Source organism: Halomonas sp. DP3Y7-2, from assembly GCF_019800795.1.
Lineage (GTDB): Bacteria > Pseudomonadota > Gammaproteobacteria > Pseudomonadales > Halomonadaceae > Halomonas > Halomonas litopenaei_A.
In genome coordinates this window covers 459,386-515,554 of record NZ_JAHVKJ010000001.1, presented here as the reverse complement: position 1 = coordinate 515,554, position 56,169 = coordinate 459,386, and the positions used below count along the sequence as shown (strand labels likewise).

The following is a 56,169-nucleotide window of genomic DNA, read 5'->3' as shown; positions in this document are numbered from 1 at the left end:
CTGCTCGAGGGCGTCCACCAGAGTGCAGTGGACAATTTTCTCAATGCCGGATACACCAACATCGAGCATCTGCCGACCTCGCTGGACGAGGCCACGCTGATCGAGAAGATCCGGGACGTGCACTTCATCGGTATCCGCTCCCGCACTCAGCTCAATGAGCGGGTGTTCGCGGCAGCCGAAAAGCTGGTCGCGGTTGGCTGTTTCTGCATCGGCACCAACCAGGTCGACCTGGGTGCGGCACTGGTGCGCGGTATCCCGGTATTCAATGCGCCCTACTCCAATACTCGCTCGGTGGCGGAACTGGTGCTGGCCGAAGCGATCATGCTGCTGCGCGGTATCCCCGAAAAGAATGCGCGCGCCCACCAGGGCGGCTGGCTGAAAAGTGCCAAGAACAGCCACGAGGCTCGTGGCAAGACCCTGGGCATCGTCGGCTATGGCAGCATCGGGTCGCAGCTGTCGGTACTGGCAGAAGCGCTTGGCTTTGACGTCATCTACTACGACGTCATCACCAAGCTGGCGATGGGCAATTCTCGCCAGGTCGCCAGTATGGAGGAGCTGCTGGCCCGCTCCGATGTGGTCAGCCTGCACGTGCCGGACCTGCCGTCCACGCGCTGGATGATCGGCGAAGAGCAGATCAGCCTGATGAAGCCTGGCGCCATCCTGATCAATGCCGCCCGCGGCAGCGTGGTGGTGATCGAGGCGCTGGCCGAGGCCATCAAGGAAGGCCGCCTCAATGGCGCCGCCATCGATGTCTTCCCGGTCGAGCCGAAGGGTAACGACGACATCTTCGAAAGCCCGCTGCGGGGTCTGGAGAACGTCATTCTTACCCCGCACATCGGCGGCTCCACCCTGGAAGCCCAGGAAAACATCGGCGTCGAAGTGTCTGAGAAGCTGGTGACCTTCTCCGACAATGGCACCAGCATCACCTCGGTCAACTTCCCCGAGGTGGCCCTGCCGGCCCATCCGGACAAGCACCGCCTGCTGCACATCCACGAGAACGTGCCTGGCGTGATGTCCGAGATCAACCGCGTGCTGTCCGAAAATGACATCAACATTTCCGGCCAGTACCTGCAGACCAATGAAAAGGTCGGCTACGTGGTCATCGATGTGGACAAGGCCTATGGACCCCAGGCCCTGGAGGCGCTGCGCGAGGTCAATCACACCCTGCGTACCCGGGTTCTCTATTCCGAGACCAACTACGCCGACTAGGCCGCCGGACGCTGTTCCAGCTCGACGACGCCGCGCTCCTTCGGGAGGGCGGCGTCTTGCTGTCGTCCCAGGATGAGCGACAGACGACATTTCATGCCAACAAGACCTATCCTGATCTCTCCCCGCTGAGCGCTTCACAAGGATGCCCGATGCCGACCGGACTGGCCTACCTGATCGTGGTACTGGTGTGGGCCTCGACGCCCCTCGCCATCAAATGGAGCGCAGAAGCCGGCGCCCCCATCGGCAGCGTCATGCTGCGCATGGGACTGGCGCTGGTGGCCGGCATCGTGCTGCTGCTGGTGTTGCGCAGAACACTGCGCACAGACCGCCGCGCGCTGGTCAGCTACGCCGCCGCCATTCCGGGTGTGTTTGGCGCCATGGCGCTGAGCTACTATGCCTCCCAATTCTTGCCATCGGGCATGCTCTCAGTGATGTTCGGCATGGCCCCTCTGATCTCTGGCATCATCCTGCAGACGCTGCCGGGCAGCACGCGGCTGAAGCGCTGGCACTGGATTGGCTGCGGCCTGGGAGTGGCAGGCCTGGCGGTGGTCTTTCTCGACAGCCTCGCCCTCGGCAGCGGCCAGCAGCTGGTGGCCCTGGTCATGATGCTGTCCGCCGTCACGCTGTTCAGTGGCAGCGGCATAGCGGTCCAGCGCATCTCTGCGGGACTTCACCCTCTCGAGCAGACCGTCGGCGCCCTGGCGGGCTCCATGCCGTGCTTTCTGGTGCTGTGGCTAGCCAGTGGCGAGCCCCTGACCATCCCCCTGAGTGACCGCGGCCTGTGGGCAGTGCTCTATCTCGCCCTGTTTGGCTCCTTGATCGGTTTCCTCTGCTACTACCTCATTCTGTCGCGGCTGCACGCGGCCAGCGTTGCATTGGTCACGCTGATCACTCCGGTTCTGGCGCTCTCTCTTGGCATGCTGTTCAACCAGGAGACCCCTTCAGCCTCCATGCTGGCCGGCGCCGCGCTGATTCTCGTCGCGCTTGGCGCCTATCTGTTCGGTGACCGCCTGAGCCGCCGTCGGGCGGCTCGGCATCACGGCGACACTTGACCCTTATGAGCGTCGGCTTGACAACTCATCAGGCCACGGCCATTTTGTACACAATAACTGACAGCGATTGCGTACCAGGACTGTGCACTCATATCGCACATCTGCTGTCGTACACGGCCACCGTCGGTTCCATGGAGGTGCAGTCGGACACAGACCGCGCACACCTCCATCGGTAGCCATCCTTGAAGGCACCTGAACCAGGTATTCGGCCAGACGCCATGCGGTGACGGCTCCTGGCAGCGGTTAGTGTCATGAACACTACCGCATGCCGAAAGCGCCTCACCCTGCCTGGGTAACCCTTCGCTTCGCGAAGGAGGAATGCATGCATTCACACACACCCACGACATGGATCCGGCAGCCGCTGGCCACCAGCGACCCCGCCGCTACAGCAGGCGTCGTGGTGCAGGGCTCACGTATTGTCGAGAAGCTCGGCGCGGGCCAGGTGCCCAGCGTAGCCGTCGACGAGATGTTCGATGCCTCCCGGCACGTGCTGCTGCCCGGACTGGTCAATACCCATCACCACTTCTACCAGACGCTGACACGGGCCTACTCGCCTGCGCTCAACAAGGAACTGTTTCCCTGGCTCACTACCCTATACGACGTCTGGGCCCACCTGGATGAGGCTCAACTGGCGCTGGCCAGCGAACTCGCCATGGTGGAACTGTTGATGAGCGGTTGCACCACCGTGGCGGATCATCACTATGTGTTTTCCGGGGCCCTGGAACATGCCATCGACGTACAGGTCGAGACAGCTAATCGGCTGGGGGTGCGGGCAGCGCTGACGCGAGGCTCCATGAGTTTGGGTCGCGATCAGGGCGGCCTGCCACCTCAATCCGTCGTCCAGGACGAAGCCACCATTCTCGATGAGAGCACCCGCCTGATCGACGCCTATCACCAGCGCGGCGATGGCGCCATGATTACCGTGGCATTGGCACCTTGCTCCCCTTTCTCGGTCAGCCGCGAACTGATGATCGACAGCGCCCGCCTGGCCGAGGCCAAGGACGTTCGTCTGCATACCCACCTGGCCGAAACCGAAGACGAGACCCACTACTGCCAGAAACTGTTCGGCATGCGTCCGCTGGATTATCTGGAAGATACCGGCTGGCTCAGCGATCGCACCTGGCTGGCCCATGGCATTCACTTCAACGACGACGAGGTCAGCCGACTCGGCAAGGCGGGTACCGGTATCGCTCACTGCCCCTCTTCCAACATGGTCCTGGGCTCCGGCATGTGCCGAACGCTGGAGCTGGAGGCCGCCGGAAGCCCGGTAGGGCTTGCCGTGGATGGCTCGGCCTCGGCGGACCATTCCAATCTAGCCGAAGAGATGCGCCAGGCCATGCTGATCGGCAGGCTACGTTATTCCCCCAGCCAGGTGCGTCACCAGGACGTGATTCGCTGGGCCACAGAAGGCTCCGCCCGCTGCCTGGGCCGAACCGACATCGGCGGACTTGACGCTGGACAACAGGCGGACCTGGCGCTGTTTCGCCTGGACGAGCCTCGTTTCTCCGGCGCAGAAAACCCGCTTGCGGCGCTACTGCTGTGCGGCGCACATCGGGCCGATCGCGTCATGGTGGCCGGCCGCTGGCGAGTCGTCGACGGGCTGCCCGTCGATGTCGACCTGGGGTCCCTGCTGGCCCGTCATGGCGAGGCGGCGGCGCGGCTTCGACAAGCGGTCTAGCCAGCAGGACAACACGGCAAGAGCGATACCGACGCCACGGAGCCCTGCTGCGTGGCATCGTTCTTGCAACGCCATTGTTCATCACCGCTGCATCACGGCAGTCAGCCACCAGGACTGACACCTGATGCGCTGGACCGGACTCATCGCCCAGGCCAGGGGACGGCCTGGCACTACAACGACAACAGGAGAGGATCCCGCCATGCATACGCAAGAATCCACTGGCGATAACCGCGACCGGCCCACGGTTCGCTCCACCCACGACGTCAATGCCATGCCGCCACTGGGAAGGGCGATACCGCTTGGCTTGCAGCATGTGCTGGCGATGTTCGTCGGCAACGTGACCGTTCCCATCCTGATTGCCGGTGCTGCGGATCTGCCGGCGGATCAAACCACCTTCATGATCCAGGCGGCGATGTTTGTCGCCGGTGTCGCCACCTTGGTGCAGTCACTCGGTATCGGCCCCATTGGTGCTCGACTGCCTATCGTGATGGGCACCAGCTTCGGCTTCGTGCCGGTTCTGATTCCCATCGCCGTAGGCATGGGCCTGCCAGCAGCGCTCGGAGCTGCACTCTGCGGCGGTATCGCCATGGCCCTGGTAGGCCTGTTTCTCCCGGTCTTTCGCTTTCTGTTCCCGCCAGTGGTCACCGGCACCTTTGTGGTCATGCTGGGTACACTGCTGATGCCGGTGGGCTTTGCCTACTGGGGTGGCGGCTTCGGCGCGGCGGACTTTGGCGCCACCCATCACCTGCTGCTAGGCGCCCTGGTACTGATCGTCACCTTGGGCCTGCACCAGTATGGACGCGGCATCTGGTCCGAAACGGCACCGTTGATCGGCCTGGTCGTCGGTTACGTGGCGGCCACCAGCTTTGGCTTGATTGATTTTTCAGGCATCGGCACAGCTGACTGGCTGTCCCTTCCTGTGCCCCTGGCCATCGGCATCGAGTTCCATCTGGCTGCCGTTCTTCCCGTGGTGCTGCTGGCCATCGTCACCTGCGCCGAATCCATCGGTGATATTGTCGGCACCACTGCCGGAGGCCTGGACCGGGAGCCGACGCCCAAGGAACTGTCCGGTGGTGTCATGGCGGACGGCATCTCCAGCGTGTTCGCCGCCATCTTCAACGCCTTTCCGCAGATCAGCTTCAGCCAGAATGTGGGCATGGTCGCCCTCACCGGCGTCGTCAGTCGCTATGTGGTCGCCATTGGCGGTGCCTTCCTGCTGCTGGCCGGGCTCATCCCCAAGCTGGGCGCGATTGTCTCCAGCATTCCCAACTCCGTGCTGGGTGGGGCTGTGTTGATCATGTTCGGCATGATTGCCAGCGCCGGCATCAAGATGCTGTCTCACATCGACTTCAACAAACGCAACATGGTGATCATCGGCGTATCGCTTTCCGCCGCGGTGGGTCTACCCGCCCAGGAGGGGCTTTACGCCAACCTGAACGAGAACCTTCAAGCCATCATTGAGTCGGGGCTGATTCCTGGTGCGCTGTTCGCCATCATCCTCAACCTGGTTCTACCGAAAAGCGACCGAGTGTTCCGTGACGACGTCTAAGCCTCAGCGCCATCACCGGCAGCGACCGAACTGAACCGGCCCTGCTCACGACATCCTTCTCCCACGCAGAAACAGCACCCACGAGCCCCAACCAGGGCCCGTGGGTGCAGCCACGTGTCCAGACTCAGCAGCTTCTGACGTCACGGTAGCGATGCCGCCGGTAGACCTTGACGCGCTGGCCCTGCAGCGTCGTCATCCCTTCCCATTGGAAACCTGCATGCTGAGCCACTCGCGTCGATGGCACATTGGCAGGATCAATGACCGCCACCAATGACTCGCTGTCAGTGACCGTAAAGGCATGGGTGACGACAGCACGCGCCACTTCAGTAGCCAGGCCCCTACCCCAATGACGCACCGCATAGCGATAGCCAATCGCCAGTTCCTGCTCGCCATCCAGGGTCTCGTGATCGAAACCGCAAAACCCCATCAGGGCACGGGAGACCGGATGCACCACGGCCCAGTAACCAAACCCCTTTTGCCCGTACGTCTGACGACACGCCTCGATAAATGCCTGACTACGCGCAACGTCGCAGACCCCACCAAGGGAGTAACGCATGACCCTGGGATCGGCCAACAGCCGGCTCAAGGCGGGCAGGTCGTACGCTTCGAAGGGGCGCAGGCGGCTGCGCGGCGTGGCCAGCACGTCGCCGCTCATCGGTATCGGCGGTTGCTCGTCATTGTGCATGCGGGCTCCGTATCGTCAGGCATGCCAACGAATCTACGTCATCCTGGCAGCGCCTGACCATGGTCTAGCACGAGCCTCTGGGTCTGGCCTCCCTCACGATCTATCACCACCGGGCTCGATCACTCGCCCGATGATCGCGTTCCTTGGTCTAGCCCTTTGGTCGAAGCACGCCCCGACAACCGGTGCTCCCGCGCTAGTCTTGCCAGGTTCGCCCTCGTTGGAGCCACCACGATGTCCGCCTCACCCTCTGCGCTACCTGCCAACGACGACGCTGCCGTCGTCCGCCACGACGACCGCGGGATCGTGCACCTGACCCTCAATCGTCCCGCCAGCTTCAATGCACTGTCCCAGGACATGCTGACGGCGCTGGATGATGCCTTTACGACCATCTCCCCCAGCCCTGACCTGCGTGCCGTGGTGATCGCCGCAGAGGGCCGGGCGTTCTGCGCCGGCCACGACCTGAAGGAGATGCGCGCCCTGGAAGATGAAGACGCCTACCGCCAGCTGTTCGCCCAATGCTCGCGGGTGATGCAGCGCCTGCAGGACTGCCCGGTCCCCGTGATCGCCCGGGTTCAAGGCCTGGCCACTGCCGCGGGTTGCCAGCTGGTCGCGAGTTGCGACATGGCAGTCGCCTCCAGCAGCGCGCGCTTCGCCGTATCTGGCATCAACGTGGGTCTATTCTGCTCGACACCCGCCGTTGCCCTGACCCGCAACATCGGCCCCAAGCAGGCGGCTGAAATGCTGTTTACCGGTGACTTCATTGATGCCGAGCAGGCGTTGGCGTGGGGATTGATCAACCGTGTCGCCGAGCCCGACGCGCTCGATGACTGCCTTGAGGCACTGCTGGATAACCTGCGCGCCAAGAGCCAGGTGGCGCTGTTTACCGGCAAGTCGATGCTGGCCCGCCAACGGGCACTCCCCTTGGGCCAGGCCTACGCCTATGCGGGGGAGGTCATGGCGGCCAACATGATGGCCGAGGATGTGGCAGAGGGCATCGACGCTTTTGTCGCCAAGCGCCGCCCACGGTGGACACATCGATAAAGGGCGCTCGACTCACGACGTTCTCCTTTCATCCTTCACTTTTCACCCAAGGACTGGTTATGGAAGCGTTTTCCGTAAACGCGACAAGACGCTGCACCTGCAGGTATGCTAGCCCTTCAGCAACAGGTTCATGGCTAGCCCCAGGAGAAGACAGGTGACGGAGAACAAGCGCAGAGCAGCCGGGCGACCGGCCACCGGCAAGACCAGCGGAGGCCATAGCCAGTCGCTGGTGCGGGGACTCAATCTGCTGGAGCTGCTGGCCATGCGCCCCGGCGGGCTGGCCCTGTCCGATATTGCCGAGCAGGCCGACCTGGCCCCCTCTACGACGCACAGGTTACTGCAGGCACTGCTGAGCCAGGGCTTCGTGACACAGGACGAAACCCTTGGCGTGTGGCGCATCGACGTCAAGACCTTCCGCATCGGCAACAGCTTTCTCGAGGCTCGCGACTTTGTTGCCACCAGCCGCCCTTACCTGCGCAGGCTAACCAGAGACACCGGCGAAACGGCCAACCTGGGCGTACGCGATGGAACAACCGCGGTATTTCTGGCCCAGAGCGAATCCCCCCAGATGATGCGCATGATCACCCGCCTGGGCTCTCGTGCACCGCTGCATGCCTCAGGCGTGGGCAAGGCACTGATGGCCTGGCTGCCCGATGATGATCTAGAGCGGGTCCTGGCAGAACGTGGACTGGACCGCGTTACCGTCAATACTCTGTCGAGCCCTTCGGAGCTGCGCCGCGCCATGGCCGAGATTCGTCAGCGTGGATACGCCTGCGACCGCGAGGAACATGCCATCGGCCTGCACTGTGTGGCGGCCTGCATCCATGACGAACTCGGCACGCCTCTGGCCGCCATTTCGGTGTCGGGTCCGGTAGCACGCATCCCCGATGAGCGACTGGACGCGCTGGGCGAAAGAGTGCGCGATACCGCTGCCGAGATCACCGCACAACTGGGCGGGCGCGTTCCCGAGGCCGACGAGTTCAAGCCCTGATATCTCTACCGGCATCATTCCGTCATCCTCCACAGGACCTGTCATGAGCGACGCCTGGCGTCAGTACAAGAGCGCTCCACCCGCCGGTACCGTGCTGCTGGAATGCTCCCGCCTGCCCCCTGGTGACAGTCAGTGCCTGTCCCTGGAAAGCGATAGCGGTCGGTTTCCTCTGATCATCGCCCGTGATGCCGGCGGAGAGGTGCGCGCCTACTTCAACGCCTGCCCCCACCAGTACCTGCCCCTGAACGGGCGCAGCGACACGATAATGAGTCGGGACGGCGAACTGCTGATCTGCACCCATCACCAGGCCTGCTTTCGCCTCGACAGCGGTGAAGGCATCTCCGGCCCCGCCCAGGGCGAAGCGCTGGACCCGGTACCCGTGGTTGAGAAAGATGGCTGGTGGGTGATAGGTGAATGAAAACGCTATCCGCGCTTTCACACCGAAGAGCGACCCGCCACAGTGATCATGACGCCACCCTTAGGACGTGGCTTCGCAGTGACGCATCAAGAATGCGAGCCCTCCGTCTGGCGGCGGAGCTGGACCTGGAAGATTGGTGCCTAGCCGCAGGCTTTGTGCGAAATCTGGTCTGGGATAAGCGTCATGACAAGCTGACGCCCTCCCCTCTCAACGACCTTGACCTCATCCACTACGCGCCCACCAGGACGTGTCAGAAGAGCGACGCGGCCATCCAGCACTTCCTTGAACAGCAATCCCCCTTGCCTTGGTCGGTCAAAAACCAGGCAAGAATGCACATTCGCAATCATGACGCCCCCTATACGTCGACCGCGGATGCCATGAGCTATTGGGTGGAGCTGGAAACAGCGGTTGGCGTCAGGCTCTCACGCGATCAAGAGATCGAACTGATTGCCCCCTTCGGACTGGCGCCACTTTTCGCCGGCACCATTACACTCAACCCGAAAAGCGGCAAGGCCGACGCTTTTCGCCAGCGACTCGAGGAAAAGGCCTGGCTTGCTCATTGGCCGAAGCTGAAGGTCCAGCAGCACCCGTGACGCTACATCGTCTGCCCGACCTCTCACCAAGTGAGGCTGATCATCACGGCGAGGGAGCGCCGTCGTAGGTCTCCCCTCTCAAGCACAGGTCAGCCATAGATAAGGCACAGGTCAGGCAAAGATCAGCCACAGATCAGGCAAAGATCATTCCCCAAGAGAGGAATCACACCCCTGCTCCAGCTGATCGAGCCGGTCTTCAAGCCGCCCGACCAGACCCATCAGGTCGCGATATTCCTCAGCGCTGAGCGTGGCCACGACATCGGCTTCCCACTGTCTTGCCTCGGGAATCAGCGTGGACAACAGCGCCCTTCCAGCCGCCGTCAGGCGTAGGTGCTGCACCCGCTGGTCATGATCCGCGGGTTGGCGCAGGATGAACCCTCGCTCCTCCAGCGCCTGCACCGCGCGAGAGATACGCACCTTGTCCATGCCCGTGGCCTGGGCGATCTGCTTGGCCGACAGCTCATCCAGATGGGACAGCCACGCCAGCACTCTCCACTGGGCAATGGTCAGCTGGTAGCGCTCTGCGTACATCTGTGCCAGCGCCTGGCTGAGCCTGTCCGCCAGGCGATTCAGCCGGTACGGAAGAAACTGCTGCAGATCCAGCCTAGCAATATCGGTATTGGTAGCGGTATCGCGCTCACGCGAGCCCATGGCGTCTTCCCCGGAGGATACGTTCGGCCGCCGACGTGAACGCCAGCTTATGGATGAATACCGAACGATAGCCGGGATAGGCAGGAGCAGCAATGCGGTGACACCCCTGTAGTGACATCCGTGTGGTGATACGAACGTGACGCTTGCGACCGTCACTCATGATGCCATCCAGTATGCCCCCCTGAGTCGGCGGGCTTAACACCTGACTCAGCTCACCACGACGCGATCCCGGCCTTCCCGTTTACCGACATACAGCGCCTTGTCGGCCCGCTTCAAGAGCGCATCCAGGTCCGTATCCCCTGGTCGCATTTCGGCAATGCCGATCGTCACGCTCAAGGCCAGCATGCTCATGTCGGAACGCGAGGCGAGCCCGGCGATAGCCTGCTGCAGGCGGGCAGCCACCTGTTTCGCATCGTCAAGGCGAGTGTCCGGCAGTGCCACCACAAACTCTTCGCCGCCGAAACGCCCGATAATGTCCTGTGGGCGCAGCGACTGCTGACAGGCCTCGGCAATTTCGATGAGGACCTGATCCCCCTGGCTGTGGCCCCAGGTGTCGTTGATGACCTTGAAGTGATCGACATCCAGCATGAACAGGCTAAGCGGAATGCCTTCCATGCGGGAGCGCTGAAATAGGGTCTGGGCACGCTTCATGAAGTGGCCTCGGTTAGCCAGGCCGGTCAATGCGTCCTGCTCGGCCAGCCGCCTCAGCTGTGACTCCAGAGAACGCCGATGGGCCATTTCCCTGAGCAGCTGCCGATTGTGGCCGCGCTCCTCATGCAACAACGCAAACTGCTTGCGCTGCAGGTATTCCACCCGAAGCAGCGCAAAGAATCCCACTACATTGGCCATGATCAGCAGCAGCGTGATGCGCAAGATGACCACCGCAGAGACATCCGTCGCCAGCACCACAGCCACCAGAAAGCCCACGCTGAGGTACAGGCTGGCGCCGGTCACCACCGTCAACAGGTTAGGAATCAGCAGGTAGAACGCCATGATCGCCACGATGACCGCCAGCATCTGCGTCGACAACGTATCAGGGCGCAGCGGGACGATAAGGATAATGCCGGTCGCCAATATCCAGAGCGGCAGGGCGTGCAACCACAGGCGCTGGCTGTAGTTGCCCCAACGCCCTATGGCCATGGCCATGGCCAGCGCCAGACAACAGCCGACGACAATGGCCCGCATGATGACCAGCGCATAAAAGGCAGCGCTTTGACCGACATAAAAGTAATCGGAAATGGTGAACATACCAAAGATCATCGCCGCCACGACAATCGCCAGGCGCGACTCAAAGCGAACCCTTGGTTTTATGGTGCGGCGATATACATCTTCACGGTCACGCTCGCGGAACTGCCCGGTCATCCAGTACACCTGGTGATCGGTTCTCTCTCTGAACTCAGGTGCCATCAATGACATCTCATCTCCCTGTCTGCCTCCCCGCCTATACCTGGCAGGTGTTGCCGGCGTCGCCTTGCCGGTCGGCAGAACGCGAGCCTGCGGCTCGTGCAACAGCCTGAGCGGCTGCTGTCCCCGGCAGAACCCATAAATCATTATTTTATTAAATTAAACAAACGCTTATATTAAAATACAAACCATTGAAATTACACAAGTAAAGATCACCTGCAGTGAAAAACAAACATCGATTTTAGGCCGTTAATCGTATCCGTACAGCGATGGTTGAACGAGACCGAAGTGCACTTTAGCCGCCGTGTTATCACGTCTTCACCAGCGACAAAAAAGTGCTTGTTCAGCATGAAAAAGTCCCGCTAGCAAGACGTTTTGCCGGAAAGTGGAAGCGCATAAACTTCACGCCCGTCTTGCGCGAACCGTGTCGGAGAACACTCTTTGGGCGTATTCCACTAAAGTCACGTGCCAATTAGTTTCTTTTGAAACTATATTAAAAGGACATCAGCAGTCGTCTTTTCGATGGAGGTGTCTTTCATGTCTCCCCGCCCTGGACGAAGCTCTCTGACCTACCAGAGTGGCTTTCGTAACCACTTCACCAGCGAGGCACTGCCTGGCGCCCTGCCCCAAGGGCAGAATTCGCCCCAGCGATGCCCTTACGGGTTGTACGCCGAGCAGCTCACCGGCTCGGCCTTTACCGCGCCGCGTAGCCACAACCTGAGAAGTTGGCTCTACCGCATCCGCCCGTCGGTGGCCCAAAGCGCCTACCATCCATTGGATGGCGGTGATCTTGCCACCGCGCCGCTATCACGGCCTGCCGCAGACCCCAATCAGATGCGCTGGGACCCAGTCCCTATGCCCGAGGCGGCCACCGACTTCATCGACGGCCTGACCACCATCGCGGTCAATGGTGACGCCGGCACCCAGACCGGCTGCGGCGTCCACCTCTATGCCTGCAACAGCGACATGACCGAGCGCTTCTTCTACAGCGCCGACGGTGAGCTGCTGATCGTGCCCCAGCTCGGCACCCTGCGCCTGCGCACCGAGTTCGGCACTCTGGACGTAGGGAATGGCGAGATCGCGCTGATCCCCCGTGGGGTCAAGTTCCAGGTACGCATTGTTGAGGGCGACCAGGCCCGAGGCTATGTCTGCGAAAACTACGGCAGTCCGCTGGAGCTGCCGGGGCTTGGCCCTATCGGGGCCAACGGCCTGGCCAATCCGCGCGATTTCCTGTCACCCGTCGCCGCCTATGAGGAGGTCAGCGGCGACGTTGAGCTGGTGGCCAAGTTTTCAGGCAGGTTATGGGCGGCCCGGCTCGACCACTCGCCACTGAATGTGGTGGCCTGGCACGGCAACCTGGCGCCCTGCAAGTACGACCTGGCCAACTTCAACACCATCAACACGGTGAGCTTTGACCACCCGGATCCATCGATCTTCACCGTGCTGACCTCTCCGTCGGATACCCCGGGCATGGCCAATATCGATTTCGTGATCTTTCCGCCACGCTGGATGGTGGCCGAAAACACCTTCCGCCCGCCCTACTTCCATCGCAACCTGATGAGCGAATTCATGGGCTTGATCCATGGCGAGTACGACGCCAAGGCTGGGGGCTTCCTGCCCGGCGGCGCCAGCCTGCATAACTGCATGTCGCCCCATGGCCCCGACGCCGAGAGCTTCGAGAAGGCCTCGAACGCATGCCTGGAACCCCACTACCTGGGCGCGACTCTGGCCTTCATGTTCGAGAGTCGCTACGTGTTCCAGCCCACTGAAAAGGCTCTGGCCGCCGACTTCCGCCAACGCGACTACGTGAGCGTATGGCAGGGACTGCGCTCCCACTTCGACCCGAACCGGCCCTGAGCCACGCGACAACAAGGAATCCTGCGATGAAACTGGCTAGCCTCAAGAGCGGACGCGACGGCGAACTGGTGGTCGTCTCCCGTGACCTGACTCGCGCCGTGCGCGTTCCCCAGATCGCCACCACCCTGCAACAGTTGATGGAAGATTGGGACACCAACGCGCCCCAGCTCGAGGACATCTACCGGCGGCTCAATGACGGCGAGCTGGATCAGGCCTTCGAGCTCGACCATCACTCACTGCACTCGCCGCTGCCACGCACCTACCACTGGGCCGATGGCTCGGCCTATCTCAATCATGTACAGCTGGTACGCCAGGCGCGCAACGCCGAGATGCCAGAGACCTTCTGGAGCGACCCGCTGATGTACCAGGGCGGCGGCGACCGCTTTATCGGTCCCTTTGACGATATCGAGGCGATCAGCGAGGACCATGGCATCGACTTCGAGGGTGAGCTTGCCGTCATCACCGACGACGTGCCCATGGCGACCAGCCCCGAGCAGGCAGCCGGACATATCAAGCTGATCATGCTGGTCAACGACGTCAGTCTGCGTGGCTTGATTCCTGGCGAGCTGGCCAAGGGCTTCGGCTTCTTTCAGGCCAAGCCGGCCTCCAGCTTCTCGCCGGTCTGCGTCACCCCGGACGAGCTGGGCGAGGCCTGGCGCGATGGCCGCGTGCACCTGCCGCTGACGGTTCACCTCAACGGCGAGATGTTCGGCACGCCCGAGGCGGGCCCCGACATGATCTTCACCTTCCCCCAACTGATAGCCCACGCCGCGCGCACCCGCCACCTGGGTGCCGGTGCGGTGATCGGCTCCGGCACCGTGTCCAACCCGGACCCGGATGGCGGCCCCGGCAAACCGGTGGCCGACGGTGGCGTAGGCTATAGCTGCCTGGCCGAGGTACGCATGGTAGAGAAGATTCTCCACGGTGACAGTACGACACCCTTCATGCGCTTCGGCGATCGCGTGCGCATCGAGATGTTCGACGACAGCGGTCACAGCATCTTCGGTGCCATCGACCAGCAAGTGGTGAAGTACACACCCTGATCCCACCAGCGGATACTCCACATGCAGCTCTACGGCTATTTCCGCTCTTCGGCGGCCTATAGGGTGCGAATCGTCGCCAACCTCAAGGGCATCTCCCTCGACCATCATCCGATCGACCTGAGCAAGGGCGAACAGCGGGACAGCGTCAATCTGGCGCGCAACCCCCAGGGGCTGGTGCCGACCCTGATCACCGATGATGGGCAGCCGCTGACCCAGTCCCTGGCGCTGTGCGAATATCTGGACGAATGCTATCCCGATCCGCCGCTGCTGCCCGGTGATGCCGTACAGCGGGCGCGCATCCGCGCCTTGGCCCAGGTCATCGCCTGCGATATCCATCCGCTCAACAACCTGCGGGTGCTGACGCATCTGACCGGCGCGCTAGGCCTGTCCCAAGACTCCCGGCTGGCCTGGTACCGCCACTGGGTCGCCACGGGGCTGACAGCCGTCGAGGCCATGCTCGAACCTCACAGGGGCAGGTTCTGTGTTGGCGATCAGCCGACCCTGGCCGATGTCTGCCTGGTACCTCAGGTGTTCAATGCCGAGCGCTTTGACTGTGACCTGTCCGCCTATCCCACGATACAAGCGATCTGCGAGCAGGCTCGCTGTCTACCAGCGTTCGCCAAAGCGGCACCCGAGGTTCAGCCCGACGCGCGCTGAGATCGGCTACACTACTCGGCTACGCTGCTCCGCTATCTTAGCCAGCTACCTTAGCCAGCTACCCTGGTCAGCCACCCGAGGCCCCACCAGGCGCTGCCGGTATGGCCGAGCAGCCCGCCATATCATCGTGAAGGGAGCGTCGCGCGGCGCTCCCTTCGCGTTCCCTGACACTTGCCATCGCCGATCTGGAGCTGCACGTGCTGAACCCGACATCCCGCGCCACGGTAGGCCTGCTGGCCGCGCTGACCGCTCTGGGGCCGCTGGCCACCGACATGTATCTTCCCGCCATGCCCGCCATGCGTGAGGCCCTCGGTACCGGCGCCGACCAGATCCAGTTGACCCTATCGCTGTACCTGATTGGCTTTGCCATGGCGCAACTGCTGTGCGGCCCACTGTCGGACCGTTTCGGCCGCAAGCCGATTCTCGCCGCCGGCATGGGTATCTTCCTGCTGGCAAGCCTGGCCTGCGCGTTCGCCCCCAACATTGAGACACTGCTGGTGGCGCGCTTCTTCCAGGCCCTGGGCGGCTCTGCCGGACCGGTGCTGGGCCGGGCCGCAGTACGCGACATCCACGGCCCCTTCGAGGCCAGCCGTATCCTTTCCTACATGGCCAGCGTCATGGCCCTGGCCCCGGCGCTGGCACCGGTGGTGGGCGCGGGCCTGCTGGTGTGGTTCGGCTGGGACGCGATCTTCCTGGCACTGGCGTTCTACGCCCTGGCCATGCTTGGGCTGATCGCGATGATGCCGGAGCCACTGCCCAAGGATCGCCGCCAGTCGATCAAGCCCTCGGCACTGGCTACCACCTTCCGCTCATTGCTCGGACAGCGAGACTTTATCGGCTATACCCTGGCCAACGCCGCGGCTTTCTCCGGCCTGTTCGCCTTTCTATCAGGCTCATCCTTCGTGCTGATCGACTACATGGGTGTCAGTCCCGACGTCTACGGCTATCTGTTCGCCGCTATCGTGCTGGGCTTCTTTATCGGCTCGATGGCAAGCGCCAAGCTCAGCCGTCGGCGTAGCCGACACCAGCTGCTGACGGTAGCGACGCTGATCGCTGCCCTGGGCGGTATCACCATGGCCTTGCTGTCAGTGGCCGGGGTGCATACGCCCTGGGCTGTCATCGTCCCCAACATGGTCTACATGGTCGGCTTCGGCATCATCATGCCGCAGACCATGGGAGGCGCCCTGGCGCCCAACCCCCATTGTGCGGGCTCGGCCTCGGCGCTGTTCGGGTTTATCCAGATGAGTATCGCCGCCGCCGCAGGCGCGCTGGTCGGCCAGTTACACGACGGCACCTCCCATAGCATGGCGATCGCCATCGGGCTTTCCGGGATGCTGGCGCTGGTCTGCTACCGCTGTATTGTCAGCGATAGGGGTCAACCAGAACGTGCAGGGGCAACGGCCTGATCCTGCGACCGGGCCACTGGAGGATAGCCAATGCGACACTTCGACCCTCACTCCCTGGCACTATTCGTCGCCGTGTGCGATCACGGCAGCATTGCGGCCGCCGCGGAGCAGATGGCCATCGTGCCCTCGGCCATCAGCAAACGCATGACGGCACTTGAGCAGCAGGCAGGGGTACGCCTGCTGATTCGGCGCAAGCGCGGGATCATGGTGACACCGGCGGGAGAGGTCATGCTGCGTGCGGCACGCGAGACATTGTCCTCACTGGAACGCCTCCAGGCTGAGCTGAGCGAGTTCAGTCATGGCCTGCAAGGCAACCTGCGCATTCTTGCCAGTCTGTCGGCGGTATGCCAATTTCTGCCCGGCCAGATCAGCCAGTTCATGAAGGAACACCCCCGCGTCCAGGTCAATCTGGAAGAAAAGATCAGTGCACTGATCACCCGGGGCATCGAGGAAGGTCGTGCCGATATCGGCTTGTGCTGGGAAAACGCGCGTACCCATCACCTGCATCATCGGCACTACCACACCGACCAGCTTGGCCTGGTGGTCAAACCGGAACATCCACTGGCCAACCGACAGTGTCTGCGCTTCGAAGAAACCCTTCCCTACGACCATGTAGAGATTCTGCCTGGTAGCCTGGTCAGCCTGACCCTGCAGCGAGAAGCGTCACTGTTGGGCCAGCCGATTCGCTTTCGCGTCCACGTCACTACCTTTGACGCTACCTTCCGAATCGTGGATTCGGGCCTGGCGGTCGCCGTGGTCCCTATGGATGCGGCGGTTCTCTATGCCAAGGCGATGGATATACGAGCCATTCCGCTGACCGATGACTGGGCCACCCGGCGCTTCGTCGCCTTCGTCAGAGACATCGACGCTCTCAGCGCTCCGGCGCGCCACCTGTTTGACTATTTGACCGACACGCCAACGGATTCATCCGGTCGTTGAGCGTTTCTCGACGGCTATGGGCCAAGTTCCAGCATGGTGCCGGGTAGCCAAAGCGCAAGCCCCGGAAACACCATCACCAGAGCAAGGCCCAGCAACATCAGCAACACAAAGGGCAGTGAGCCACGAATGATCTGACCGATGGGGGCCTCAGTCACCGCCTTGATGGTGAACAGGTTCATCCCAACCGGCGGTGTAATCATCGCCAGCTCCAGGTTGATCACCAGCATCACGCCGTACCAGATGGGACTAATCTCGAGCAACGCGAGCACCGGCAGCACGACCGGCGAGGTGATCAAGATGATAGCGATGGATTCGAGGAACATCCCGAGCACAAAGATCAGCGCCATCATCATCAGCAAGAAACCAAAGGTGCCCAGTTCCATGGTCGACACCAGGCTCACTATCTGCTGGGGAATCAGCAGCTTGGTCAAGGCATGACTGAACACCGCCGCACCGGCCAGGATCATGAACAGCATCGCCGAGGTACGACTAGCGTCGATGGCGGAGGCCCAGATCTGGCGTGGACCGATAGTTCGATAGATGAGGCCTCCTACGGCAAGGGCCAACAAGGCTCCTACAGCTGCCGCCTCGGTGGCCGTGAACACACCGACGTACATTCCCCCAAGCACCAGTGCTGGCAGCGCAAGCGCCCAGCACGACGCTCGCAAGGCTCGTAGTACTTCGCCCAGGCCGGCCCTTGGCTCTCGTCGGCAATGACGCTGCTGAAAGGCCGTCGACAGCATGAAGATCAGCGCCAGCATCAGGCCTGGCACCAGGCCCGCCATGAACAGTCCGCCGATGGAGGTGTCGGTCGCCACCCCATAGATGATCATGGGACCCGAGGGCGGTATCAGGATGCCCAGGGTCCCACCAGCGGCCACCAGACCATAGGCCACTCGAGGATCATAGCCATAGCGAATCATCTGCGGGATCGCCACCGCTCCGATGGTCAAGGCCGTCGCCACACTGGAGCCGGAAATCGCCGAGAAGATCATGCAGGCCAGAATGGTGGCGACGCCGACGCCACCCGGAAGATGCCGGGTCAAGGTGTAGGCGGTAGCGTAGAGATCATCGATGATCCGCGCGCGAATCATGATATGTGCCATATAAGCAAACAGCGGGATGGCCAGCAGCACATAAAGACTGATCTTGTGAAAGATGATCTCGGAAATACCTTCAATGCCTGCTCCTGACGCCAGCAGCAGGCCTCCCCCAAAGATCGACAGCCCGGCGAAGATCGGCAGACCGGTAAACAGCAGTATCACCAGGCCCAGCAAAATAGCAGCGATGGTCATCATGCGCGGTCCCCTCGTACGTGAGACTCGCACGAATCGGCTTTGACAAAGGCATGCCCCCCACCAGCGAGTCGCAGCAGGGACTCCAGCGCCACCATGGCCAGCATCGCACCACCAAAAGGAATCATCAGCTGCAACAGATACAGGGGGATCTGAACATAGCCGATGGTCGTTATGCCGAGCATTCGCGAGAACATCGCCGTCTGCCAGCCATCCACCACCAGAAACACCGCAACCACCAGCACTGCGATCATCGACCAGGCCTGAACCCAGCGACGATGCCCTTGCCCCAGTCGCTCCGTCATCAAGTCGACGCCAAGGTGGCGTCCCTCGCGCAGCGCCGATGCGGTGGCGCACATGACGATACCGACCAGAACAAAGGTCACCACATCATCGACCCATAGCGATGGGCTGCCCAATAGATAGCGAGCGATCACCGAATAGCCAATCAACAGCATGGCGGCGAGCACGCCCACGGCGGATAGCGCCATGAACAGGGTAGTGATGGCCGTCACCAAGGGAGATATCCAGCGACATAGGCGTGCTGCCAGGTTGACGGATCCTGCTGGGCGGGAAGACGTCTCGATAGACATGTCACCCTCCTTTCCGGTGGGCATGGAATTCAACGAAGATCGGCTCAGCGCTGTTCAATCAGATCCAGCAATTCTTGTCCGCGGGGAGCACTCTCCAGAAAAGCCGCTTCCACCGCCGGTCGCATGATCTCCGCCATGGCCTGTTGCTGCGCTTCATCAAGCAGCGTGATCTGCATGCCGTTGTCCTCGAGCTTGGCGACCTGATCGTCAGGGATTCCGGGTTCAGTAGGCAGCAGCTGCTGTTCGGCGCGCTCCAGCGCGGCGCCCACCACCTCCTTGAGGTCGTCGGGTAGATCGTTCCACCAGCGCGGATTGACGATGACATTCTGGAAGACGGTGATCAGGTTGGATCCCACACCAAACGACTGCACCTCGAAGTAACGGCGCGCATAGACAGCACTGGCACTGCTCATGGCGGCATCGATCACGCCGGTTTGCAGCCCCTGGTAGACCTCGGAGCCGGGCATGGTGGAGGGTGAGGCGCCCATGGCGATCAGGCCCGCATCAAAGACCTTGCTGAGCCCACGAATCTTGATGCCCTGGAAGGCATCCGGGCTCGCTAACGGCGCATCGGCGGAGGTGTAGACCAGGTTGTTGGCATCCACCAGCCAGGCCAAATTGGTGACCCCTTTTTCCGCCATGCGCTGATCAAGCCAGCTGGCCGCCTCCGAGTCAGCGAAGGCTGCCAGGTCTTCAGGACGAGTGATCAGGTAGGGTATGTTGAAAACCTGCATGGCAGGTATCGTCCCACCCCAAAGCAAGTTAAGCATCGATGCCGCTTCGATCTGCCCGCGTGCGACCGCAGCATGGAACTGGGTCGGGCCATAGAGCTGGGCAGCGCCAAAGATCTCGACATCGATACGTCCGTCGCTGTCGGCCTCGACCTCGTCGGCAAAGGTCTCCAGCGCCTGGGCGACATGGTGAGATGCCGGCAGCTGATGAGCCAGACGCAGGCTGTAATCCGCGGCCCAGGCGCTACTCGACAGGCCAAACAGAGCGATGGCGGCGGCTAGGATAGAGACGCTTCGATGGGATGGGGTCATGGCTGGACTCTCTTTGTTATCGTTGTACGTTGTTGTGCGTTGCTCTCGTCACACGTTGCGTGTCATCCATCAGGATGACCGTCACTTGCTGTGCTCGATTCATTCGCACGGCCTTGTCCAGGCTCGAGGGCCCGGCGGACCTGTTCAGTTTGTGGGGGTGATACCCGCGCGCCCCAGTATCTCGTCGGTGTGCTCACCAATGCTGGCCAGTGGCATGCGAACCTGTGGCCGTCTCCCCCCCATCAGCAGCGGCAGCAGTACCGTCTGGGTGGGCTCTCCTTTCTCACTCAACAGCGGTGTCAGGCCACCGCTGGCCTTGAGGTGAGGATCATTAAGCAACTCATCGGGGCGGGTGATCGGTGCATAAGGCAAGCCCGCCTCATCCAGTCGACGGCTGACATCGTCGATCTCCAGGCCCGCCAGGGTCTCTCCAAGTGTATCGAGCAGCGCTCGTCGGAGCGGCAGACGTTGCTCATTGGTGGCGAGCGACGGATCGTCGCGCAGGTCCTTTCGCCCTAGCACCTCGCACAGCTGGGCCCACTGCTTGTCACTGACGGCACCGATGAATAACTGTTCGCCTTCGGCCAGGGTAAACACGTCATACACGGTCCATGGCGATACGCGGGAGGGCATCGGTGGCGGAACCTGCTGCGACATGGCCGCCTGCTGCATATGCGAGGCGCTGAGGAACACACAGTTCTCGAACAGCGCGCTCTGGATCTCCTGGCCGCGCAAGGTCTTGCCCCGTTCCATCAAGGCCGCCAGTACTCCGATCGCCCCGAACATGCCTCCCATGATGTCATTGACCGAGGCACCTGCCCGCAGCGGTCGCCCCTGTGGACCGGTCATGTAAGCCAGGCCACCCATCATCTGCACCACCTCGTCGAGCGCCAGTCGCTTGTCATATGGGCCAGGCAGAAAGCCCTTGTGGGAGACATAGATCAACGCGGGGTAGCGTGATGACAGCTCTGCATAGCCAAAGCCAAGACTCTCCATCAATCCGGGGCGGAAGTTCTCGATCATCACGTCAGCTTCTGCGAGCAAGGCATGCAACGCCTGTTGACCCGCTTCCGACTTGATATCCAGCACAACGCTCTTCTTGTTGCGATTGTAGGTACGGAAGAAGCCCACACCCACTCCACTCATCTTGCGCGTCTTGTCCCCTGATGGAGGCTCAATCTTGATCACCTCGGCCCCCAGGTCGGCAAGAATCATGCCGCAGGTCGGGCCCATTACCATATGGCTGAATTCAATGACCCGGATGCCTGATAGTGGCAGTGGGGTGTCGGCAGAAGCGGTCATGGCACGGTCCTTTCAATTAAGGTCATGGCTATCTAACGCATTGCTAGCGCGGTCATGTCAGAGGCCCAGGGATGCACGGCAGGGTCCACGGGATATGGTGGGGTAGAGACACAGGACTCTCGGCGTGGCGGCTTCCGTCAGGAAGCGACCCGCCCCCTGCAGAAGGTGCGAGGCAGCCCAGCTCGCCACAAGGTGCCGTGGGTGGCTTCACCGTCCAGCCAGCCGACGAGATCGGCGCGCAGTTCAAGCAGCCTGTCGATGTCGACACCGGTAGCCAGTCCCATGGCTTCGAGCATAAAGACCAGGTCTTCGGTGGTGGTATTGCCGCTGGCGCCAGGCGCATGAGGGCAGCCTCCGATGCCGGCCAGGGAAGCATCAAAGCGGGTGATGCCGACATCGAGCGCGGCCAGGGTATTGGCCAGGGCGAGACCTCGCGTATCGTGGAAGTGGGCACGCCACAAGGCATCGCCCGCTACCTGGCGGGCGGCGGTGAACAGCTCCCGCACACTTTGCGGGTCGGCATAGCCAACCGTATCGGCCAGGCTGACGCGGTCCGCACCGGCCTGAAGCGCTGCCTCTAGCAGCCGCAGCACTTCCTCCCGCGGAACCTCGCCCTGGAGCGTGCAGCCAAAGGCTGTACCGATTCCGACTTCGATCAAGGTGGCGCTCGCCGCACTGTCCCGGGCATCGCGTATCCGGGCCACCTCCTCCACCATCTCATCAGGCGTCTTTTTGACGTTGGCTATGCTGTGGGCGTGGCTTGCCGACAATGGCAGCAACATGAGATCTGCGGCACTGTCGATAGCGAGCTCGGCGCCCTTTAGGTTGGGCACCAGCACCGAAACAAAGAGCGCCTCCCACTGACGGGAAAGTGACACCAGTTCAGCCGTGTCAGCCAGTTGTGGCATCAAGCGTGGGGGCACAAAGGAGCCCACTTCGATCTCCCGCAGACCAGCCCGGTAGGCGGCTTCAATCCAGCGGAGCTTTCGCTCGGTAGGTAGGGTCATCGCCAGGCTCTGCAGACCATCACGAAGACCCACCTCACAGATGGTAGCGGAGTGAAACGCAGAGGAAACCATGGGCAACTCCGATGAGTCGTAGTGGCAAGTGGTAAACCGACTCTAGAAAGCCCGGGAAAGGAACAACAGTTCGCAATTTTCAGCCAACACGTTCCAGGATGGAACGATAAGACCATAAACAGATAATTTTCAAACTCTTATATAACAAATGAAAAGACTATTTGCTAGCCGGTCTCTACAACCTTGGTCTGCTCTTCATCGACTAAAGGCGCATATATCAAACACCCATCTGATATCGCGATAGTGTTGGGACAGTGGAAACATCGTCGATTTCTACAATCGTTCCCGAGAAGAATGCTTGGTGCACACGCCTCCCCTTGAATCCTCTCTTTTGCATTCTCTTCCATCGTCAAGCGGCCCCGTCGAGATGAACTGACCCGACGGGGCCGCTGGCATTGCGGCGCTGCTACTGGCGCCAGGCGCGCACGAAGGTCCAGGTGCCGATGCCCCAGGCGCCATTGACCAGAAAGCCAATGGGGAACACGGCAAGATCGATACCGCGCCCCTTGAGCGGAAAGACCACCAGCATCGCCACCAGCGTCAGCGCGATACCGCCGAACAGGCCCGCCTTCCACCAGCCTCCGCGCTCAATACGTGCTGCCGCAAACACCAGCATCATGACCAGGCCCCAGACACCGCCCCAAAAACTTGCAGAAAACCAGGCAGGGACGTCGAGAGGGGCGACCGGCGTCATGGAATAAGGTGAAAAGGGGATCACTCCGTAGGCGTTGAGCAATCCCACCACGGGTTGGTGGAAGCAGATGACGGCAAGAAATCCGGCGGCGAAGGCAAGGGCAAGATGACGGGACATGGCGACTCCTCCTGAGAAGCGTGGACAGGGATCATTCTCTGACACCAGCAGCATCCGGCTGGTGTTCATCAGACTCCCACGGCGGCCTATGTCGCTCAAGGGCCATCAGGAAAAGCGCCGCGTCCGCCATCGTGGCGGGTTGGCTCCCCATGCCTCACTGTGCATGTCTTCAGCGGGCGCTAGGCTTTGTCCGAAAAGTCGACGAGCAAAGGTTAGACAAGGCAAAAATCGGTGAGAAAGCGCAGTTTACGAGGTGTAAATGAGCATTTTGACCGGGCTGGCGTACCAGACGATTTTTAACGCCGTATCACCAAGCGCAGGCACTTTTCGTACCAGCCCTAGCCACCTGACTGAGGATAGAGTCCCCCCTCTCCGATCAACACGGCCTGGCCGGCAATCTCGATGCTCACCTTGTCCTTGTCATCGCGCTGGGCGCGCGCATGGATCAGGCTAGACCGCCCCATCGCATCGCCCTGATGGATTCGCCAGTCGGCGCTCTTGCCCTTCATTTCTGTTCCTAGAAACCCTGCCAGTGCGGCCGCAGCGCTGCCCGTTGCCGGGTCCTCGACAAAGCTGCCCCCGTGACGGGAGAACATTCGCGCGTGAAGCGTGCCGGCGCCCTTCGCCTGTCTGGCGTTGTCGGCACTCACGTAAAAATAGACCTGCTCCACGCCGCTGGGCGAAACGTGAGAATGCCAGACACTCGAGGCCAGCTGAATGCCCGACAGGGCATCGACACTGGCCAACGGAACCAGGTGGAACGGCAGCCCGCAGGACGCCTGGACCGGATCACCCGCGATGTCATCCGGGGCGAGGCCGGCAAGCTCGGCCGCGTTGGCTTGTCCCAGGGTACTGGTGCCAACCTCCGGGGCACGGGCAGTGCGAAAGCGCGCCAGATCGCCTTCATAGGTCACCTTCAGGGGCCCTGCGGCAAGGTCCAGCACCAGTTCGCTGCGGGCGTTATCCACCAGTCCCTGGGCCGCCAGCAGGTGCGCCGTGCCAATGCAGGGATGCCCGGCAAAGGGCAGCTCCCTGTCGGGGGTAAAGATGCGCAGCGGAAAGTGAGCGCCGGCCTGGGCCCGCCCAACGAACACCGTCTCGGCCAGGTTGAGTTCATTGGCGATCGCTTGCATGCGCTCCGCCTCAAGACCATCGGCATCGAGAAATACCGCCAGGGGGTTTCCGGCGAAGGGCCGGTCGGTAAACACATCGAGCAGATAATAGCGGGTCAAGGACGGTAGCATCGGCGACTCCACGGGAAGCAGGTTGGACCAGCAACAGGCAACATTCACCCGGGCCAGGTAGCGCCTTCCAGCATACTGGCCTGGGCCGCTTTCTCGCCAGCACATGGCGCTCCACTTTTCTCTACGGCAAAGTCAGCGCCAGGCCACGGCAACGGGTGCTATCAGGGGTTCCGAGCTGACCCCAGACAGCTGAGGGGCTTATCGAGGCTGAACTGACTGTGCTCCGGCGTTACACTAGCGCCCGTTCCCACTGCCGAGGCCGCTGTGATGTCCCACCTGCTCTCCATCGATTCCCTGTCCCGCGACGATATCGACCACCTGATGCGGGTGGCGGCCACCATGGAACCCATTGCCCAGCGGCGCAAGGTCACCAGGGTTCTGGAAGGCGCGGTACTCGGCAACCTGTTCTTCGAGGCCAGCACCCGCACCCGCGTCAGCTTCCACACCGCCTTCTCGCGGCTTGGCGGTAGCGTCTGTGACACCACCGGCTTTACCTTCTCGTCCATGGCCAAGGGGGAATCGCTCTACGACACCAGCCGGGTGATGGCGGGCTATTGCGACGCGATCGTGATGCGTCACCCGGATCAGGGGTCCGTGGCCGAATTCGCCAGCGCCACCCATGTACCGGTGATCAACGCAGGCGACGGTCCCGGCGAGCACCCGAGCCAGGCGCTGCTGGACTTCTACACCATCGACAAGGAGTTCAACCGTCAGGGCAAGGCGCTGAAGGGCGCTCATGTGCTGATGACCGGCGACCTGAAGTTCGGCCGTACCGTGCATTCGCTGATCAAGCTGCTGGCACTATACGCGCCGATGCGTATCACGCTGGTGGCGCCGCCCGGGCTGGAGATGCCGCAACATCTGATCGAGCGCGTCAGCCGTCAGGGGTTGGACGTGGAAGTGCGCGACAGCCTGGCGGGCGATTTCTCCGACGTCGATGTGGTCTACACCACTCGCATCCAGAAGGAGCGCTTCACCGCCGAGATGAGCGAAGGCTTCAACCTGTCGCGGGATTTCACCGTCCATCGCGCCTTCATGGACAGCCGCTGCAACCCCTCGACCATCATCATGCACCCACTGCCCCGTGACAGCCGGCCAGAAGCCAACGACCTGGACGTGGACCTCAACGGAGACCCGCGCCTGGCGATCTTCCGTCAGACCGACAACGGCATCCCGGTGCGCATGGCGATCTTCGCGACGCTATTGAAGGTCGAGCATCTGATCGAGCGCGACATGCGTGATGTTCCCTGGTTCGTGCCAGCCACCGTCGGGGTCGATGACGCAGCGTTCTAGGCCGATCGTCCCGGGTCGCACTCATCCGGCGGGCGCCTGAAGGAAGCACTAGGCGCCCGCCGCGCAGCACCCCGAGCCTATGCGGTATAGGTGACGAGTTCGAGCAGCGCGCAGCGCATCGTCGGCGCAGGCATCTATGCAGTGTTTCCTGAACTCCCGCCATGGGCGTCAGCGACGCTCCTGCCAGAAACGCGAGAACAGCTCGGCCTGAGTGTTGATACCAAGCTTGGCATAAAGGTGCTTCTTGTGGACTCGGACCGTTTCCACCGAAATCGCCAGTCGGCGAGCGATCTCCTTGGTCGAGCTGCCTCCCAACATCAACTGACTGACCTCACGTTCACGCTCGGTTAGCCCGAAGCGGGTCGCCGTTGCATCCACGCCATCGCGCTGTGGATGCCACGGATGAGGCCCGGCCGTCGCCCCCGACTGCTCGAAGTACATGCGCAGGCGCATCAGTTCGCCGAGCCAAGGCTCAATCAGATGAAGCAGACCGATTTCCCCATGCCGAAAGCGCCGGGTGGCTCCCAAGGACAGACATAACGTCCGGCCAGCTCCCAGGGGGCGGTTGATTTGAACCTCATCACTGACGATGTTGCGCCGAAAGTAACGCTGATAGTACTCAGTAGAGGTGAAACGCACTGGCGCCACGTCATCCAGCGTCACCAGTCCACTGTGTGCCGAGTCACATGCCGCGATGTAGAACGGATCCAGCAGGTACAGCCCTCGCTGATAGTCCTCGAACAAGCTCTCATCGGCACCATCGTCCTCATCACTCTCCGCCAGAATGGTCGGCGGCTTATCAGAATGGAAGACGACAGCCACCCATGTATTGAAGACGACGTGCCGGGCCAGAGTTCTGGTGATGCTGTCCCAGAAGTCATCGCTTTCCAGCCGCGCAAGTAGCCGTGCAACGTCGCGGTGCCAGCCCAGCGTGTCCAGCACGCCCGCGGTTCCTTCTTCACTCACTTGGTTCATCTGCAGGGCCTCACCCAAGGGGGGTAACCCTGCCATGGAATAGGCAGGCCCGGTGAAAAAAGGATACTGATGTTTTACCGAATGCCAACCAACAACAACGCAGTGGAGTCTTCCATGCAGTTAGCCCTGGCACAACTTCCCGGCATTGAAGGGGACATCAAGGCCAATCTGGAGGCTGCCTTGTCCACCTTGATGCGTCATGGTGATCAAGTATCGCTGATGATCTTTCCCGAGACTCATCTCAGCGGCTTTGCCGAGCCTGGTCATGTCGAGGATCGTGCCTTGTCGCTTGACGGTCCTGAAGTCGCGCGCCTGGTTGAGGCAAGCCGTCAACAGGACTGTGCACTAGCGATTGGCCTACTCGAGCGCGCCGTGGACGGGGTCTACAACACGACGATCTTGATTACCCCTGAAGAAGGTATCGCGCTCACCTACCGCAAGACCCATCTGTGGCCGGACGAGCGAGAGCTGGTAGGCCTGGGGGATCGCATTGGCGTCACTCGCTGGCGCGGCCTGACCGTGGGACTGATGATCTGCTACGACATCGAGTTTCCCGAAACCGCCAGGGCACTGGGTGTGCTCGATGCGGACCTGATGATCGTCACCAACGGCAACATGGACCCCTATGGACCAGTGCATGCGCGAGCCGCCCAGGCTCGTGCACAGGACAACCAATGCTTTCTCGCCATGGCCAATCGCTGCGGCGAAGGTGCTGGCTTGATCTTCGCGGGGCGCAGTGCAGTGTACTCCCCATTTGGAGAGACCTTGTTCGAGGCCGGCCGAGAACCTGGCGTGCACCGCGTCTCTCTCGACCTTAATCAGCGCGCTCATGCTCGACGCGACTATGACTACCTCAGGGACCGGCGCGCCGAGCTGACGCTCGAGCGCGACGATGATCCGCAAGGCCCCGGTTTCCGTCTCCCCTGAACAGCCCCGACGCTCGACTTCTAACAACGACAGCCGCCGCGGCGGCCACCATCAACAACCATAAAGCGAGTTTCTCAATGTCCTCTTCCAAACCCCAGCTTGGCCTGTGGCAAGTGGTTCTTTTTGGCCTTGCCTATATGACGCCGATCATCGTCCTTGGCACCTTTGGTGTCCTGGCCGTCGTCTCTGAAGGCGCGGTCTCGGGTGCCTACAGCGCAGCACTCGTCGCCATGCTATTTACCGCACATAGCTATGGACGTATGGCTAGCGCCTACCCCGTCGCCGGATCCGCCTATGCCTACGTACGCCATGCGATCAACGACCGACTGGGATTCATGGCCGGTTGGGCTATTCTCCTGGACTATTTGTTTCTGCCCATGGTGATCTGGCTTATCGGCGCGGCGTACCTCCATTCCGCATTCCCTGCGCTGCCTGTAGCGGTCTGGCTTATCGCCTTTATAACCGTCACCACACTCATCAACATTCTGGGACTGACACTGGCCAGCTTGGTCAACAGCGTGTTGATGCTGGTGCAGGTGCTCGTCATCGCTGCCTTTGTCGCCTTGGCCGTGCACTATGTCATGGGCGACCCCAGTCAGCCCTTGTGGAGTCTGGCGCCATTCTTCGGTAGCACCGACAATCCTCAACTTCCCCTGCTGATGGCGGGCGCCGCAGTGGCCTGTTACTCGTTTCTGGGTTTTGATGCCGTCACAACCCTGACGGAGGAGACCCACCAGCCTGAGCGCACCCTGCCCCGAGCCATTCTGCTGATTACTCTGCTGGGCGGTCTGATCTTCATCCTGGTGTCCTACGTCGTGCAGCTTGCCGCCCCGGGATACGCTTTCGCCAACCCGGATGCCGCCGCCTACGAGATAGCGCGCAACATCGGCGGCGATATCTTCGTCTCCATCTTTCTGATCGGCCTGGTCGTGGGTCAGTTCGCCTCAGGCATCGCTGCTCAAGCCAGCGGTTCTCGACTGTTGTACGCCATGGGCCGTGACGGTGTGCTCTCGACCCGCTTGCTAGGTCGCCTGGGACGCTTCGGCACACCGACAGGCGGACTCATACTCAGCGGCGCCGTGGCACTCCTGGCGCTCACCATGGATGTGCTTTCCGCCGCATCTTTCATCAATTTTGGCGCTTTTCTGGCCTTTGCCCTCGTCAACGTCGCAGTCATCGCCCACTACTACCTCAAGCAACGACGCCGCGGTCTGCGTGACACCCTGACCTATCTCATCGCACCACTCATCGGGCTGCTGGCGATCCTGTGGCTGATGGCAAGCCTTGATAGCGCTGCCCTGACGCTAGGAGGCATCTGGCTCGTATGTGGTCTCGCGTGGCTCGCCTGGCTGACCCGTGGATTCCGTCAGGCGACTCCAGAGCTCAGTCTGGAAAGCTAAGGCCAACCAGTGACGCTCTGACCACAAAACCGACCAACAGCCAGCGGTCTTGGCCTCGGCTGTTGGTCGGGATGTCTAGGAAGAGGACCCCTTCACACTCTGAACTCCCGCCGTGGGCGTCAGTGCCTCGCGCCTTCTCGCCGGGCCTTCCCACGCGTCCAGGCAACGCTTCGACACCATCTCCATGGCCGTCCGTCGATGGCCAACAGCCCAAGGCCGATCAGCCCCAGGCCTGCCAGATGGCGCCACTCCAGGCGCTCGTCCAGCACGCACATTCCCAGCAGAATGGCGCTGGCCGGGATCAGCAAGGTGACCAGCAGCAGGTTCGTTGCCCCCGCACGCTCCAGCAGGCGAAAGTAGATCAGATATGCCAGGGCGGTCGAGAAGAGTGCCAGGCTGACCACCGCCGTCCACGTTGCCAGCCCCGGCCAGGGTGATTGCCAGAAACGCTCTACCCCCAAGGCCAAGGGCATCAGCACCAATGCCGAGGCCGTGACCTGGCCACAGGCGGCGATCAGGGGCGGACAGCCCAGGGTGCGAAAACGGCGCCCGAAGACCCCGGCAAAGGCATAGGACAGGGCGCCAGCCAGCACCGCAAGCGCTGCCCATGCGTGGCTCTCGGTACCCGCGTGAACCTCGCTGCCCAGCATATACACCACACCGGCAAAACCGATCGCCACACCCAACAGCCGACCTGCGCTCAGGGGCTCGTCACGGGTAAGAAAGTGCGCCACGACGAGGGTAAAAAATGGCGTGGTGGCATTGAGAATCGACGCCAAGCCACTGGCAATAACCCCCTGCCCCCAGGTAATCAGGCTGAACGGCAGCATGTTGTTGAGCAACCCCATGCCAAAGAAGGCAGCCCACAGGCCTGGGTCCAGGGGCATGCGCTGGCCACGCAGTAGTATCAGGGCGTTCAGCGCCACAGCGGCCAGGCCCACTCGCAGGGCCACGATGGTGAGCGGCCCAAGTTCCGCGACGGCCACTCCCACGAAAAAGAATGAGCCACCCCACAATATCGACAAGCCCAGCAATAGCGCCCACTCCATGGGCCCCATGGTGCGATCGATCATCTTCATTACGCGACTCCGGTCGGGACACCCTGGCAGCCTATGTCGGTGAAGCGGCGAGGGAACTTCGTTTATTGCTGCGAAAGTCGAGATAACGTCGAGATAGCGTCGAGGTGGGGAATAGACAGAAACGAGATAGTGGTCACGCGACTCGACGCCACCTCAGAGGCCTTCCCTGCCTGGCGGTGGCTATCGGCGTGGTAGAGTGGCAGATGGGCGGGGCGGCACACGAGGTAACGGGCATGTCACGCCACCAGTGTGCAGGTGTTTTGAAAGCAAGAGGCGGAGTGTGTCAGGCGCCGTCGGGGCGCATCTTGTCCCCATGAAGATTGCCGCAGCCTCTGCAGGAGCCCGCCATGAACGAGATACCCGAAGATAGTCCGCAACGCTTCGCTTCCGATGAGGCCAGATGGGCCGCGGTACTGGCCCGCGACGTCGCCGCGGTGGATGCTTTCATCTACGCCGTGCGCACCACCGGAATCTATTGCCGCCCTACTTGCCCATCGCGCCGTCCGCGCCGAGAGAACGCCGAGTTTTATGCCGATGCGGCCGACGCCGAGCAGGCCGGGTACCGGCCCTGTCAGCGCTGCCATCCCCAGGCCGCCTCCTTGCCCCAGCGGCACGCCCAGAGTGTCGCCAGGGCCTGTCGGCTGATACAGCACGCTGACACGCTGCCATCGCTTGATGAACTGGCCCAGGTGGCGGGGCTAAGTCGTTTCCACTTCCATCGTGTCTTCACTGCCGTCACCGGGCTGACGCCCAAGGCCTACGCGGCCGCTTGCCGCAGCGAACGGGTTCGCCAAGCGCTGACTCGGCAAGACACGATCACCGACGCGATCTATGCGGCGGGCTTCAATTCCAGCGGACGCTTCTATGCCAGTGCCGAACGTATCCTGGGCATGGCCCCCAAGCGCTACCGTGAGGGCGGCAAGGGCATGGAGATTCAGTTCGCCCTGGGAGAATGCTCACTGGGCACGATACTGGTGGCGACCAGCGACAAGGGCATCTGTGCCATTTCCTTGGGGGACGATGCGGAACAGCTCTTGCAGGCGTTTCAGGAGCAGTTCGCGAACGCCAATCTGACCCCCGGCGACAAGCGCTTCGACGCCTGGGTGGCCAAGGTGGTGGCATTCGTCGAAGAGCCTGGTGTCGGACTGTCACTGCCGCTGGATATTCGCGGGACCGCCTTTCAGCAGCGGGTCTGGCAGGCGCTGACCGAGATTCCCCTTGGCAGCACCATCAGTTACGCCGAGTTGGCAGAGCGGATCGGCTCGCCCAAGGCGGTGCGAGCCGTGGCAAGGGCCTGCGCCTCCAACTCCCTCGCACTGGCGATTCCCTGCCACCGGGTCGTGCGCAGCGATGGAGCCCTGTCCGGCTACCGTTGGGGCGTAGACAGAAAGCGCACCCTGCTGATGCGAGAGTTGGCACAAGGAAAAGCCGCTAAGTGAACGGGAAATACGGGGCATCGAGAGAGAGGAGGCCCCTCAGCGGCTGGGCAGGCCTTCCTCTTGGGCGAAGTAACCCTCCAGGATGAGGACGGCGGCGATGCCATCGACGCTCTCCTTGCGGAAATTCCCCCCATGTCCCTGCTCACGGGCGATGGCCTTGGCCTCCCGGGTGGTGCCGCGCTCGTCGAACATCTCGCACTCGACACCGTAGCGGCCAAACAGCCGCTTGCCGAATTTGCGCGCGCGGGTGCTCATCTCGCTCTCGCTGCCGTCCATGTTGAGCGGCAGCCCCACCACAAAGCGGTCGGGCTGCCACTCCTCCACCAGCGCGCTGATATGATCCCAGTCGGGAATGCCGTCCCGCGCCGGCAGCGGAGACAGCTCCCGAGCACTGCGCAAGAGCTCGTTGCCTACCGAGACACCAATACGGCGGGTGCCAAAGTCAAAGGCCAGGACCAGGCGCTCGCCCGGGGCGCGCTTGGAGCCGGCCATCAGCCGTGCCCGGCTTCACGGGTCATCAGGTTGAGGTCGACACCAAGGATGCCGGCACTGGCCGTCAAGCGCTGTTCCGGCGGCGTCTCGAACAGCACATGGGCGCTACCTTCCACGGTGAGCCAGGCATTCTCCATCAGCTCGTTCTCGAGCTGACCGGACTCCCAGCCAGCGCAGCCGAGGCATACCAGAAACTTCTCGGGGCCTTGGCCCTGGGCCAGTGCCTGGAGCATGTCCATGGACGTGGTCAGGGCGATGTCATCGGTGACCTGGATACTGGAGTCCCAAGGTTCGGCGGAGCCGGTATGCAGAATGAAGCCGCGATCCTTGTGAACCGGACCACCGTAATACACGGGGGCCTCGGCAATAGCGCCTTCCTCGACACTGATTTCCAGCTGCTCAAACAACGCTTCGAGGGTCAGGTCGGTAGGCTTGTTGACGATCACGCCCATGGTGCCGTTGTCATCGTGATCGCACAGATAACTCAGCGTTCCTGCGAAATTCGGGTCTTCCAGATGGGGCATGGCCATCAGGAAATGATTCTTCAAGCTTTGCATGTGTCTCCCAGGCGGTCTCGCGCGCCATCCAGATGCATGGCCGGGGAAGGGCTGTCAGCCCATATGCCCCGGCAGAATGCCCCCATTGTACCATTCGGGGGCATCGCACTCAGTGACTATCGCGCTCAGCGACAGTGGGCCAGGCAAGCGTTGTCCGGCGCCACCCCGTGAGCCGAGTCAGCGCCCGGCGTGATGCGCAGCCACACGACGCTCGATGGCGTCCATCAGCAGTCCAGCGATGTCCGTGCCGCGCTGGTCATCGATCTCGCGCACGCAGGTGGGGCTGGTCACGTTGATCTCGGTGATGTAGTCACCGATCACATCCAGCCCAACGAACATCAGCCCCTTTTCCTTGATCACCGGTTTGACCTGCTCGACCAGCCAGTAGTCGCGGTCGGTGAGTTCGCGGCTGACCCCTCGGCCACCGGCGGCCAGATTGCCGCGGGTCTCGCCAGCGGAAGGGATACGGGCCAGACCGTAGGGTACGGGTTCGCCGTCCACCAGCAGGATGCGGGTATCACCGTCCTTGATCTCGGGCAGGAAGCGCTGGGCCATGATCTGGCGTTGGCCACGTTCGGTCAGGGTCTCGATGACCGCGCCAAGATTGCGACCTTCGGGGCCGATGTGGAAGATCCCGCTGCCACCCATGCCGTCCAGCGGCTTCAGGATGACGTCGCCGTGCTCGGCCTGGAAGGCGCGGATCTCGCTGTCGCGACAGGACACCAGGGTCGGTGTACAGCACTGCGGAAATTGCTGGGCGAACAGCTTCTCGTTGCACTCGAACAGCGGCCGAGTGGGGTTGACCACCAGCACGCCTTCGCGCTCGGCGAAGGCCAGCAGGTGCACGGCGTTGAGGAAGTGGCTATCCACCGGCGGATCCTTGCGCATCAGGATCACGTCAAGCTCGGCCAGGGGAAGTGACTCGGCCTCGCCCAGGTCGTACCAGTGGGTCGGATCACGGTGTACCTGGAGTGAGCGCTGCCGGGCATACGCCCGTCCTTCCCGCAGAAACAGGTCTTCCTGCTCCATGTAGGACAGGCTCCAGCCACGATCCTGAGCGGACCATAGCATGGCGAGGCTGGTGTCTTTCTTGTAGGTCAGCTGGTCGATGGGGTCCATCACCACGCCGACGCGAAGGGGGCGATTGGTCATTCGGGCGTCGTCCGCTAGCGGTTGATGACGTCAAGTATGCCCGACACCCCCGGCGCCACCAAGGTCAGTCACTGTCGGCAACCGAGCCCGATTCCCTGGGCGCCAGGCGCACGCCGCTGTCCTCGATGACGATCAGTCGGCGCTTGTAGAGCCTGCCGATCGCCTGCTTGTAGGCATTCTTGCTGACGCCCAGGCGTGCCTTGATCTCTGCAGCCTGGCTCTTGTCGGACAGGGGAAGATATCCCCCGGCATCTCGCAACGCCTTCAGTACCTGCTCCCCCACCACGTCCAGGCGGGCCTCGCCGGGAGGCAGCAACGACAGATCCAGCCGTCCATCCTCGCGCACGCGCTTGATGTAGCCCGTCAAGCGCTGGCCGCGACGCAGCGGGCGGCTGATCTCATCATGGTACAGAAGACCCCAGCAGCGGTGATCGACCACCGCCTTGACCCCGAGCTCGGTGGTATCGGCAATGATCAGCACCACCTGGTCACCGGTGCGGTGCTCGTCGCTATGATCGCTGAGGTAGCGCTCAAGCCGCTGAGAGGCCACTGGACGACCGCTGTGATCCTCGCTGACCTTGACCAGCACACGGCGCCCGACCGCGGGCGTCAGGCGCTGTTCGCTGCGGGGCAACAGCAGGTCACGCTCGTGCCCCCAATCGAGAAAGGCACCGAAGTCGGTGACCTGCACCACACGCAGGTCGGCCACCTCACCCACCATCACCTTCGGCGCGCCATGGCCCTGACGGGTCCGTGAGGAGGAAGAACGGCTATTGCTGGAGCGCGGCGGCGCCCCGCGATGGCGGGAATCGGACATGGGGAAGGGTTCCGCAAAAGTGTGCAGCGCCTATTATGGCGACTACCGCGGGCACATGATACCGCCCGCGGCAGACCCTACGATCAGGCAACGTCAGCAATGACGCCCTTCAGTTCGGCCAGCGGGGGCCCCGGCGCCCCAGGCGACGGCTGTTGGCCGACGTCTTGCGTCCCAGCGGCCGGATGGCTGCGGTCCATACCTGATCAGGGCTGTGGCCTTTCATCACGGCCCGCTGTGCGGCCAGGGCCGACTGGGTGAACGCCGTCATCTTCTCCGTGACCATGCGCACATCCTCGTTGGGCGCCACCGCCCACAGACCTCGCATACCCAGCAAGCGCATGCCCATGACCCACTGCGCTTCGACCATCATCTGGGTCATTTGCATGCCCATCCACCAATAGCCAAGGGGGGTTCCCCACTGAGCGGACGACATTCCGGCAGGACGTCTTGCCATGGCGCGACTCCTTCATCATCGGGCAGAAGTACCCTTTGCAGGGTAGGCGAAAAAGCATACTTCCTTACGATAGCGGAGAATGCTCCCCTTCAGGCATCACGTTCAGGCATCAAGGCGGTAACAGCGCACCGCGTTGTCGTGGAGAATCCGCTGGCGAGCCTGGGGCGCGGCCTGGGCGATGGCCCGCTCCACCATGGCCAACCAGGTGGCGTAGCTGGCATTGAGCCCGGTCACCGGGAAATTGCTGGCAAAGATGCAGCGCTCGGGCCCGAAGATGTCGATGGCCTCGGCCAGAATGGCGATATTAGCCTGTTCATCCCAGGCCGCCATGGGACTACCCAGCTCCGACAGCTTGACCGTAACCCGCGGGTTGTCGGCCAACCGGTGCATGCCCCGCCGCCACTGGGCAAGCCCTTCAGGGGAGCGGTCCCAGGGCAGACCGGTATGGTTGAGGATCACCTCGAGTGCGGGCGTCGCTTCCAGCGCCTCGGCGGCCTCTTCCAGATGCCAGGCAGGCACACGCAGATCCCAGGACAGCGACCGCTCCTCCAGCAAGCGCAGCCCCCGGGTCCAGCCAGGATCTCTGAGCGAGCCAGGCTGGCCGACGATCTCGCCCACCTGGTCAGGCCGCGCCGCGGTCACCGGCTTGGCGCGCACGCCACGAAACAGCGGCGAGGCCATCTGCGCCTCGAGCTGCGCCTCGCAATCGGCGCTGGCGAAGTCGGCCCAGCCCACCAGCGCCACCGGCAGCCCGTGGCGCTCGGCATGCTCGGTCAACCAGGCGGTTTCCCGGGCGGGATCGCTGCGCTCGGCCTCGGCCTCGCAGTGCACCGTGCCGACCAGGCGATAACCTTTCGGCACCAGCGCCTTGATGTCCGGCGCCTGGAAGGGTCGGCGAAAGGCCTGATAGTCGCCGAGGAAGAAGTGGGGATTGATCTCGTCCTCGAGCCAGGGGTAATGCACGCTGCCATCCAGCGCCCAGAAGTGATGGTGGGCGTCGATCAGGTCCTGAGTTGCCATGATGTTTCCTTATCCTGCGAGCCAGTAGAGCGGGGCGGTGATGATCTGCGGGAAGGCCACGAACAGCAACAGGATCACCACATAGGCCAGGGCGAAGGGCATGACGCCCGCCACCGCTTTCTCGAACTTGAGCTGGCCCACGCTGGTGATGACGTTGAGCACGTTGCCGACAGGCGGCGTGATAAGCCCGATGGCACAGTTCAGTACAAACATGATGCCGAAGTAGACCGGATCGATGCCGGCGATCTTGACGATGGGCATCAGGATCGGTGTCAGCACCAGAATGGTCGGCGTCAGGTCCATGACCATGCCAACGATCAGCACGATGGCCATGATCGCCAGCATCAGCAGCCGCGGGTTGTCGGCCAGGGGTGCCAGCAGGTCCGCCACCAGCATCGGTAGCTGGGCGATGCTGATCAGCCATGAGGCCACGCTGGCAGCGGCGATCAGGAACATCACCACGGCGGTGGAACGCGCCGCCTGGACCAGCACCTGGTACAGCTCGGACAGATTCAGCTCACGGTAGATCAAGGTCGACACGACAATGGCGTAGACCGCCGCCACCACTCCGGCCTCGGTCGGGGTGAAGATGCCGGTCTTGATGCCCCCGATGATGATCACCGGCAGCATCATCGCCCAGAAGCTCTGGCGCAATGCCTTGAGGCGCGCCTTGCCGGACGCCTTCTCGGCCACCACCAGGTCTTCCTTGCGGGTCATGAACAGCCACATCACCACCAGGGTGACGCCCATGATCAGCCCCGGCACGATACCTGCCAGAAACAGCTTGGTGATGGAGATGCTGCCCGCCACGCCGATGATGATCAGCGGAATCGACGGGGGAATGATCGGCGCGATGATGCCCCCGGCCGCCATCAGCCCCGACGAACGCCCCAGCGGGTAGCCCGCCTCGCGCATCATCGGCAGCAGCATGCTGGCCAGCGCCGCGGTATCAGCCACCGCCGAACCGGACAGGCTGGCCATGACGATAGCGGCAAAGATGGCCACAAAGCCGAGCCCGCCCTTGCGATGGCCGACCAGGCTCATCGCCAGCACCACGATGCGCTTGGACAGGCCACCCCGGGACATCACCTCGCCCGCCACCAGGAAGAACGGAATCGCCAGCAGGGTATAGCTGTCGGCGCCGTTGACCAGGTTCTGGGCCAGAATCTGGGAGTCGAACAGCCCCAGGTGGAGCATCAGCACCACCGCACTGACCAGCAGTGCGAAGGCGATCGGCAGGCTGAGACCGATGGACGCCAGCAGTGACGTCAGAAACAGACCGATGGTCATGGCAATTCCTCCCCAGAGACAGCCGGGCGGCTCAACGAGGCCGGCGCTACCAGCCGAAACAGCAGGATCACCGACATCAGCCCCCCCGCCACCAGCCCCGCCAGATAGAACACCCCCACCGGGATACCGCTGATCGGCGAGACGTTGCTCCAGTTGAGCAGGGTCTGGGCGTAGCTACCCTTGAGCAGCATCAGGCAGCAGCCCAGCATGACCAGAGTTACCAGGCGAGCCAGCACGGCCTGCAACGGCGCCGGCAGGCGGTCGCTGAAGGTGGTCACACTCAGATGCTCGTGGCGCATCAGGCAGACCACGGTGCCCAGGAAGGTCACCCAGACGAACAGGAAGCGCGACAGCTCGACGCTCATGGAGATGCCGCTGTTGAAGCCATAACGCAGCACCACGTTGGTGAATACCAGCGCGATCATGGCCACCAGCGCCAGCACCATCAGGGCATTGAGCAGACGCTCGGTAACCCGTGACAGTCGCATCAGCGACGCCGCTGCGCCGTGGGCGGGCGGATCGTGTTTCACGGAGGACGGAGAGGATGGCGACATGGCGTCGACCTCCTTGCAGTCGGGGCGGACACTCCGCCCCGGAGATACCTACCTGGCGTTGGCGCCTGTTAACGGGCCTCGGCCAGGGCCTTGTCGAAGTCAGCCACGAAGTCGGCAGCCAGAGCGTCACGATGGGCTTCGATCACTGGCGCCAGGCGCTCGCCCATGGCGCGACGCTGCTCCAGCGGCACCGCGTTGACGGTCATCTTGTCGGACAGCTCTGCCAACAGCCGGTCATTCAGCTCGCGGCTGGCCTGACGCTGATACAGAGTGGCCTCCCGCGCTGCCTCGGCGATGGCCTCGCGCTGGTCGTCGGTCAGGCCGTCGAGGAAGCTGGCCGAGCCGATCAACACCTGGGCGTCGTAGGCATGGGCGGTCTGGGACAGGTACTGCTGCACCTCGAAGAAGCGCTTGGACTCGATCACGCTATAGGGGTTTTCCTGGCCGTCGACGGTGCGCGTCTCCAGCGCGGTGAACAGCTCATTCACCGGCATCGGCACGGCGTTGGCGCCCAGGCCATTGAACATGTCGATGTACAGCTCGTTCTGCATGGTGCGGATCTTCAGGCCCTCCACATCGTCGGCGGCCTCAACCGCCCGGCGGCTGTTGGTGATATGGCGGAAGCCGTTTTCCCAGAACTCGTAGCCCACCAGGCCCTTGTCGGCGAGGCTCGCCAGCAGATCACGCCCGGCGGGGCCGTCGAGCACAGCGTCGGCATGTTCGCTGTCGTCGAACTGGAACGGCAGGCTGACGATGCTGAAATGGGGGTTTAGGCTGGCCAGGGTGGCGGTAGACGGTGCGGTGAAGGCCAGGGTGCCCGCCTGCAGCATCGAGGTCATGTTGACGTCGTTGCCGAGAATGCCGTTGCTGAAGACCTGAACCTTGACCTCGCCATCGGTCTTCTCCTCGACCAGCTCGGCGAAGCGTTTTGCCCCGAGGGTCTGGGGGTGGGTATCGGGCAGGCTGGTGCCCATGCGCGCGGTGACCGCGGCCTGACTGGTACCGCCAAGACCGAGGCCGGCGACCAGCGCTGAAGCGAGCAGAATGTGCTTTGCGGATATCATGATGGGGCTACCTTTTTCGTTATTCGTTAGGGGGGGTCATTCGCCGCCCTGGGTTTGATACCAGGGTTGATACCAGGGTTGATGCCAGGGTTGATGCCAGGGTTGATGCCAGGGCCAGCGGCAGGTGTAGTCGTCAGGGTTGATCGTCAGGGGTGATCATCAGAGGTGAGCGCCAGGCGGGAGTCGCTCAAGCCATAGCAGCGCACGGCGTTATCGCAGAACATCGCTAGGCGCTGCTCACGGGTATAGCCCGCACTCACCGCCTTGAAGGCGTCGAACAGCTCGGCGAGATCGACAACGAGGCTGTCCACCGGGAAGTTGCTGGCGAACATGCAGCGCTCGGGGCCGAACAGCTCGATGGCGGTATGCAGCAGTTCACGATTGTCGGCGAGCCGCCAGGGCTGGTCCGCAAGGCCAATGCCCGAGAGCTTGAGCATGACCTGGGGATAGACGGCGACCTTGTGCATGGCGGCGCGCCAGCCTGCCAGGGTCGCGGGATCGCGATCTCCCGGAACACCGGCATGGTTGATCACCACCGGCATGTCGGGGTGGCGCTCGAGCAGTGTCACAAGCTCGCCCAAATGCCACCAGAGCACCTGCAGCTCGAAGATCCAGCCCCGCCGCGCCAGGGCCGCCACGCCGGTCTGATAGCGCGAGCATTCCAGCGAACCGGCCAGGCCATGACCCGGCCGATAGTCTTGCCGTCGCATGCTGGTCGGCTTGTGGCGCACCCCCTTGACCAGCGGATAGTCGGACAGCGCCGCCAGCTGCTCCTCGATATCGTCACGGTCCAGCCAGGCTTGGGCCAGCATGGCATTGGGCCAGCCTGTCGCCTGATGCAGGCGCTGGATCCAGGCCGCCTCACCCACGGCCTGGTCCGGCGCCCACTCGGCCTCCATGTAGACGCACCCCAGCACTCGGTGAACGCCGGCCAGGCGCCGGTACTCCTGTGGCAGAAAGGGACACCGAATGGCCCGGTAATCGCCGTAGCGAAACGGGATCAGCGGCTCGTCACACAGCCAGGGATGGTAATTTTGGGTCGGGTCCCAGAAATGCAGGTGCGCATCGACGATCGGCAGATCGCGATCCTCACCGCTTTCCAGAAAGCGCCGGCGCGCTACGTCAAGCTGCATGACCACTCCTCCTGCTGGGGCGCCCTGGGCTACTCGGCCTTGGCGGCGACGATGGCATCGATCAGTTCGCTGCCGTACTCGTCGGCGAAGGTCGAGCGCACCGAATCCGCCACCGCCTCGCGCATGGAATCTCGATCCGGGGATTCGACCACCTGCATGCCCTGCTCCTTGAGGAAGGCCAGGTCGTCGGCCATGCCATCCGCCAACAGGGCACGCTCGTAACTGGCGGCTTCCCGGGCGGCCTCCACCAACAGACGACGCTGGTCCTCGGGCAGTCCTTCGAACTTGGCCTTGTTCATCACCAGCGGGGCTGCGGTGTAGGCGTGGGCCGTCAGCGACAGGTGGTCCTGCACCTCGTAGAAGTTGGCCGAGCGGATCAGGCTGACCGGGTTCTCCTGACCGTCCACGGTGCGGGTCTCCAATGACGTGAAAAGCTCGGTGAAAGGCATCGGCGTAGGGTTGGCCCCAAGCGCCTGGAAGGCCGCGATATGGGCCGGATTCGGCGTGGTGCGCAGCTTCAGCCCCTCGATGTCGGCGGCGGTTTCCACCGCCCGGCGGGAGTTGGTCAGGTTGCGAAAGCCGATCTCCCAGAACGCCAGTCCGGTCATGTCGTGCTCGCCGAGCTTGTCCAGCAGCGACTGACCGACGTCGCCGTCCAGCACCCGGTAGGCATGGTCGTAGTCGTCAAACAGGAACGGCAGATCGAGCACGTTGAGTTCGCCCACCAGGCCGGTGTAGTAGGGATTGCCGGTCAGTGCGATATCGACGCTGCCGCTGCGTACCCCACTGACCAGGGCGGTGTCGCTGCCAAGCTGGCCACTGGGAAAGACACGCACTTCCAGCTCGCCATCGCTGCCCTCATTGACCAGTTCGGCGAAGCGCTCGGCGGCCTTGTGCTGGGCATCCTGCACCGGGTGGGTGTGGGCGAAGGTCAGCGTCGCGGCAGACACCGAGGCCGCGCCAAGGACACAGCCTCCGGCCAGGGCGGCGAGCGCGGTAAAACGAAGGGTCGGAGCAAAGGCGTTCAGGGACGTTATCATTATCGTATCCTCGAGGAGGTGATAGACACCGCCACGTCATCCAGGCGCGGCGGTGATCTGCGCTACGCGCGTCGGCGTTTACAGTGCAGTGGGCCGGGTCTCGGCCTCGGGGGCTGCCTCCTCCTGAGCCAGCGGATTACGTAATGGACGGCCAAAGGCCGGCAACTCGATCTCGTAACGATCCCCCGGTGCCACCTGGATGCCGTCGGCGAAGCTCAGGGTGGCGGTACCGAAGAAATGCACGTGCACATCCCCGGGGGCGCGAAAGCCTGTGTACTTGAAGTGGTGGCGCTCCAGGTTGGCGATGCTGTGGGACATATTGGCCTCGCCGGTGAGAAACGACTTCTCCCAGCGCACCTCGCCGGCACGGGTGATACGGCTCACCCCTTCCAGATGCTCGGGCAGCTCACCGATATGCAGCTCCGGCCCGAAGCTGCACTGACGCAGCTTGGAATGGGCCAGCCACAGGTAGTTGTGGCGCTCGGTGACATGGTCGGAGAACTCGTTGCCGATGGCGAAGCCGACCCGGTAGGGGCGCCCGTCGGGACCGTTGACGTACAGCCCGACCAGCTCCGGCTCCTCACCGGCGTCCTCGGCAAAGGCCGGCGACGTCAGCGTAGCCTCCGGGGCCACTACCCAGCGCCCGTCCCCCTTGTAGAACCACTCGGGCTGGGCGCCGCTCTCACCCGGGCCAGGCTTGCCGCCTTCGACCCCCATCTGGAACATGCGCATGGAATCGGTCAGCTCGGCTTCGCTGGCACCCTCGATCTTGGCATGCATGGCGCTGCGGGTATCGGCGCTGCCCAGGTGGGTCAGGCCGGTACCGGTCACCAGACAGTGGGCCGGGTCCGGATGGGTCAGCGGCGGCCGCAAGCGTCCTTCGTCGACCAGTGCCTGGTAGTCGACGCTGCCCGTCTCCAGGCGTGCCTCGATCACGCGGGCGAGAGACGTCCCCGTGGCGATGGCCTGCAAGGCCAGGGCATAGACCCCACCATCGATATCGATGGGGATGACCCGCTCAGGGCTATCGACCAGCGCAGCGCGCAGGCGACCCTGCTCTTCGTACTGGATCACACGCATGGTCGTCTCACTCGATGATGGTGAACTGGTCGAAGTACTGTTCGTTGAGCTCGAGCCCCAGACCAGGCAGGTCGTCATCCAGATCGAGGAAGCCATTGACCGGTTCGGGATCCCCCTTGAACAGGTAATAGAACAGTTCATTGCCGATTTCGACGTCATGCACCGGGAAAAACTCTGACATCGGAGACGCCAATGTCGACATGGTCAGATGGTAGTTGTGCATCTGGCCGGCATGGGGGATGACCGGCACGCTGAACGACTCGGCGATGGCGTTGATCTTGCGCGCGGCGGTGATGCCACCGACCCGGTTGGTGTCGTACTGCACCACCGATACGGCGCGCTTCTCCAGCAACTGGCGGAAACCGTAGTGGTTGAACTCATGCTCGCCACCGGAGATCGGAATGCTGGTCAATGCATTGAGTTCGGCGTAGCCGTCGATGTCATCTGCCAGCACCGGCTCCTCGAGCCAGCGCGGCTCGAAGCGCTCGAGCTTGGGCAGGATGCGCTTGGCGTACTCCAGGTTCCAGCCCATATAGCACTCGAGCATCAGATCGATGTCGTCGCCGATGACCTCGCGCACCGCTGCGACGCTCTTGAGGTTTTCGCGAACGCCTTCCGGGCCGTCCTTCGGGCCATAGCCAAAGCGCATCTTCATGGCCTTGAAGCCCTGGTCCAGATAGGACTGGGCCTCACGCTGCATCTCATTGAGGTCAGTGCGATAGAGCTTGGAGGCGTAACAGGGAATCTTCTCCTTGGTGCGTCCTCCGAGCAGCTTGAACACCGGCTTGCCGACCGCCTTGCCCATCAGGTCCCAGATGGCGATATCGACGCCGGAAATCGCCGCCATACCGATACCACGACGACCCCAGGCATGGGTCGAGCGATACATGCGCTGCCACAGGTACTCGTAGTCGAAGGGGTCCTGGCCAATCACCAGCGGCGCCAGATATTGATCGATGATCGCCTTGGCGATGCGCGGTGCCAGGGCCACATTGCCGAGGCCAACGAGGCCAGCGTCGGTCTCGACCTCTACCGTGGTCCAGCCGTGGAAACGGAAGGTCCCCATGGAGTCGCCCTTGTCCCACAGCTCGTCCATGGCGTTGGAGCAGAAGTGCGCCTGGGGCGCCACCGTATGACCGTTCCACTCAAAGACTCGGGTACGTACGTTTGTGATCTTCATGTCGGTTCCTGTCGCATTCTTGTCATGCCGCCCAAGCTGCCGATGCTCGTATCGCCATCACCGCTATCGGCAAGAGTTGCCGCCAAGGCCGATGGCCGGGGCTGGTTAAAAGGGCTGGTTCATAGGGCTGGTTAAAAGGGCTGGTAAATAGAGAAGCCGTCGATCAGTTGAGGCACATGGCCTTGACCAGGTTGAAGGCGTTACGAGTCGGGGTCAGGTTGGCCTTGCCCTGGCCCGCGATATCGAAGGCGGTGCCATGGGCCGGCGACCCTACCGGCACCGGCAGGCCACCGAGGATGGTCACGCCACGATCGAAGCCCAGCATCTTGATCGCGATCTGGCCCTGGTCGTGGTACATGGTGACTACCGCGTCCAGCTCGCCATCACGGGCCTTGAGAAACACCGTGTCAGCAGGGAAAGGCCCCACGATGGGGTAGCCCTTGGCGACGCATGCCTCCACCGCCGGGGCGATGATGTCGATCTCTTCACGTCCACAGGTGCCGCCTTCGCCGGCGTGGGGATTGAAGCCCGCCACCGCGACCCTGGGCGCGTCGAAGCCGGCCTTTTTCAGGGTGTCGTGAATCAGGGTGGCCGCGGCGACGATACGTTCCTCGGTGATGTAGGTGTGGGCGTCCTTGAGTGGCACATGGGACGAGATACGCGAGGTCCAAAGCGTTCCCAGGGTATTGAACTCACTGAAGAAGGTGGTCACACCCAGCTTCTCGACGAACCAGTGCAGCTCGTCCTCGTGGCCCAGGCCGCCGAGCTTCATGGCGTACTTGTTGAGCGGCGCAAAGCAGATACCGTCGACCTCGCCGGCCTTGTGGGCCTCGATGCAGCGGCTCAGCACCGCCAGCACCGAGGCGCCACCCGCGGCGTTGGCCTCGGCGTAGGCGGTCTGCTCAGGCGACACCGTGTCCATCTCAAGAAATACCGGACCACTTTGATCGCGGGCCTCCTTGAAGCTCTCCACCTCGGGAAGTTCGAGGTTCACCCCAGCCACGCGCTGGCCTTCCTGCCATAGCCAGCGGTCGCCAATCAGCACGGTATGGCAGCCTTGGGTGGCCTCGCCCTCGGCCAACAGCTTGGCCACCAGTTCCGGGCCGATACCGCCAGGGTCACCGAGGGTCAGCGCGATCAGGGGAGTCTTCTGGGTCATGTCGTTATTCCTTGTTCGATTGTCTGTAGCGCCAGTGAGGCGGAAGTTCGAAAGCGTCAGCCGTAGAAGGCATGGACCAGGCTCATGGGGATCGCCGGCACGTAGGTGACCAGCATCAGCACCACGAACAGCACGAAGATCATCGGCAGGTTGACCTTGGTCACCTCCCACATGTCGGTCTTGGCGATCGAGCAGGAGGTCGCCAGCACCGAGGCCACCGGCGGCGTCTGCTGGCCGATGGCCAGGTTGAGCGTCAGGATCAGGCCGAAGTGAATCGGGTCGATGCCGATCTGCTGGACCAGCGGCATCACGATGGGCACCACCAGAATGATCGCGGCGGCCCCGTGCAGGAACATGCCGAGCAGCAGCAGCAGGATGTTGAGCAACGCCAGTACCGCCACCGGGTCGCTGGTAATGGCGGTAATCTGGCGCGCCAGCTCCTGGGGCAGCTGCATTTCAGTGAGAAACAGCCCCAGCACCGCGGAGGTCGCCACCAGCAGCATCACCACCGCGGTCTGGATCACGCCTTCGATCACCGCGCGGTAGAGAATCTTGAGATTGAGCTCGCGGTAGACCAGGCCACCGATGACCAGCGCGGCCAGCACCGCGATACCTGCTCCCTCGGTGGCGGTGACAAAGCCGCCGAAGATGCCGCCGAGGATGATCACCGGCAGGGTCAGCGCCCAGAAGGCTTCCTTGAACGCCTTGCCCAGGCGCGACAGCGAAAAGGCCTCTTCGCGGGGCAGATCGTACTTCACCGCGTAGTAGTAGCAGGCCATGGCCAGGCCGACGCCGCCCAGGATGCCGGGAATGATGCCGGCCACGAACAGCTTGACGATGGAGGTGTCGGCGATGGCGCCGTACAGGATCATCGACAGCGACGGCGGAATGATGATCGCCAGCGACGCCGAGGATGAGGTGATGGCCGCAGAGAAGTTGGCGTTGTACTTGCGCCGCTTCATCTCGGGAATCAATACCGAACCGGTGGCCGCCACGTCAGCCACGGCGGACCCCGAGATTTCGGCGAAGAACATCGACACCCCGACGTTGACCATGGCCAGGCCGCCACGGACGAAGCCGACCATGGCGGAGACCAGGTTGATCAGGCGCAGCGAGATGCCGGAGGTGTTCATCAGGGCGCCGGCAAAGATGAACAGCGGAATGGCGATCAGCGGAAACTTGGTGGCGCCGTTGAACAGCGTCAATGGCACATTGACCAGGGAATCGACGCCCATGAAGACGGCCACCCCGACCACGCCCACGGTGCCGATGGCCACCGCGATGGGCACATTGATCAGTACCAGCGCGAACAGCGCGGCGATCACGATCAAAAGCGTCATGAGCGGTGCTCCTTCAAGTCTTGCTCGGCGATGCGGATCGCCTCTTCGATGGCTTCCTCTTCGCTGTCGATACCAGCACGCACCTTGTTCCACGCCACCGGTAGGCTCAGCAGTTCACACAGGATGAACAGCACAGCGCTAATCGGAATCACCGACTGAGTCACATCCAGCCCGATCGACGGCAGCGCCACCAGGCTGTCCCAGGCCAGAATCGGCAGCACCAGGTAGCCGTAGTAGCCCACCGCCAGAAAGAAGCCGACAACGATGATCTCGGAAAGCACAAACAGACTGCTGCGAAGGCCAGGGCTGGCCTTGGCGACGAGACCGGGAAAGCCCATGTGGGCACGCTTGAGCGCGGCCAGACAGGCGCCGTAGAAGCTCAACCAGGCCAGGTTGATGGAGGCCACCTCGTCGTACCAGGGCAGATTGCCGCCAAAGGTACGCAGTGCCACGGCGACCAGCACGATGGTCGTCAGTGTCAGCAGCAAGGTGACGGTGAAGCACTCCAGCAGGCGTTCCAGCCACAGGCGTGCCGTGTCGAGCGGCGTCATGGTCTCGATCTCCAGCAGGGATAGATGGGCAGCGGGTATAGCAACAACAGAGAAAGGACAGTAGCCACCAGGGATGCCATGGCGACGTCCCTGGTGGCACCCGGCCGGTTATTCGCCGGCCAGGCCCAGCGCCCGATCGATCAGCGCCTGGCCGCCGTCCACCTGACTGGCAAAGGCTTCATAGACCGGTGTACTGGCTTCCACGAAAGCGCCGCGGTCGACCATGTTGACCTGCATGCCGGCCTCCTCCAGCACCGACACCAGCTCGCCGTCCAGCGCTTCACCCTTGGCCAGCGCCCACCCCTGGGTTTCCACGGCCACCTCCTGGATGGCGCTGCGCACGTCCTCCGGCAGTTTTTCCCAGCCGCCCTTGCCGGCGGTCAGCCAGATCGGCGAATAGACGTGGTTGGACAGCGACAGATAGTCCTGTACTTCCTGGAACTTGGCGCCGTCGATATTGGACAGCGGGTTCTCCTGACCATCGACGACGCCGGTCTGCAGCGCCACGAATACCTCGGAGAAGGCCATCGGCGTGGGATTGGCCCCCCAGGTCTCGAACATGCGTGTACGCCACTCGCTCTGGGGGGTACGCAGCTTCAGGCCATCCAGGTCCTCCGGCACATTGACCGGACGCTCATTGTTGGTGATCTGGCGAAACCCGTTCTCCCAGGTCGACACGATCTCAAGCCCCTGCTCACGAGCATCCTCGGCCAGGTCGGTCATGACGATGTCTTGATCCACGGCCACCAGGTGCTGGCGATCCTTGACCAGAAACGGCAGATCGAACAGCGCGAAGCTCGGCGCCACCGACGACATGATCGATGAGATGGCGGCCAGGTCGACGGTACCAAGACGCAGCTTCTGGATCAGTTGGCGTTCATCGCCGATCTGACCACTGTGGTAGTACTCCACCTGATGGGCGTCGCCCAGGCGCTCCTGCAGCGCGTCGGCGAAGTACTGGGAGGTCTGGCCTTGCAAGCTGCCGGGCGCGCCACCGATGGCGAAGACGATCTTGTCAGCCTGGGCAACGGTGGACGCCAGGGCCAGCGTCAGAGCGGAGAGAGCGAGCGTGCACTTGTTCATGGGATGCTCCTGAGCGTTGGTATCGTTGTTATGTCGATATGATTGTTATTGGGAGTGCCGGTCATGGCCGCTGGAGTCGCCTGCTGGCCCCCGCCATGGCGAGGCTCCGCTGCCATCTGGTCTAGTGGTTGGATTACCAGACCAGTTGAAACGAAATCTAGGCGTGACGTTCCAGACCAGTCAACTGCTTTGGCGTAAAACTAGACCTTTGTCTAGCAGATAGTCGCCACGAACAAGAGATACGTTTCCGTCAAGATTGATCTGGTCTAACATGCAGACCAGAAAGCCGTGGAAAGCGCGAGACCCGCGCCAGCCCGACGACAGCCATGCCATCGCGGCACCATCCACTACCGAAACGAACGACAGAGCCGACGGCGGATACCGCGCTGGAGGTTGCCGGACGACGTCGACGCCTGAGAGGGACCACGCCATGGAAAGCTCGGCCTTTGCCTTCGAGAAGACCCTGAAGAACAAGACAAAAAAAGACATCCTGGCGGACAAGCTGGTGGGCATGATCCTGGATGGCCTGCTGCGAGACGGCGATGTGATGCCAAGTGAGCGAGACCTGGCGCAGCTGTTCGGGGTCAGCCGTGAAACCGTGCGCGGCGCCATGTCGCTGGTCAGCGGCTATGGCCTGATCAGCGTCTCCCACGGCGCCAAGACGCGAGTGTGTGCCACCGACCGGGACCTGGAGGCCTATCGGCGCCAGCACGGGTTCGATGAGGGGCATGCCGTCAACCGTCATGATGTCGACAGCGTGTTTGAAAGCCGTATCGTGGTGGAGGCAGCGATTGCCCGCAAGGCCGCCATGAATATCGACGACGATGGCCTCATGCGCCTTGAGCGCCTGCTGCACGCCCAGGCCGACATGTTCGATTCACCGGTGCCTTTCCAGCTATCGGACCAGAACTTTCACAAGCTGATCTCGGAGTACGCCCGCAACGAGATCCTCGCCGGCTACAGCGAGGAACTCTACGCCTACGGCCTCAATGTGCGTCGCCAGGTGATGATCGAACCCGGCGCCATCGAACGCAGCTACCGGGAGCACTGCCACATACTCGACGCCTTGAAGCGTCGCGACCCCGACGCCGCCGAGCGCGCCATGCTGGCCCATCTGGACAGCGTCTACCGCACCACCCGGGCCAAGCTGGGGCAGGAGGCGTGAGGCGTAACGATCGAGACACCACCTAGTGAAGATTTGGGGCGTCCAAAGAGCGCCTGTACGCTAGGGCATTTCCACTTCGGCATGGTCGGCCACGCACTGCGCCAACCGGAGGAAGTCCCCATAGCAATCGCGAACGGCTTCGACATGTGCGCCGATGGCACCATCCGCCGCCTTGAGGAAGAACATGGGCTTGTTGGCTTCCATGGCAAGCGGCATCAGGCTGCGATAGTGCTTAAGTCTGGCAAGGCAGTATGCGTCGCTGTCCACCGATGGCAACGGGTCGCAATGTTCGTCCAGAACGGCTTGCCGGTAGACAAGGGGAATACGCTCCATCCAGCGCATATACGCCTTTACCGGACGGCGGTCCCTGACACCATGCTGCATGACGACATAGCCGACAGGCGCCATCTTGCCGGAAGGTACCGAAATATTGGCCGTACTTGGCAGCTCACCCAGCCTTTTGCTCCAACCTTTGCGCCAGTCACGCAGCGTTGGTCCGAGGTTTTGTAAACCCTGGAGGGAGAACAGGTCTGGAGCTAGCGGCAACACCACTTGCTCCGAGGCGATTAATGCTGAGCGATTGATAGCGCCTAGATTCGGCCCTACGTCGATCAACACCAGGTCAGCGGAATGAGCGTGGGCGGCTTGCTCAATGATGCGATGAAAGGCAGTGATGATTCGGAAGGCGGCTTCTTGACCATCAAGACACTTGGGCCAGTTCTCGGACAGCAGGTCCTCGAAACGTGAAAGCGCCAGGTTTCCGCATACCAGCCCCAGTCCTTCAGCCACCTGTTCGACGTGAGGAGCGGCAATATCACCGGTACGGTTGATAAGCGGCAAAAGGCTTTCGTAAATCGTTGCTTGCCCATTGTTCTCCCACAGACTGGCCAGGCGCTCTTCGTCCAGGAACATGGCGCTAAGGTTGGCCTGAGGGTCGATATCAACTGCCAGAGTACGAAGTCCATTGTCAGCGTACATCCATGCCAGGTGATACACTAGGGAGGTTTTTCCGACACCGCCCTTGTTATTAAAAAAGGCGATGGTTTTCATGTTGTTCTCCCCGGCAGGATTGCCAAAACGGCTCGATCATCCACTTCAAACTGAATGGTCGGACTGCCACTTTTTGCCATTGCGGCTTGAGCGCGCTGGATACCATAGCCAAAGCGGTTGACGTAGCCCAGAGCCTTCATCGCCTCGGCCAGCACTGGATTGCGATAGCTACTACGCCTTTCCAAGGTGTCAGGAGTTACTTCACCGTAGAGGCCACCTGGACTATGTATCTCGATCCGATCCACAAACCAGTAAAGCTTGACCGGGGTGTTGGATTGATAATCTCGGTGCATGATGGCATTGAGGAGAATTTCTCGAATAGCGATATCTGGGTAGTCAGAAACGCTCACCTCTCGCAAGGTTGAAGCTTGTTCTGGCCGAACATGATTATGAGCTTTTATTCTCGCTTCTATTTCTCGCAATATGCCAAGCAAATCACCTGAAATTTCGGCTTCATCATCAGGCCGGTCCGTCAACGTTTTTCCAGGAAGACGCAGAAATTGGATATAGGCACCGGGTAAAAAGAACCGAGGATTTTTGCCAAATAACAAAAGACCCGCGACGGTGGGCACACGATGGAGACTGTCAAAAAAACGTAGGGACGCGAGCTGGTCTTCCACTGATCGATGGTTTTCGGCAATAACGTCCGGGTCGACCACTTCCTGGCGATAGGCCTGGAACTGAGAGGCTGACAGATCTTCTAATACAGCCTCTCCAACAGGGCTGGCATCGTAACTTCTGGCCTTGGATATTCGCCGCTCGGTCAGTATGCGCTCTTCCTGCTCACTGGCGGTGGCTTTACGGGGACCGACACGGATCCAGACCTGTCCCTTGTAGCGCAGCGGAGGAAGATCCGAAGGCAGAACTTCCACCACAGCCACATCTCCACCGTCGAGCGACAGTTTAGCAACGTGAATGACGGGCAGTGGCTGAATGTTGCCATCTGAGCGCAGAGCACCAAGCTTTTCCAGAAGTTGTTCGGTAACGTCGATACCGACAGGCTTGCCATTGCTGTCGACACCTACCACGAGGTAACCGGGCTGCCGATGATTTGGCAAGTCATTGGCAAAAGCACACACAGCCTGGCAAAACTTGTCGGTCTTGTTGGTGGCTTCAGTGCGCTCGATTCGATCACTTTCCAGATCTGCCATCAGCGCCGTGAGTTCTTGTGCAGAAATCATTGGAACCTATCTCCTGTGACCGCAAGCTACCGATGATGATTCCATTGCAGGGAAGTGAAGAAAAGCGACACATCTAGCGAATCAATGGTGACCAACACCTCATCCAGAAGCATAAACGTAACGCGTCAATTCTACCCCCGGATGCTGTCTCTACCAACTGACCTGAACTACCTCGCTCAAAAGTCAGCAAGCGCTCACATATCCCCAAACCTCGATTGAAGCAGGGTCAATGCCACCACCGGGGCGGTTTCGGTACGCAGGATGCGTGGCCCCAGGGTCAGGGCAGCGAACCCCTTGGCGCTCGCTGCCTCAACCTCGGTGAGGGACAGGCCGCCTTCCGGGCCGATCAGCACACAGGCGCGGTCGACGGCGTCAACGCGATCGAGGACCCCAGGCGTACCGGGTTGCAGCACCAGTTTCAGCGGCTCATCGCGCTGGCCAAGCCAGTGCTCCAGTGTCTGAGGCTCATGTACCGAGGGCACCGTGGCCCGCCCGCACTGCTCACAGGCACTGACCGCCACGGCTTGCCAATGCGCCAGCTTCTTGGCCTCGCGCTCCCCCTTCAGACGCACGTCACCGTGCTCGGTGTACAACGGCGTGATCGCCGCTGCTCCAAGCTCGACCGCTTTCTGGATGGCGTAGTCCATGCGATCCCCCTTGGAGATCGCCTGGCCAAGGTGAACCGACAGGGGCGACTCGCCCCTACCGTCTCTTACCTCACGTATGTGAACGCTTACTTTCTTTCGGTCGGCCTCAGCGATGCTGGCGCAAGCCTCCTGGCCTTGGCCATCGAACAGCACCAGCGAATCGCCTGGCTTGAGCCGCAGTACGCGCCCCACATGTCGCGCGGCTCCTTCGGGCAGAACGACGTCGCCGCCAGCGACAAGCGCGGCGGCGACGTGAATGCGGGGGCCCCGGAAGGCGATATCGCTCATCAGTGAGCGGTCGGCGCCTGTTCGCCCTGAGCCGCACCTTGCTGCTCGGCTTCGCGACGCTTCTTCTGGGCGTACAGTGCTTCGAAGTTGACCGGCGCCAGCATCAGCGGCGGGAAACCACCGCGGTTGACCAGGCTGTCAACACACTCGCGAGCATACGGGAACAGCACGTTGGGGCAGAAAGCACCCAGGGTGTGGTCCAGCTGGTCGCCTTCGATACCCGTGATGCGGAACAGGCCAGCCTGCTCGATCTCGGCGAGGAAGCAGGTGGTGCCACTCTCGCTGTGGGTCACCTGGGCGGTCACCTTGATCACCACCTCGTACAGACCCTCGCTGACCTTGGCGCTGCGCGTATCCAGATCCAGTCCGACCTTCGGCTTGAACGGCTGGCCAAAGACGCCTGGGGAGTTGGGCGCTTCGAAGGAGATGTCCTTCACGTAGATGCGCTGCAGAGAAAACTGCACCTGCGGCTTTTCCTGATCCTGCTGACCGGCGGCCTGGGCACCGGCGTTCTGGTTGTTGTCATCTGCCATGGTAAAAATCCTTGAAACGGGTAATCAGAAATCAGTGCGGGCGATCATTTCTTGACGATGGGCAGGTTATCGGTCTGCCACTGGGTCATGCCACCCTTGAGCTTGAACACACGCTCGAAACCGGCTTTTTTCAGCTTGGCCGCTACGGCGCCAGAGCTCTGGCCATGCTTGCACACCACTACGATGGGCGATGACTTGACCTTGTCGAGCTCGTTAAGGCGATTGTCGAGGTTGCTCTGGGGGATATTGCGCGCACCGGCAATATGCCCTGCCTTGAAGTCGTTCTTGTCGCGCACGTCGAGGATCACGGCGTCCTCGCGGTTGACCATCTGAGTGGCCTCACTGGTCGTGACGCCACCGGCATTGGCATTGCGCAGCTCATACAGCAGCCAGGCCGTCAGCACGGCCAGGAAGGCCGCCACCAGCAGCGGATGGTTCTGCACAAATTCGAACAGCTGATCGATCATGGGCTCGGCTAACTCTTGTCGGATGCAAAGATGGTGAAGGCCTGGGGCGCAGGATCAAGGCGCGGGGTCAGACACCACCTGCGAAGCGCTCGATCACCGCCAGGGAAGCACGCCAGCATAGCCTGCGTCTCCCCTGACCGCCGCGGGGCGGCCAGTATACACGACTCAGCGCTGATGCCTCGCGGTCAGTGCCCCCTCGGGGCAATGACGCTTGACGCCAGCGTGCGATATGATGCCGCAAGGAAGTTCGTGTCGCGAGCCCGTTCGCCTACTCCATAAGCCCGTCAGCGACGTTTGGCATGCCATGCTGCACGCTTCCCGCAACGCCAGGCACCAGCGTTAATTCACGACACCCCAGGACATCCCCCGTCATCCACCGCGATGACCACAGAGAAGGATGCCGGGCGAGGTCACCTTGAGCTAGAGGCTATTCCTCATGACGGACACTGCGACCGCACCGCGCCCGGTGGCGCTGATCATTCTCGACGGCTACGGACACAACGAAGATACCGCGTCCAATGCCGTTGCCGCCGCCGACACTCCTCATATGGACCGCCTGTGGAAGGAGCGTCCCCACACGCTGATCCATACCGACGGGCGCCATGTGGGCCTGCCGGACGGCCAGATGGGTAACTCAGAGGTCGGCCATATGAACCTGGGTGCCGGGCGTATCGTCTATCAAGACTTTACCCGCATCACCAAGGCCATCGAGGACGGTGAGATCGACCACAATGTCGTTCTGACCGCACCGATCGACGCTGCCGTCAGTGCCGGCAAGGCCGTCCATCTGTTGGGGCTACTTTCCCCTGGTGGCGTACATAGCCACGAGGACCACCTGCTGGCCATCGCCGAGATGGCCGCCCGCCGCGGCGCCACCCGCATCTACCTGCACGGGTTCCTGGACGGCCGCGACACAGCGCCCAAGAGCGCCCAGGCGTCGATCGAGCGTGCCAACGCCAAGCTCGCTGAGCTGGTGGGCAAAGATAACGGCTATGTGGCGTCGATCATCGGTCGCTACTTCGCGATGGACCGTGACAACCGCTGGGAGCGAGTGGAAAAGGCCTACCGCCTGATTACCGAAGGCCACGGCGAGCAGCAGGCCGAAAGTGCCGAAGCGGGTCTCGCCGCTGCCTACGAACGTGGTGAAACCGACGAGTTTGTGGCCGCTACCAGCGTGCGGCCCAACGGCGAGGCCGTCACCGTCAACGATGGTGACGCCCTGCTGTTCCTCAATTTCCGCGCCGATCGCGCCCGCGAACTCACCCGCGCCTTTGTGCTCGAGGACTTCGACGGCTTCAACCGTCAAGCACGGCCGACGCTGGCCGCCGATGGTCTGGTCATGCTGACCCAGTACGCGGCAGACATTCCCGCTCCCTCGGCCTTCCCGCCCGCAGACCTGACCAACACCCTGGGTGAGGTGATGGAGCGTCGCGGCAAGACCCAGCTGCGTATCGCCGAGACCGAAAAGTACGCCCACGTGACGTTTTTCTTCTCCGGCGGCCGCGAGCAGGAATTCGAAGGTGAGAAGCGCGCCCTGATTCCTTCCCCCCAGGACGTCAAGACCTACGACGAAAAGCCCGAGATGAGCGCCTTTGAGCTGACCGACACCCTGGTCGAGGCCATTGATGGCGGCAGCTATGACCTGATCATCTGCAACTACGCCAACGGCGACATGGTCGGCCACACCGGCGACTTCAACGCCGCCAAGGCCGCCATCGAGGCAGTGGACAAGTGCGTAGGCCGCGTGGTCGAGGCGATCGAGAGAGCGGGGGGTGCCTGTCTGATCACCGCCGACCACGGCAACGCCGAACAGATGGTGCATCCGCAGACAGGCAACCCGCAGACCGCCCACACCACCTTCCCGGTGCCACTGGTGTATGTCGGCAGCCGCGAGGCCCGGCTCAAGGATGGCGGGCGCCTGTGCGATCTTGCTCCCACGCTGCTGACGATGATGAACGAAACCGTGCCTGAGGAAATGACCGGCGAGGTGCTGATCGAACTGTCGTGAGACGCTTCTTCGTACCCTTTCGTCAAGGCCGACCCGCCGCCCTTGCACGCTCAGCCATGACGCCGTCTCCCACGAGGCGGCGTCATGGCCTCGCAAGCACGCCTCATGGCCGCTGCGGCACGTTTCTGCTTGCCGCCGCCCTGTGGCTGGGCGGTCTGCCTACCCCGCTGACCGGGATGACGGTGGCCTCCTTGCCCGCTGCCTTCGCCAGCCCCGATGAGCGCGAGGCCCAGGCCACCCTGGACGCCATCGGTGAGCGCATTCAGGAGGCCAATCGGCGCCTGGCCAGCACCGATAGCGCTCGCGACGATGCCAGCGCTGACCTGCGTGAGGTGGAAACCGCCCTGGCCGACACCCACCGACAGCTGGATGAGCTGCAGGCCGAGCGCCGGGATATCGACCAGGAAATGGCCGAGCTGGAAAGACGCCGAGAGCTGATGGAGGCGGAACGCGAACAGCAGCAGGCCGCCCTGGCTCGCCAATTGGACGCGCTGTACCGCATGGGAACCACACCACAGCTGAAGCTGCTGCTGAATCAGGACGACCCTGCCCGGCTCGACCGCCTGCAGGCCTACCTCAACCATCTGGCCGAGGCACGCAACCAGCGACTGGATCTGCTGGCACAGCTCAACCGACGCCTGGACGAGAACCGGGACGCGCTTGAGCAGCGCACACAGCGCCTTGCAGCGCTCAGGGCCGATGTTGAAGCCCGCAGCCAGTCCCTGGCCCGCCAGAGCCAGGAACGCCAGGCCCTGGTGAACGAGCTGGACCAGCGTTATGACACCGAAGCCTCGCGCCTGGCAGCGCTCGACCAGGACAGGGCCCACGCCGAACGCGTGCTGCGCGACGTACAGGAGGCCATGACCCGGCTGGAGCGACCGCCCCCGTCTACCGCCATCGAGCGCACTCGCGGCGATCTGCCATGGCCGGTACAGGGCATGATGTTGAGCCGTTTTCACCAGTCCCGTGGCGTCCACCGCAATGGCATCCTGATCCAGGCAGCCTCGGGCACCGCTGTCGAGGCAGTGCATGCCGGGCGCGTGGTGTTTGCCGACTGGATGCGCGGCTTTGGCAATCTGTTGATCATCGATCACGGCGATCAGGTAATGACGCTCTATGCCCACCTGCAGCAGTTCGAGACGAGCGTCGGCAGCCGGGTCGAGCGCGGCCAGGTGCTTGGCCGCGTTGGCGTCAGCGGCGGCCGGGACGCC

54 protein-coding genes (2 of these 54 only partly in view) are annotated in these 56,169 nt (G+C 62.4%); 20 read left to right on the top strand and 34 right to left on the bottom strand.

Annotated elements, in window-relative coordinates:
• The 4 genes from serA to KUV45_RS02220 form a co-directional block, all read left to right on the top strand.
• On the top strand, positions 1-1,209 hold the 3' portion of the coding sequence (serA, locus tag KUV45_RS02235) for a phosphoglycerate dehydrogenase (RefSeq protein ID WP_206942183.1). The gene continues 42 nt to the left of window position 1, outside the view; 1,209 of the gene's 1,251 nt are visible here — the last part of the coding sequence; the start codon falls outside the window, past its left edge; the stop codon is at positions 1,207-1,209.
• A gap of 149 nt (positions 1,210-1,358) precedes the next feature.
• On the top strand, positions 1,359-2,261 hold the full coding sequence (locus KUV45_RS02230; RefSeq protein WP_222162209.1) for a DMT family transporter: 903 nt from the start codon (positions 1,359-1,361) through the stop codon (positions 2,259-2,261).
• Between the two features lie 322 nt (positions 2,262-2,583).
• A complete protein-coding gene (locus tag KUV45_RS02225) occupies positions 2,584-3,939 on the top strand; it encodes an 8-oxoguanine deaminase (protein ID WP_222162210.1) in 1,356 nt (451 codons plus the stop codon).
• 199 nt (positions 3,940-4,138) lie between these two features.
• Positions 4,139-5,488: a uracil-xanthine permease family protein gene (locus tag KUV45_RS02220; protein WP_222162211.1), complete on the top strand. Its 1,350-nt coding sequence runs from the start codon at positions 4,139-4,141 to the stop codon at positions 5,486-5,488.
• Between the two features lie 124 nt (positions 5,489-5,612).
• Here KUV45_RS02220 and KUV45_RS02215 read toward each other — a convergent pair whose 3' ends face one another.
• Positions 5,613-6,173, bottom strand: a complete 561-nt coding sequence (locus KUV45_RS02215; RefSeq protein WP_222162212.1) for a GNAT family N-acetyltransferase — start codon at positions 6,171-6,173, stop codon at positions 5,613-5,615.
• Between the two features lie 231 nt (positions 6,174-6,404).
• On the opposite strand from KUV45_RS02215, the gene KUV45_RS02210 reads away from it, so the two are divergent.
• The 4 genes from KUV45_RS02210 (at position 6,405) to KUV45_RS02195 (ending at position 9,216) form a co-directional block, all read left to right on the top strand.
• A complete protein-coding gene (locus KUV45_RS02210) occupies positions 6,405-7,214 on the top strand; it encodes an enoyl-CoA hydratase (RefSeq protein WP_222162213.1) in 810 nt (269 codons plus the stop codon).
• 154 nt (positions 7,215-7,368) lie between these two features.
• Positions 7,369-8,205: an IclR family transcriptional regulator gene (locus KUV45_RS02205; protein ID WP_222162214.1), complete on the top strand. Its 837-nt coding sequence runs from the start codon at positions 7,369-7,371 to the stop codon at positions 8,203-8,205.
• Between the two features lie 43 nt (positions 8,206-8,248).
• The gene (locus tag KUV45_RS02200; protein ID WP_222162215.1) at positions 8,249-8,623 is read left to right on the top strand and encodes a Rieske 2Fe-2S domain-containing protein; all 375 of its coding nucleotides are present in this window, start codon (positions 8,249-8,251) and stop codon (positions 8,621-8,623) included.
• Positions 8,624-8,715: 92 nt separating this feature from the next.
• Entirely contained in the window at positions 8,716-9,216 is a 501-nt protein-coding gene (locus tag KUV45_RS02195) for a nucleotidyltransferase family protein (protein WP_222162216.1), read from the top strand.
• A gap of 144 nt (positions 9,217-9,360) precedes the next feature.
• Here the strand turns inward: KUV45_RS02195 and KUV45_RS02190 are convergent, their stop codons facing one another.
• Entirely contained in the window at positions 9,361-9,867 is a 507-nt protein-coding gene (locus KUV45_RS02190) for a MarR family winged helix-turn-helix transcriptional regulator (protein ID WP_222162217.1), read from the bottom strand.
• Positions 9,868-10,074: 207 nt separating this feature from the next.
• Positions 10,075-11,283, bottom strand: coding sequence for a GGDEF domain-containing protein (locus tag KUV45_RS02185; protein WP_224851914.1), 1,209 nt, complete (start codon positions 11,281-11,283; stop codon positions 10,075-10,077).
• Between the two features lie 525 nt (positions 11,284-11,808).
• On the opposite strand from KUV45_RS02185, the gene hmgA reads away from it, so the two are divergent.
• From hmgA to KUV45_RS02160, 5 genes are all read left to right on the top strand, one after another.
• On the top strand, positions 11,809-13,128 hold the full coding sequence (gene hmgA / locus KUV45_RS02180; protein WP_222162218.1) for a homogentisate 1,2-dioxygenase: 1,320 nt from the start codon (positions 11,809-11,811) through the stop codon (positions 13,126-13,128).
• Positions 13,129-13,154: 26 nt separating this feature from the next.
• A complete protein-coding gene (locus KUV45_RS02175) occupies positions 13,155-14,171 on the top strand; it encodes a fumarylacetoacetate hydrolase family protein (protein WP_222162219.1) in 1,017 nt (338 codons plus the stop codon).
• Between the two features lie 21 nt (positions 14,172-14,192).
• Positions 14,193-14,828 (top strand): maleylacetoacetate isomerase, encoded by a 636-nt coding sequence (gene maiA / locus KUV45_RS02170; RefSeq protein WP_222162220.1) that lies wholly within the window; start codon positions 14,193-14,195, stop codon positions 14,826-14,828.
• A 197-nt stretch (positions 14,829-15,025) separates the two neighbouring features.
• Complete coding sequence (locus KUV45_RS02165) at positions 15,026-16,234, top strand: multidrug effflux MFS transporter (protein ID WP_222162221.1); 1,209 nt, start codon at positions 15,026-15,028, stop codon at positions 16,232-16,234.
• Positions 16,235-16,264: 30 nt separating this feature from the next.
• Positions 16,265-17,173 carry a LysR substrate-binding domain-containing protein gene (locus KUV45_RS02160; RefSeq protein WP_222162222.1) on the top strand — a complete coding sequence of 303 codons (909 nt, stop codon included), beginning with the start codon at positions 16,265-16,267 and terminating at the stop codon, positions 17,171-17,173.
• Between the two features lie 14 nt (positions 17,174-17,187).
• Here KUV45_RS02160 and KUV45_RS02155 read toward each other — a convergent pair whose 3' ends face one another.
• The 7 genes from KUV45_RS02155 to KUV45_RS02125 all read right to left on the bottom strand — a co-directional run bounded on the left by KUV45_RS02155 (position 17,188) and on the right by KUV45_RS02125 (position 24,540).
• Complete coding sequence (locus KUV45_RS02155) at positions 17,188-18,471, bottom strand: TRAP transporter large permease (RefSeq protein ID WP_222162223.1); 1,284 nt, start codon at positions 18,469-18,471, stop codon at positions 17,188-17,190.
• Positions 18,468-19,061 (bottom strand): TRAP transporter small permease, encoded by a 594-nt coding sequence (locus KUV45_RS02150; RefSeq protein WP_222162224.1) that lies wholly within the window; start codon positions 19,059-19,061, stop codon positions 18,468-18,470. Before KUV45_RS02150 ends, KUV45_RS02155 begins: the two co-directional genes overlap by 4 nt.
• Positions 19,062-19,105: 44 nt before the next feature.
• The gene (dctP, locus tag KUV45_RS02145; RefSeq protein WP_222162225.1) at positions 19,106-20,104 is read right to left on the bottom strand and encodes a TRAP transporter substrate-binding protein DctP; all 999 of its coding nucleotides are present in this window, start codon (positions 20,102-20,104) and stop codon (positions 19,106-19,108) included.
• A 144-nt stretch (positions 20,105-20,248) separates the two neighbouring features.
• Positions 20,249-21,406, bottom strand: coding sequence for a CaiB/BaiF CoA-transferase family protein (locus KUV45_RS02140; protein WP_222162226.1), 1,158 nt, complete (start codon positions 21,404-21,406; stop codon positions 20,249-20,251).
• Between the two features lie 137 nt (positions 21,407-21,543).
• Entirely contained in the window at positions 21,544-22,485 is a 942-nt protein-coding gene (locus KUV45_RS02135) for a hydroxymethylglutaryl-CoA lyase (RefSeq protein ID WP_222162227.1), read from the bottom strand.
• Positions 22,486-22,891: 406 nt separating this feature from the next.
• On the bottom strand, positions 22,892-23,296 hold the full coding sequence (locus KUV45_RS02130) for a hypothetical protein (RefSeq protein WP_206942163.1): 405 nt from the start codon (positions 23,294-23,296) through the stop codon (positions 22,892-22,894).
• 338 nt (positions 23,297-23,634) lie between these two features.
• Complete coding sequence (locus tag KUV45_RS02125) at positions 23,635-24,540, bottom strand: PhzF family phenazine biosynthesis protein (protein WP_222162228.1); 906 nt, start codon at positions 24,538-24,540, stop codon at positions 23,635-23,637.
• Between the two features lie 264 nt (positions 24,541-24,804).
• On the opposite strand from KUV45_RS02125, the gene pyrB reads away from it, so the two are divergent.
• Entirely contained in the window at positions 24,805-25,833 is a 1,029-nt protein-coding gene (gene pyrB, locus KUV45_RS02120; protein ID WP_206942159.1) for an aspartate carbamoyltransferase, read from the top strand.
• A gap of 168 nt (positions 25,834-26,001) precedes the next feature.
• On the opposite strand, the gene KUV45_RS02115 is transcribed toward pyrB, so the two are convergent.
• Positions 26,002-26,808: a helix-turn-helix transcriptional regulator gene (locus KUV45_RS02115; protein WP_222162229.1), complete on the bottom strand. Its 807-nt coding sequence runs from the start codon at positions 26,806-26,808 to the stop codon at positions 26,002-26,004.
• Between the two features lie 114 nt (positions 26,809-26,922).
• Here KUV45_RS02115 and KUV45_RS02110 point away from each other — a divergent pair, with 114 nt between their 5' ends.
• Complete coding sequence (locus KUV45_RS02110) at positions 26,923-27,735, top strand: carbon-nitrogen hydrolase family protein (RefSeq protein ID WP_222162230.1); 813 nt, start codon at positions 26,923-26,925, stop codon at positions 27,733-27,735.
• A gap of 77 nt (positions 27,736-27,812) precedes the next feature.
• Positions 27,813-29,135 (top strand): APC family permease, encoded by a 1,323-nt coding sequence (locus KUV45_RS02105; protein WP_222162231.1) that lies wholly within the window; start codon positions 27,813-27,815, stop codon positions 29,133-29,135.
• A gap of 119 nt (positions 29,136-29,254) precedes the next feature.
• On the opposite strand, the gene KUV45_RS02100 is transcribed toward KUV45_RS02105, so the two are convergent.
• Positions 29,255-30,214 carry a DMT family transporter gene (locus KUV45_RS02100; RefSeq protein WP_222162232.1) on the bottom strand — a complete coding sequence of 320 codons (960 nt, stop codon included), beginning with the start codon at positions 30,212-30,214 and terminating at the stop codon, positions 29,255-29,257.
• 347 nt (positions 30,215-30,561) lie between these two features.
• Between KUV45_RS02100 and ada the strand changes: the two genes are divergently transcribed.
• Positions 30,562-31,653 carry a bifunctional DNA-binding transcriptional regulator/O6-methylguanine-DNA methyltransferase Ada gene (ada, locus tag KUV45_RS02095; protein WP_222162233.1) on the top strand — a complete coding sequence of 364 codons (1,092 nt, stop codon included), beginning with the start codon at positions 30,562-30,564 and terminating at the stop codon, positions 31,651-31,653.
• A gap of 36 nt (positions 31,654-31,689) precedes the next feature.
• On the opposite strand, the gene ruvX is transcribed toward ada, so the two are convergent.
• From ruvX to KUV45_RS02010, 17 genes are all read right to left on the bottom strand, one after another.
• Positions 31,690-32,145 (bottom strand): Holliday junction resolvase RuvX, encoded by a 456-nt coding sequence (gene ruvX, locus KUV45_RS02090; protein ID WP_222162234.1) that lies wholly within the window; start codon positions 32,143-32,145, stop codon positions 31,690-31,692.
• Positions 32,145-32,702 carry a YqgE/AlgH family protein gene (locus KUV45_RS02085; RefSeq protein WP_206942153.1) on the bottom strand — a complete coding sequence of 186 codons (558 nt, stop codon included), beginning with the start codon at positions 32,700-32,702 and terminating at the stop codon, positions 32,145-32,147. Before KUV45_RS02085 ends, ruvX begins: the two co-directional genes overlap by 1 nt.
• Positions 32,703-32,879: 177 nt before the next feature.
• Positions 32,880-33,854 carry a glutathione synthase gene (gshB, locus tag KUV45_RS02080; RefSeq protein WP_222162235.1) on the bottom strand — a complete coding sequence of 325 codons (975 nt, stop codon included), beginning with the start codon at positions 33,852-33,854 and terminating at the stop codon, positions 32,880-32,882.
• Between the two features lie 64 nt (positions 33,855-33,918).
• Positions 33,919-34,671 (bottom strand): S1-like domain-containing RNA-binding protein, encoded by a 753-nt coding sequence (locus KUV45_RS02075; RefSeq protein ID WP_206942151.1) that lies wholly within the window; start codon positions 34,669-34,671, stop codon positions 33,919-33,921.
• Between the two features lie 109 nt (positions 34,672-34,780).
• Positions 34,781-35,125, bottom strand: a complete 345-nt coding sequence (locus KUV45_RS02070) for a hypothetical protein (RefSeq protein WP_222162236.1) — start codon at positions 35,123-35,125, stop codon at positions 34,781-34,783.
• 102 nt (positions 35,126-35,227) lie between these two features.
• Positions 35,228-36,145 carry an amidohydrolase gene (locus KUV45_RS02065; RefSeq protein ID WP_222162237.1) on the bottom strand — a complete coding sequence of 306 codons (918 nt, stop codon included), beginning with the start codon at positions 36,143-36,145 and terminating at the stop codon, positions 35,228-35,230.
• A 9-nt stretch (positions 36,146-36,154) separates the two neighbouring features.
• Positions 36,155-37,435: a TRAP transporter large permease subunit gene (locus KUV45_RS02060; protein ID WP_222162238.1), complete on the bottom strand. Its 1,281-nt coding sequence runs from the start codon at positions 37,433-37,435 to the stop codon at positions 36,155-36,157.
• A complete protein-coding gene (locus KUV45_RS02055) occupies positions 37,432-37,989 on the bottom strand; it encodes a TRAP transporter small permease (RefSeq protein WP_222162239.1) in 558 nt (185 codons plus the stop codon). Before KUV45_RS02055 ends, KUV45_RS02060 begins: the two co-directional genes overlap by 4 nt.
• Positions 37,990-38,057: 68 nt before the next feature.
• Positions 38,058-39,053, bottom strand: coding sequence for a TRAP transporter substrate-binding protein (locus KUV45_RS02050; protein ID WP_222162240.1), 996 nt, complete (start codon positions 39,051-39,053; stop codon positions 38,058-38,060).
• Positions 39,054-39,199: 146 nt separating this feature from the next.
• On the bottom strand, positions 39,200-40,186 hold the full coding sequence (locus KUV45_RS02045; RefSeq protein WP_222162241.1) for an amidohydrolase: 987 nt from the start codon (positions 40,184-40,186) through the stop codon (positions 39,200-39,202).
• Positions 40,187-40,215: 29 nt separating this feature from the next.
• Entirely contained in the window at positions 40,216-41,226 is a 1,011-nt protein-coding gene (locus tag KUV45_RS02040; RefSeq protein WP_222162242.1) for a TRAP transporter substrate-binding protein, read from the bottom strand.
• A 78-nt stretch (positions 41,227-41,304) separates the two neighbouring features.
• Complete coding sequence (gene araD1, locus KUV45_RS02035) at positions 41,305-42,306, bottom strand: AraD1 family protein (protein WP_222162243.1); 1,002 nt, start codon at positions 42,304-42,306, stop codon at positions 41,305-41,307.
• Between the two features lie 7 nt (positions 42,307-42,313).
• Positions 42,314-43,486 carry an L-rhamnonate dehydratase gene (locus tag KUV45_RS02030; protein WP_222162244.1) on the bottom strand — a complete coding sequence of 391 codons (1,173 nt, stop codon included), beginning with the start codon at positions 43,484-43,486 and terminating at the stop codon, positions 42,314-42,316.
• A 163-nt stretch (positions 43,487-43,649) separates the two neighbouring features.
• Complete coding sequence (locus KUV45_RS02025) at positions 43,650-44,645, bottom strand: 4-hydroxythreonine-4-phosphate dehydrogenase PdxA (protein ID WP_222162245.1); 996 nt, start codon at positions 44,643-44,645, stop codon at positions 43,650-43,652.
• Between the two features lie 56 nt (positions 44,646-44,701).
• Positions 44,702-45,985, bottom strand: coding sequence for a TRAP transporter large permease (locus KUV45_RS02020; RefSeq protein ID WP_222162246.1), 1,284 nt, complete (start codon positions 45,983-45,985; stop codon positions 44,702-44,704).
• On the bottom strand, positions 45,982-46,536 hold the full coding sequence (locus tag KUV45_RS02015; RefSeq protein WP_222162247.1) for a TRAP transporter small permease: 555 nt from the start codon (positions 46,534-46,536) through the stop codon (positions 45,982-45,984). The genes KUV45_RS02020 and KUV45_RS02015 overlap by 4 nt, the downstream gene beginning before the upstream one ends.
• Positions 46,537-46,644: 108 nt before the next feature.
• Positions 46,645-47,619, bottom strand: a complete 975-nt coding sequence (locus KUV45_RS02010; RefSeq protein WP_222162248.1) for a TRAP transporter substrate-binding protein — start codon at positions 47,617-47,619, stop codon at positions 46,645-46,647.
• Positions 47,620-48,049: 430 nt separating this feature from the next.
• Between KUV45_RS02010 and KUV45_RS02005 the strand changes: the two genes are divergently transcribed.
• Positions 48,050-48,784 carry a FadR/GntR family transcriptional regulator gene (locus KUV45_RS02005; protein ID WP_222162249.1) on the top strand — a complete coding sequence of 245 codons (735 nt, stop codon included), beginning with the start codon at positions 48,050-48,052 and terminating at the stop codon, positions 48,782-48,784.
• Positions 48,785-48,844: 60 nt separating this feature from the next.
• Here KUV45_RS02005 and KUV45_RS02000 read toward each other — a convergent pair whose 3' ends face one another.
• The 5 genes from KUV45_RS02000 to KUV45_RS01980 form a co-directional block, all read right to left on the bottom strand.
• Positions 48,845-49,834 (bottom strand): ParA family protein, encoded by a 990-nt coding sequence (locus tag KUV45_RS02000; protein ID WP_222162250.1) that lies wholly within the window; start codon positions 49,832-49,834, stop codon positions 48,845-48,847.
• Positions 49,831-51,015 (bottom strand): ATP-binding protein, encoded by a 1,185-nt coding sequence (locus tag KUV45_RS01995; protein WP_222162251.1) that lies wholly within the window; start codon positions 51,013-51,015, stop codon positions 49,831-49,833. The genes KUV45_RS02000 and KUV45_RS01995 overlap by 4 nt, the downstream gene beginning before the upstream one ends.
• 194 nt (positions 51,016-51,209) lie before the next feature.
• Positions 51,210-51,950: a 16S rRNA (uracil(1498)-N(3))-methyltransferase gene (locus tag KUV45_RS01990; RefSeq protein ID WP_222162252.1), complete on the bottom strand. Its 741-nt coding sequence runs from the start codon at positions 51,948-51,950 to the stop codon at positions 51,210-51,212.
• Positions 51,950-52,483 (bottom strand): protein-export chaperone SecB, encoded by a 534-nt coding sequence (gene secB, locus KUV45_RS01985; RefSeq protein ID WP_206942134.1) that lies wholly within the window; start codon positions 52,481-52,483, stop codon positions 51,950-51,952. The genes KUV45_RS01990 and secB overlap by 1 nt, the downstream gene beginning before the upstream one ends.
• A gap of 44 nt (positions 52,484-52,527) precedes the next feature.
• A complete protein-coding gene (locus tag KUV45_RS01980) occupies positions 52,528-52,950 on the bottom strand; it encodes a rhodanese-like domain-containing protein (protein ID WP_206942132.1) in 423 nt (140 codons plus the stop codon).
• A gap of 436 nt (positions 52,951-53,386) precedes the next feature.
• Between KUV45_RS01980 and gpmI the strand changes: the two genes are divergently transcribed.
• Positions 53,387-54,958 (top strand): 2,3-bisphosphoglycerate-independent phosphoglycerate mutase, encoded by a 1,572-nt coding sequence (gene gpmI, locus KUV45_RS01975; protein ID WP_206942131.1) that lies wholly within the window; start codon positions 53,387-53,389, stop codon positions 54,956-54,958.
• 56 nt (positions 54,959-55,014) lie between these two features.
• Positions 55,015-56,169, top strand: partial view of a peptidoglycan DD-metalloendopeptidase family protein gene (locus KUV45_RS01970; RefSeq protein WP_308126690.1) — the 5' portion only. It continues 72 nt past the right edge of the window; 1,155 of the gene's 1,227 nt are visible here — the first part of the coding sequence; its start codon is at positions 55,015-55,017; its stop codon lies beyond the right edge, outside the window.

What these genes read in the sequence shown, in the direction of transcription:
- KUV45_RS02185 (WP_224851914.1), bottom strand. Translation starts at nt 11,283, where the DNA reads ATGTCATTGATGGCACCTGAGTTCAGAGAGAGAACCGATCACCAGGTG.
- KUV45_RS02020 (WP_222162246.1), bottom strand. Translation starts at nt 45,985, where the DNA reads ATGACGCTTTTGATCGTGATCGCCGCGCTGTTCGCGCTGGTACTGATC.
- KUV45_RS02015 (WP_222162247.1), bottom strand. Translation starts at nt 46,536, where the DNA reads ATGACGCCGCTCGACACGGCACGCCTGTGGCTGGAACGCCTGCTGGAG.
- maiA (WP_222162220.1), top strand. Translation starts at nt 14,193, where the DNA reads ATGCAGCTCTACGGCTATTTCCGCTCTTCGGCGGCCTATAGGGTGCGA.
- KUV45_RS02130 (WP_206942163.1), bottom strand. Translation starts at nt 23,296, where the DNA reads ATGTCCCGTCATCTTGCCCTTGCCTTCGCCGCCGGATTTCTTGCCGTC.
- KUV45_RS02065 (WP_222162237.1), bottom strand. Translation starts at nt 36,145, where the DNA reads ATGGCAACTCAGGACCTGATCGACGCCCACCATCACTTCTGGGCGCTG.
- KUV45_RS01995 (WP_222162251.1), bottom strand. Translation starts at nt 51,015, where the DNA reads ATGATTTCTGCACAAGAACTCACGGCGCTGATGGCAGATCTGGAAAGT.
- araD1 (WP_222162243.1), bottom strand. Translation starts at nt 42,306, where the DNA reads ATGCGTGTGATCCAGTACGAAGAGCAGGGTCGCCTGCGCGCTGCGCTG.
- KUV45_RS02230 (WP_222162209.1), top strand. Translation starts at nt 1,359, where the DNA reads ATGCCGACCGGACTGGCCTACCTGATCGTGGTACTGGTGTGGGCCTCG.
- KUV45_RS02195 (WP_222162216.1), top strand. Translation starts at nt 8,716, where the DNA reads ATGCGAGCCCTCCGTCTGGCGGCGGAGCTGGACCTGGAAGATTGGTGC.
- KUV45_RS02045 (WP_222162241.1), bottom strand. Translation starts at nt 40,186, where the DNA reads ATGCAGCTTGACGTAGCGCGCCGGCGCTTTCTGGAAAGCGGTGAGGAT.
- KUV45_RS02155 (WP_222162223.1), bottom strand. Translation starts at nt 18,471, where the DNA reads ATGATGACCATCGCTGCTATTTTGCTGGGCCTGGTGATACTGCTGTTT.
- KUV45_RS02225 (WP_222162210.1), top strand. Translation starts at nt 2,584, where the DNA reads ATGCATTCACACACACCCACGACATGGATCCGGCAGCCGCTGGCCACC.
- KUV45_RS02125 (WP_222162228.1), bottom strand. Translation starts at nt 24,540, where the DNA reads ATGCTACCGTCCTTGACCCGCTATTATCTGCTCGATGTGTTTACCGAC.
- KUV45_RS02005 (WP_222162249.1), top strand. Translation starts at nt 48,050, where the DNA reads ATGGAAAGCTCGGCCTTTGCCTTCGAGAAGACCCTGAAGAACAAGACA.
- KUV45_RS02220 (WP_222162211.1), top strand. Translation starts at nt 4,139, where the DNA reads ATGCATACGCAAGAATCCACTGGCGATAACCGCGACCGGCCCACGGTT.
- KUV45_RS02075 (WP_206942151.1), bottom strand. Translation starts at nt 34,671, where the DNA reads ATGTCCGATTCCCGCCATCGCGGGGCGCCGCCGCGCTCCAGCAATAGC.
- dctP (WP_222162225.1), bottom strand. Translation starts at nt 20,104, where the DNA reads ATGACCCCATCCCATCGAAGCGTCTCTATCCTAGCCGCCGCCATCGCT.
- KUV45_RS02190 (WP_222162217.1), bottom strand. Translation starts at nt 9,867, where the DNA reads ATGGGCTCGCGTGAGCGCGATACCGCTACCAATACCGATATTGCTAGG.
- KUV45_RS02110 (WP_222162230.1), top strand. Translation starts at nt 26,923, where the DNA reads ATGCAGTTAGCCCTGGCACAACTTCCCGGCATTGAAGGGGACATCAAG.
- KUV45_RS02105 (WP_222162231.1), top strand. Translation starts at nt 27,813, where the DNA reads ATGTCCTCTTCCAAACCCCAGCTTGGCCTGTGGCAAGTGGTTCTTTTT.
- KUV45_RS02135 (WP_222162227.1), bottom strand. Translation starts at nt 22,485, where the DNA reads ATGGTTTCCTCTGCGTTTCACTCCGCTACCATCTGTGAGGTGGGTCTT.
- KUV45_RS02175 (WP_222162219.1), top strand. Translation starts at nt 13,155, where the DNA reads ATGAAACTGGCTAGCCTCAAGAGCGGACGCGACGGCGAACTGGTGGTC.
- KUV45_RS02150 (WP_222162224.1), bottom strand. Translation starts at nt 19,061, where the DNA reads ATGTCTATCGAGACGTCTTCCCGCCCAGCAGGATCCGTCAACCTGGCA.
- KUV45_RS02025 (WP_222162245.1), bottom strand. Translation starts at nt 44,645, where the DNA reads ATGACCCAGAAGACTCCCCTGATCGCGCTGACCCTCGGTGACCCTGGC.
- KUV45_RS02210 (WP_222162213.1), top strand. Translation starts at nt 6,405, where the DNA reads ATGTCCGCCTCACCCTCTGCGCTACCTGCCAACGACGACGCTGCCGTC.
- KUV45_RS02070 (WP_222162236.1), bottom strand. Translation starts at nt 35,125, where the DNA reads ATGGCAAGACGTCCTGCCGGAATGTCGTCCGCTCAGTGGGGAACCCCC.
- secB (WP_206942134.1), bottom strand. Translation starts at nt 52,483, where the DNA reads ATGGCAGATGACAACAACCAGAACGCCGGTGCCCAGGCCGCCGGTCAG.
- KUV45_RS01990 (WP_222162252.1), bottom strand. Translation starts at nt 51,950, where the DNA reads ATGAGCGATATCGCCTTCCGGGGCCCCCGCATTCACGTCGCCGCCGCG.
- KUV45_RS02160 (WP_222162222.1), top strand. Translation starts at nt 16,265, where the DNA reads ATGCGACACTTCGACCCTCACTCCCTGGCACTATTCGTCGCCGTGTGC.
- KUV45_RS02010 (WP_222162248.1), bottom strand. Translation starts at nt 47,619, where the DNA reads ATGAACAAGTGCACGCTCGCTCTCTCCGCTCTGACGCTGGCCCTGGCG.
- KUV45_RS01980 (WP_206942132.1), bottom strand. Translation starts at nt 52,950, where the DNA reads ATGATCGATCAGCTGTTCGAATTTGTGCAGAACCATCCGCTGCTGGTG.
- KUV45_RS02200 (WP_222162215.1), top strand. Translation starts at nt 8,249, where the DNA reads ATGAGCGACGCCTGGCGTCAGTACAAGAGCGCTCCACCCGCCGGTACC.
- KUV45_RS02060 (WP_222162238.1), bottom strand. Translation starts at nt 37,435, where the DNA reads ATGACCATCGGTCTGTTTCTGACGTCACTGCTGGCGTCCATCGGTCTC.
- KUV45_RS02055 (WP_222162239.1), bottom strand. Translation starts at nt 37,989, where the DNA reads ATGTCGCCATCCTCTCCGTCCTCCGTGAAACACGATCCGCCCGCCCAC.
- KUV45_RS02085 (WP_206942153.1), bottom strand. Translation starts at nt 32,702, where the DNA reads ATGCAAAGCTTGAAGAATCATTTCCTGATGGCCATGCCCCATCTGGAA.
- KUV45_RS02050 (WP_222162240.1), bottom strand. Translation starts at nt 39,053, where the DNA reads ATGATATCCGCAAAGCACATTCTGCTCGCTTCAGCGCTGGTCGCCGGC.
- KUV45_RS02215 (WP_222162212.1), bottom strand. Translation starts at nt 6,173, where the DNA reads ATGCACAATGACGAGCAACCGCCGATACCGATGAGCGGCGACGTGCTG.
- KUV45_RS02115 (WP_222162229.1), bottom strand. Translation starts at nt 26,808, where the DNA reads ATGAACCAAGTGAGTGAAGAAGGAACCGCGGGCGTGCTGGACACGCTG.
- KUV45_RS02000 (WP_222162250.1), bottom strand. Translation starts at nt 49,834, where the DNA reads ATGAAAACCATCGCCTTTTTTAATAACAAGGGCGGTGTCGGAAAAACC.
- ruvX (WP_222162234.1), bottom strand. Translation starts at nt 32,145, where the DNA reads ATGGCCGGCTCCAAGCGCGCCCCGGGCGAGCGCCTGGTCCTGGCCTTT.
- KUV45_RS02030 (WP_222162244.1), bottom strand. Translation starts at nt 43,486, where the DNA reads ATGAAGATCACAAACGTACGTACCCGAGTCTTTGAGTGGAACGGTCAT.
- hmgA (WP_222162218.1), top strand. Translation starts at nt 11,809, where the DNA reads ATGTCTCCCCGCCCTGGACGAAGCTCTCTGACCTACCAGAGTGGCTTT.
- KUV45_RS02040 (WP_222162242.1), bottom strand. Translation starts at nt 41,226, where the DNA reads ATGATAACGTCCCTGAACGCCTTTGCTCCGACCCTTCGTTTTACCGCG.
- KUV45_RS02100 (WP_222162232.1), bottom strand. Translation starts at nt 30,214, where the DNA reads ATGAAGATGATCGATCGCACCATGGGGCCCATGGAGTGGGCGCTATTG.
- gshB (WP_222162235.1), bottom strand. Translation starts at nt 33,854, where the DNA reads ATGACCAATCGCCCCCTTCGCGTCGGCGTGGTGATGGACCCCATCGAC.
- ada (WP_222162233.1), top strand. Translation starts at nt 30,562, where the DNA reads ATGAACGAGATACCCGAAGATAGTCCGCAACGCTTCGCTTCCGATGAG.
- KUV45_RS02140 (WP_222162226.1), bottom strand. Translation starts at nt 21,406, where the DNA reads ATGACCGCTTCTGCCGACACCCCACTGCCACTATCAGGCATCCGGGTC.
- gpmI (WP_206942131.1), top strand. Translation starts at nt 53,387, where the DNA reads ATGACGGACACTGCGACCGCACCGCGCCCGGTGGCGCTGATCATTCTC.